Consider the following 55,737-nt stretch of genomic DNA (forward strand, 5'->3'; position numbering starts at 1 on the left):
CCGCGCCGATACCGATCAGCAGGTGCAGCCAGATCGGCATGTTCTGCCGGCCCGGGACAACCAGGCGGCCGAGCGCGCCGACGATGAGACCAACAACGATCGCAGTGATGATGCCCCACACGGTGAGCTCCACGGCCACCCTCCTTCAAAGAATGTCTGACACACAAGGTGTGTGCTTCCTGTCGTGACCGCTAAGTGCCCGCCCCACGGAAATCCCAAACCGACTTCGGCCACCAAACGATCACGGTTTGGCCGACACGAGCACGTTCCACCGACCGCCCCGCACCAAGCCCACCGCCGCCACGCCACCGGGCCACCGGGCCACCGGGCCACCGGGCCCATGATCGACGCGGACTCATTGATGTCGCGGCATCAACCCCACCAGGTCACCCCGACATCAAGGAACCCGAGTCGATCACGGCGATCCTGCGCACCGGAGCGTGCCGATGGAGGGCGTCAGGGGACGCTCGACGGGCGCGGTGGGTGGCCGCCGCAGCGGGACGAACGCCGATGGGCGCCCGGCCTGTCGGCCGGGCGCCCATCGATTGTGCGGCGGTGGTACGAGCTTTGGTGCTTGGTGTTACCGGATAACTGTGTTACCGGGTAACTCGGCGGCGGCCACCCACACCGGCCACCAGGGCGACCGCGATCGCGGCGACCACGACCTGCACCAGCAGCTCGGCCCAGTCGATACCGCTCGTCTCGGTCGCGATGCCAACGGCCCGCGCCAGCACCGTACCCAGCAGGGCCGCGCCGATACCGATCAGCAGGTGCAGCCAGATCGGCATGTTCTGCCGGCCCGGGACAACCAGGCGGCCGAGCGCGCCGACGATGAGACCAACAACGATCGCAGTGATGATGCCCCACACGGTGAGCTCCACGGCCACCCTCCTCAAAAGAATGTTCGACACACGATGTGTGCTTCCTGTCGTGACCGCTAAGTGCCCGACCCGCCGAAAACCCAAACCGACTCACCGCGAAGAACAACGCCGGACGTCGATGCCTGATCGGTGCGTCGGTTTACCTGGAAGCACATCCGCGCAGGCAGGAGGCCACTTCGTCGACTCGCTCACCCAACGACAGCGCCAGAAAAATTCTCCGCACCCGGCGGCCACTCCAGAGTCATCGGGCACCAACCGGCACCCCTGACCGGCCGAAAGACCCCGGGCAGAGACGCCGCGCCGGGACGGGCCCACGAAGCCGCCGCCCCGTAGGGCGACCCCCACCCGACCGAAGGGACAGCCCTCGGCCAGGTGCCAACCCGCCACACCGGGGCCCGGCCAGGTGCCAACCCGCCACACCGGCGCACAGCGACGACCACGGGTTTCCAGGGGGAGCCCGCCCGGCGCAGGGATCAAGCCGGACCGCCCGGAGCCGGGTGGGCTCCCCCGGAAACCCCAGCGCAACCAGGGACCGACTACTTCTTTCCGGCGGCCTTGCCGTCGCCCGAGTCGGAGGAGAGGGCGGCGATGAAGGCTTCCTGCGGCACCTCGACGCGGCCGACCATCTTCATCCGCTTCTTGCCTTCCTTCTGCTTCTCCAGCAGCTTGCGCTTACGGCTGATGTCACCGCCGTAGCACTTGGCGAGCACGTCCTTGCGGATCGCCCGAATGGTTTCCCGGGCGATGACCCGACTGCCGATGGCCGCCTGGATGGGCACCTCGAACTGCTGGCGCGGGATCAGCGTACGGAGCTTGGCGGCGATGGTGACGCCGTAGTTGTACGCCTTGTCCTTGTGCACGATGGCGCTGAACGCGTCCACCGGCTCGCCGTGCAGCAGGATGTCCACCTTCACCAGGTCGGAGGCCTGCTCGCCGGAGGGCTCGTAGTCGAGTGAGGCGTAGCCCTTGGTACGGCTCTTCAACTGGTCGAAGAAGTCGTAGATGATCTCCGCGAGGGGCAGCGTGTAGCGCAGCTCCACCCGGTCGGCGGACAGGTAGTCCATGCCCAGCAGGGTGCCGCGGCGGCCCTGGCAGAGTTCCATCACCGCGCCCACGTAGTCGTTGGGCGTCAGCACGGTGGCGCGCACGACCGGCTCGTACACCTCGGCGATCTTGCCGGTGGGGTACTCGCTCGGGTTGGTGACGACGATCTCCTCGCCGTCGTCGGTGATCGCCCGGTAGACGACGTTGGGCGCGGTGGAGATCAGGTCGAGGTTGTACTCGCGCTCCAGCCGCTCCCGGATGATCTCCAGGTGGAGCAGGCCGAGGAAGCCGCAGCGGAAGCCGAAGCCGAGCGCGCCGGAGGTCTCCGGCTCGTAGTCCAGGGCGGCGTCGTTGAGCTTGAGCTTGTCCAACGCCTCACGCAGGTTGGGGTAGTCCGACCCGTCGATCGGGTAGAGGCCGGAGTAGACCATCGGCTTCGGGTCCTTGTAGCCACCCAACGCCTCGGCCGCCGGCCGGCTGTTGATGGTGACGGTGTCACCGACCCGGGACTGCCGGACGTCCTTCACACCGGTGATCAGGTAGCCGACCTCGCCGACGCCGAGCGCCTCGGCCTTGACCATCTCGGGTGAGATGACGCCGATCTCCAGCAGCTCGTGCACCGCGCCGGTGGACATCATCTTGATCCGGTCCCGGGCGCTGATCCGGCCGTCGATGACCCGGACGTACGTGACGACGCCGCGGTAGACGTCGTACACCGAATCGAAGATCATCGCCCGGGCGGGCGCGTCGGCGTCACCGACCGGCGGGATGAACTGCCGGACGATCTCGTCGAGCAGGTACGGGACGCCCTCGCCGGTCTTGCCGGAGACCCGGATGCAGTCGGCCGGGTCGCCGCCGATCAGGTGGGCCAACTCCTCGGCGTACTTCTCCGGCTGGGCGGCCGGCAGGTCGATCTTGTTGAGCACCGGGATGATGCGCAGGTCGTTCTCGAGCGCCAGGTAGAGGTTGGCCAGGGTCTGCGCCTCGATGCCCTGCGCGGCGTCGACAAGCAGCACGGCGCCCTCGCAGGCGGCCAGCGACCGGGACACCTCGTAGGTGAAGTCGACGTGCCCCGGGGTGTCGATCATGTTGAGCACCGCGTGCTCGCCGGCCCGCTCACCCTCGCGGATGGTCCACGGCATGCGGACGGCCTGGCTCTTGATGGTGATGCCGCGCTCGCGCTCGATGTCCATCCGGTCCAGGTACTGGGCGCGCATCTGCCGGGGGTCGACCACGCCGGTGAGCTGCAGCATCCGGTCGGCCAGGGTCGACTTCCCGTGGTCGATGTGGGCGATGATGCCGAAGTTCCGGATGCGACCGGGGTCGGTGGAACCAGGAGCATTCGCGCCGGGATCGAGCTTCGGTGGCACAGCGGTCCGTTCTGGTCGGCTGACGTGAACAGGCCGGCGCGCCGCCGACCCCCTCTATGTTCCCACGCCGCCGGGGTACGCCCGCTGCGCGGGCGACGGATCGGCTCGCGGCCCTCACTCCAGCGGCGGCTCGACGAAGAGCGCGGCGAGTCGCGGCAACCGCCGACGCGCCTCCTCCTCGTCGTCGAAGTCCCAGAAGTCGTTGAGGTCCGGCGTCCGCACCGGGTCGCGGTCCGCCGGCAGTTCGGTGGCGGTGGCCTTGCGGTACGCGTCCCAGGGCACCGACAGCATCTGCTCGGCGGAGAACTCCTCGCCGCTGAGCGAGGCCGCCCGCACCTGGGGCAACTCGGCCAGGGAGTCCGGTTCGGTGACCGCGCGGGCGAAGACCGCCCGTCCCTGGGTCATCAGCCAGCCCCGGAAGTGCTCGAAGCCGTCGGCCGAGGCGCCACCGTTGATCAGGTACGCCGCGCCCCACAGGTCCGCCTTGTGCGAGGCGGCCAGCACCCGCGTCTGGTGCCGGGCGTACCCGACGATGTCCTCCGGGTCGCGCTCGGCGAGCAGCGCGACGGCCCGCGCGGCGACCGGCCCGGGTTCTCCCCCACCGCCGGCCCGAGCCTCGTCGATCAGCTGCCAGAAGTCCTCGGTCCTCATGGGTTGGCAGTCTGGCAGTGTCGCCGCGCGTCGCGCACGTACCCCGGGGCAGCATGGTGTGGTGTCCCCTCCCCCGCTGCCGCCGGTGCCCTACCACGCGAGCGCGCTGCGCCCGTCGTGGCCGACGCTGCCCGCGGCGCTGCGGGCCGCGGTCGCCGACCGGCTCGGCGCGCCGGTGGTCACCGCCCGGGTCGCCGGCGCGGGCTTCACCCGCGGCTTCGCCGCAGTGCTCCAGACGGCCGACGGTGGCCGGGCCTTCGTCAAGGCGGCACCCGCCGCCGAGCAACCGCACCTGGTCGACTGGTACGCCCGAGAGGCCGCGATCCTCGACCGGCTGCCGGCCGACCTGCCGGCGCCCCGCCCCCGGTGGACCCTGTCGGCGGCGGGCTGGTTCGTGCTGTGCACCGATGCCGTCGACGGGCACACCCCGCGCCTGCCCTGGGTGCCCGCCGAGTTGGACGCGACCCTCGCCGGGTACGCGCAGGTCGCCGCCGCCCTGGCCGACCCGCCTGCCGAACTGGCCGCGCTCGGCCTGCCGCACCTGGCCGACCTGGCCCGCTCGGACATCCTCTGGTGGGAGGAGGTCGCCGCCGGGCGCGAGCCGACCCCACCACTGCCCGCGCCGGCGCGGGGCCGGCTGGCCGAGCTGGTGGCGCTGGAGTCCCGTCTCCCCCGGTACGCCGCCGGGGCGACCGGCCTGATCCACGGCGACCTGCGGGTCGACAACGTGCTGATCGACGCGGACGGCCGAGCCTGGTTCTGCGACTGGACCTGGGTCTGCTCCGGGCCGGCCTGGTTCGACCTGGCCGGCCTGCTGCTCACCGCGTACGCCAGCGGCCTGGACGCGGACCGACTCTTCGCCGCGCACCCGGCGGCGGTGGGTGCGCCCCCGGACGCGCTGGACGCCACCCTGGCCGCACTGGCCGGCTACTACCTCACCGGCGCCGCGGCGGCACCCCCGACGGCCTCACCACACCTGCCCGCCCACCAGCGGTGGAGCGGTGAGCAGTCACTCGACTGGCTGTCGCACCGTCAGGGTTGGCGGTGAGCCCTAGCGGGGACCGGGGGCGTAATGTGGTGCCCGACGGGCCGGGTCCGTCCGCACGAGGACCGAGCCGTTTTGGCTCGTCCCGGGCGACCTGGTAACCTGGCTCTTCGCGCAGCGATGACGCATGTTCGTCATCTCGCGCAGAAGCTGACCAACCCGAGCTATCAAGACGAGGCTGTCGCGTGGCGAACATCAAGTCCCAGATCAAGCGCAACCGGCAGAACGAGAAGGCCCGGCTGCGCAACAAGTCGGTCAAGTCGTCGCTGAAGACCGCCGTCCGGAAGTTCCACGAGGCTGCCGAGGCCGGTGACGTCGAGAAGGCCACCGCGCTCATGCTGGACGCCTCTCGCAAGCTGGACAAGGCCGTCAGCAAGGGCGTGATCCACTCCAACCAGGCCGCGAACCGCAAGTCCGCGATCGCGAAGCGCGTGGGTGCGCTCTCCGCCTGACGACTTCACCGTCAGACTGATTCGGAAAGCCCCGGGCCTCGGCCCGGGGCTTCCGTGTGTCCGCAGGCCGGCATCATGTCCGTGGAGCAGCCACCCAACCCGACGGGGTCGGCTCGACCGTGCGGGTCGGGCTCAGCGGGACGGGTCGGCGCGGCGGGTGGGCGCCTGATCGGCGGTGATCACCACGCCGCTGACGCTGTGCGAGATCCACTCCACCTGCGCCCGGCCGACCACCGGCTCCATCTGCCGGCGAAACCGATCCCGTTCCTGCTCGGGCACGAGCGCGGCCGACCGGACCACGATCGCGGCCACCATGTCGTTGAGCTTGACCATCGCCGCCACCACGACGGGCAGCACCAGCACCGCCCACCAGGTCACCAACTCGGCGAGGGCGAGCAGCACGGCCAGCGCGACGGTGCCCTCGAAGAAGAGGAAGCACAGCACGCCACCGGGGTTGACGAACCGCAGGCCCAGGAGTCGGGCGTAGAGCGGCCGGTAGCGCTCCTCGTCGACGGCCAGAGTGGCCCACGCCGGGCGGTTCGTCCCCGTCACCTGATGCCGCCCTGCCGGGCTGCCGCAACCGAGAAGACCGCCCGCTCCAGGGCGTACGCCCGGTCGTCGGAGCCGCCCTTGACGGCGGCGTTGCACTCGGCGGCGACCTGCATGGCTCGGACCAGGCCCTCCGGGGTCCAGCCGCGCCCCTGCCGCTGCGCCCGCTCGATCTTCCAGGCGGGCATGCCGAGGCTGCTGGCGAGCTGATACGGGCTGCCCCGCCCGGCCGACGCCACCCGGGCCACCGTGCGTACCCCGTCGGCCAGGGCATCCGCGATGGGCACCGGGTCGACCCCGACGTGCAGGGCCCAGCGCAGCGCCTCCAGCGCCGCGGGGACGTCACCGACCATTGTGGCGTCGGCCACCGTGAAGCCGGTCACCTCGACCCGACCCCGGTAGTAGCGGCTCACCGTTTCGGCGCTGATCCGCCCGTCGGTGTCGGCGATCAGTTGGGAACAGGCGGCAGCCAGCTCGCGCAGGTCGTTGCCGACCGCCGCGATGAGCACTTCGGCGGCGTCGTCGGTGCATTTTCCACCAGCCCGGCGGATCTCGTCACGGACGAAGGCCACCCGGTCGCGGTGCCCCTTGAGCTTGGCCGCCGGGACGACAGTCGCGCCGGCCGCCCGCAGCCCGTCGGCGAACGCCTTGCCCTTGGCGGCACCCAGGTGCAGCACCAGCAGGTGGACGTCCGGGTCGGGGTTCTTGGCGTATGCCAGCAGCGCGGCGACCAGGTCCTTGCGGGCGTCCTGGCCCGAGCGCAGGACCAACAGGCGTCTCCCGCCGAACAGCGAAGGGCTGAGCATCTCGGCGATCTCACCGACGGTGAGCGCCGAGGCCTGATATTCGCGGACGTCCACCTCGGCGTCGACACTGCGAACCTTCGCGACAGCTTCGGTGACCGCGCGCGTGGCGAGTAACTCCTCGTCACCGAGGACGAGCACAATGGGGGCGAGGTTGGCGGCGGTCACGCCGCCCATATTCGCACGGCCCGCGTCGGGATCGTGCCTGCTCATTCGCTGCTTGGTCGGCGCAGCCCGCACACAGCGCAAATCCAGACATTCATCACAGTTGCCTATTTATTCCGCTTATCACCCGACCGGGCCGCCCCTGGATCGGTGCGGGCCCGCGCGCAAGGTCGCGCAGAAATCCTGAATGCAGGGCCCTCGATCGTCAGGACTGCCGGCCTGGTGGCATTCCCCGGCGGGCGACTGCCAGGCCAGGTCCCGCCCGGACAGCCGCCAGGTCGCCGTCGGTGTCGGTCCGTAACACTCGCGCGCCGCCCCTGCTCAGCCGAGCGAGGAGGCTGGGATTCGGGTGCCCGTACGTGTTCCCGGCGCCCACCGGCACCAGGGCGACGGCCGGCCTTACCGCGTCGAGGAACCCCGGATCCTGGTACGCCGACCCGTGATGGGCGACCTTCAACACGTCGGCCCGTAGGTGCCCCGGCGCTGCCCGCGCCAGCAGCGCGTGCTGCTCCTCGGCCTCCGCGTCACCGGGCAGCAGGATCCGCACCCCGTCCACCGTGGCGCGCAACACAAGTGAGTTGTTGTTCGGGTCGGACCTGGTGCCGGCCAGCGGGTACGGCGGGCCGAGCACCAGCAGGTCGACGCCCCCGATCGGGTGACGCGCACCGGCCACGGTGGTGAGCAGCGCGGACCGCCCGGCGGTCGCCGCCGCCCGGACCAGGTCCCGGCCGCTCTCCGGATCGGTCGAGGACGGGGTCAGCACGGCGCCCACCCGTCGCCCCCGGAACACCCCGGCCACCCCACCCACGTGGTCGGCGTGGAAGTGGCTGACCACCAGCAGCGGCACCTCGCGTACGCCGAGCCGACGCAAGCAACCGTCCACCGCACCCGGCTCCGGCCCGGCGTCGACCACCACCGCCCGACCGGGGGCGACCGGCAACACCACGGCGTCGCCCTGGCCCACCGCGCAGACCACCACCACCCACCCCGGCGGCGGCCAGCCGGCGAACACCAACCGCACCGGAAGCGCGCCGAGCACCGAGGCGACGCCGACGACCGCCACCAGTCGGCGCACGAGGGGGCGACGCACCGCGATCAGCAGTGCGACCGTCACCACGGTCAGCAGCAGCGCCCCGGGCACCCCGCCGGGCCAGGGCAGGGTGCCGCCGGGCAGCCGGGCGCCCTGGCGGGCGATGACCACCAGCCACCAGGCCGGCCAACTCGCCAGCCACGTGAGGAACTCGGCACCCGGCGGCCAGATCGGTGACACCATCGCCGCGAGCACGCCCAGCACGGTCGCGGGCGCGATGGCCGGCACCGCGAGGAGGTTGGCCGGCACCGCGACCAGGCTGACCGTGCCGGAGATGCCGGCGACCACCGGCCCGCAGGCCACCTGCGCGGCCGCCGGCACGGCCAGCGCCTCCGCCAGGCCGGGCGGCACGCCCCGCCGACGCAGCCCGTCCCGCCAGGGTGCGGCGAGCAGCAGCAGGCCACCGGTGGCCAGCACGGAGAGCGCGAACCCGGGATCCCCGGCCAACTCCGGGTCCACCAGCACCAGCACGGTGACGGCGGCGGCCAACGCGGGCAGCGCGGCGCGGGGACGACCGGCGGCAAGCGCGGCGAGCCCGATCGCCCCCATCGTCGCGGCTCGTAAAACGCTCGGTGACGGGCGGACCAGAATGACGAAGCCCACAAGCGCCACCCCACAGAGCCCGACGGCCAGCCACGGACCGGCCCGCCCCCACCGGGCCAGCAACAGCACCGCACCCACCACGATGGCGACGTTGCTCCCCGAGACGGCATTGAGATGTGTCATTCCGGTGGCCTGGAAGTCCTCCTCGACGGAGGGCGGCAGTCGGCTGGTGTCCCCCACGATCAGCCCCGGCAGCAGCCCGCCCGGGTCGTCGGGCAGCGGCGCGCAGGCCCGTTGCAGGCCGGCACGCAGGGTGCCGGCGGCGCGCTGCGGCCAGGAGGACGCGCCGTGCCGCTCGGGCGGGTCGTTGGTGCTGATCACCGCCGCGGTGAGGTCACCACCGCGGGGGGCGCCGAGCCGGCCGTCGGTGGTGACGCGTTGCCCGGGCAGCAGCCCACGCCAGGCCGGGTCGGTGGCAAGCACGAGCAGCCGCACCGACGCGTGCAGTCGCCGACCGTCCGGGCCGGTGAGGCGGATCAGCTCGCTCGGCACCAGCAGCATGCCCGGCCGACCGGCGGAACGGATCGGGCGGGGATCGTCCCGGACCACCACCTCCGCGGTGACCAGAGCGCGCTGCTCGGCCAGGGCACGGATCGGCGGTGCGTCCCGGATGGCGAGCCGGGCCGCGGTGGCCGCCCCCGCGCAGACCACGCCGAGGCCGACCGCGACGGCGATCCAGCCGTAACGGCGCGCGGCGGCCCGCGGACGGCCGAGGTGATCGAGCAGGTGCAGGGTGCCGCACGTGGTCAGGACGGCCGCGACCCCGGCCACCAGCAGAAGCGAGCGGGTGCCGAGATGCAGGCCGGCGAGCGCGGTGAGCCAGGCGGCCACGGCCAGCCCGGCGAGCCGCAGATCCGGTGGCGAGGTCTGGTTGTCGGCACCGCTCACGGAGCCGTCCGGCGGCGACGGGTTGCCACTGGCAGGGTGACGGTTCACACCGTCACCAGGTCCTTGAGCTGCTCGTACCGTGCGTCGCCGATCCCGTCGACCTGACGCAGGTCACCGACGGCCTTGAACCCGCCGTGTCGGTCCCGGTGGTCGAGGATGCGCTGGGCGAGCACCGGCCCGACGCCGGGCAGCGCGTCGAGCTGCGCCAGTGTGGCGCTGTTGAGGTTCAGTGGTCCGGTGTTAGGTGTCGCACCGCCCGCCGCCGGTCCGCCCGGCACCGGCGGCGGCGTCACCCCGACCACGATCAGCTCGCCGTCGGTGACCTTGCGGGCGGGGTTGAGCAGCGCCACGTCGACCCCGGGGAGCGGACCACCGGCCGCCAGCACCGCGTCGGCGAGCCGAGAACCGGCCGGCAACCGCACCAACCCGGGCTTGCGGACCTTGCCGGCGACCGCCACCACCACCTCACCGGAGCCGGACGCGCTGGGGTCGCCCGCCGGAGTGGCCGCTACGGCCTCGCTGCCCAGTGGCGCGACCGGCTCGGCGTGCGGCCGGGACCGCCAGGCCCATCCGGCGGCGGCCAGCACCACCACCGCCGCGACGACAGCCAGCGCCCGCACACCGCGTCGCCCTGGATCGAACGCGCCCGGCCCGGACAGCCGCGGGGCGACCGGGCCTTCCACGGCAAGGGGTACGCCCGCGTCCGGCTCCGCCATCGGCGCCCCGGCCCGGGGTGGCAGCACCCCAGCCAGAGGTACGCCCACGAGCGTTGCCCCTACCGGGGGTGACGACACGTCCAGCGGCGCGTCCGTCAGCCGGCGCAGGCGCTGGCGTACCTCGGTCTCCTCGTCGTGTGACACAGGGCGACGCTATGGCGACGGCGAAGGCGGTGGGGTGTGGCGGCGCCGTCCTGTGGATAACCGACGCCACTGTGGACAACGCCCTGATCAAGCACAGATCTGCTATGCGTCTCGGTGGCAGCCGGGGCATCGGTAGCAGACCAGGAGGTGGGTGCCGGCGAGGCTGCGCCGCCACCGCACGGGGCCACCGAAACCGCTGGCGCGGGGACGGTGGAGCGGCAAGGATCTGACGGCGGAGGTGGGCGGCGTGCGGGCTCCACTGCGGCACATATGGATCGACGGGCGCACCTTTGTGTGGCGGGCGGTGATTCACTGCCTGCCGGGCAGCGGTGACTGCCACCGGGGCATCCGCGTTCGCGTTTGGGGCGCCGGCAAGACCAGCCGAAAACTCGAGGTGGACCTGCTGTCGGTCACCGGGCCCTCGCGGTGGGACGCGTGTGCGACAGACGACAGCTATCCCACGGCCGCCGACGTGCGCGCAGTCATCGGCTATGCGCTGGAGAACGGTTGGCAGCCAGAGCAGCGGGGCGGGACGTTCGTGCTGTCCGAGGGCGAGCATGGTGCCCGGTTCTCGCTGCCGGGTTTCCTGCTGGTCTACCCCGTACGCACGGCCGAGAGCGCGGACCCCACGGCGCAGGTGACCCGCGCCTACGAGGCTCGGCAGGGAGGCTGACCGCCGACGGGTTGCTCCACAGCCCCCAGGGCGCCGGGGTACGCCGTCTCAGTCGGGCATTGCCATTGCGTGGCTCACCGCCAGGCTCAGGAGCCGCTGTCGGTCGGCGTCCGGGTCGAACGCGTCCCGCAGCGAGATGTCCCGGCTGGCCCGGGTGACTGGCTGGTCGAGTGCCGGGACGTCACGGCCGCTTCGGCGGACCAGCACCAGTGCCGTGGACAGATACCCCTCGATCATGGACTTGAGGATGGGGTGGTTTGTCGACAGGTACCGCGCGGTCAGGACGTCGACGAACGCCGCGAAGGTGTCCGGGTCGATCTGGTACTCATCCCGGCCGACATCCGGTGCGACACCCGATGGGCACTCGGCGACCGGCACCATCGCATCGGTCGTTCGGAAGAACAACTGCGCCACGGTGTTGGACGGGTTCCACAGCACCAGATCGCCGACCTGAAAGCATTGACTCACCACACCATGATCGCAGCTGGCATCGTCCAGTTCCCCAGCCGTGTTCCGGGCCGTCCTTACCTAGACTGGCCGCATGCGGCAGGCGCTGAAAGACCTGACCTTCTCCGAGCATTCCGAGTGGTTCGGCATGGGCCCGCTGGCGCTCGCCGTCCTGGCCGGCATCCGCGCGTTCGTGGCCGACGAGCACTTCGCCCGCTGGGCCTGGACCGCCATCGCCGTACTCATGCTGATCGCCTGCGCCGTCCACGTCATCTGGACCAGGAAGAGGCGGTCCTGAGCCCGGTCTGGAGGGCAGCCACAGGCATAGACCGTAGGGCGGGTGGTGCCGGCCCGGTGGACTGCCCACCAAAGCCGGCACCGCTCCTCGACGAGCGGGGTGCGCCGCCGCCGACGTCGGTCGCTACAGGTACGGCCGGGTGATGATCTCGATGGCGTGCCCTGCCGGGTCGAAGAAGTAGAAGCCCCGTCCACCGTGCTCGGTGTTGGTCTCACCCTCGCGCTTCAGTTGCGGGTCCGCCCAGTAGGTGATGCCGCGCCCCTCGACAAACGCCAGGCACCGTACGAACAGTTCGTCGTCGACCAGAAACGCGTAGTGCTGCATCTGGATGTCCACCGGCGGCTCGGCGAACTGAAGCAGCTGCCCCTCGTCCAGTTGCACGTTGGCGAAGGGCCCCCACGAGGGCGCCTCCGGCAACTCGAACAGCTCCCGGTAGAACGCGGCCGACGCGCTCTTGTCCTTGCTGGCGATGATTGTGTGGTTGAACGTGACTGTCATCCGTACCGTCCTCTTGCCGGTCGATCCGTTGACCCGACCGGAGGCCCAGAGCCCTCCGCAGCCACAGCGATGACAAAGCCCCGAGGGCACCGACGCCCCGGATCCCGCACGAGAGACGCGCACATCGCGTCGATCTCGGCGTGGTGGCTGAAGTAGCCAGAACCTCCGGGGGGTAGGCCCATCTGGGGCGCGCACGGAGGCTAACACAGCGCCCCTGACCGGATATTCACCGCTTCTGGAACATCACCGAGGCGACTTCCGCCATAAGCTCGACCGCCCAATCAAGCTGTCGACAGTCGTCGCGTCCTCGGCACTCAAGGCACCCGCCCACCCGCCAGGGACGGTCGTTTGCACGGGTCCAGTGAACATTCAGTACGCGACGAGCCATGAACAGTTGGGTCGCTGCGGATACCGGTTCGTCGATTGGCATGGTCGACGCCTCTCGCGAGATCCGAAGTAGCCCGCCCGGAGGGAACCTCGGGGCGGGCAGACCAGACACCTCGGGAGTGCTGAAGTCCAGGAGCATCCGATCGCTGTCTCACTGTATCCACTGTCTCAGTGTAGTCAAGTTCTCACTATCTCCACTTTGCCGTGTTGTCGCCTTGTCTCGATCGCAACCGGGCTGGAAACATGATCTCTGCTGAAGTCCAGGAGAATCGATCATGCCAACGAGACCGCCGCACTACCGCCGCGTGGCGGACGACATCGAGCAGAAGATCCGCTCGGGCGAATACCCACCGGGCCAACAACTGCCATCGGTGTCCGAGATCGGTGAGCTCTACAACGTGGCACGCTCCACGGCCTACCGGGCCGTCAAGGAGCTGCACGAGCGGGACCTGGTCTACGGTCAGCAGGGGCAAGGCGTCTTCGTCGCCGACAGGTAGATATCCGGTTGGCACGAACGATCCGCCGTCAACGGGCCTCCGGGTCGAGGCCGAGCACGGCTCGTCCCCCGTCCACCGGCAGGACCACCCCGTTGACGAAGCTCGCCGCCGGTGACAGCAGGTACGCGACGGCCTCGGCCACCTCGTCGACCCGCCCGATCCGGCCCACCGGGTGCAGCCGATTCAGCTCGGCGTCGATCCACTCGGCCTGGGTGGGCTCCTGCGCGGCCAGGAATTCGGTGTGCCGTTCGGTGGCGATCGAGCCCAGCGCGACCGCGTTGGCCCGAATGCCGTACTTGCCGTACTCGACGGCCAGCGCCCGGGTCAGCCCCTCCACCGCGGCCTTCGCCGTCGCGTACGGCAGGGCGCCTGACACGGGCCGGCGGGCCTGGTGCGACGAGACGTTGACGATCGCGCCGCCGGCGGCGCGGGCCAGGAACCGGCGGACGGCCACCGCCGCGCCGACCACGGCCGGGCGGAGGTTCAGCCCGATCAGGTCCAGGACCGTGTCGGCCGATGCCGAGTGCAGCGCGGCGTCGCGGAACACCGCCGCGTTGTTCACCCAGCCGGTCAGGGGCGCCGCGCGTTCGGCCAGCTCGGCGGCATGCTCGGCCACCCGTTCGTCGGCGGCGTCGCCGAACACCGCGACGAGTCGGTCGGCGGCCGGGTGCCCGGTCAACCAGTCGGCCGCGTCGGCGTCGCGCTCCAACACGACGACCGTGGCACCGGTCGCCACCAGGCGTTCCACCACGGCCCGGCCGACGCCGCGACCACCGCCGGTCACCACACACGACGTGGGCACCGCTCAGCGCTCCAGTCGGCGGTGGACGACCACGCAGGCCAGCCCCGGGCCGGCGTGCGCGGCGACGACCGCGCCCGCCTCGGAGACGTACGTGTCGTGCAGCCGGTCACCGAGGCGTTCGGTGAGCGCGGTCCGCAGCGCCTCGGCCCGTTGCGGCGCGGCCAGGTGATGCACCCCGAGATCCACATCGTCGTCCCCGGCCGCCTCGACGGCCAGGTCCACGAGCCGGGCCACCCCCCGGCTGGCAGTGCGGACCTTCTCGCGCAGCACGATCGCCCCGTCCGGCATGTGCATGATCGGCTTGACGGACAGGGCCGTGCCGAACAGCGCCTCCGCCGCGTTGATCCGGCCGCCTCGGCGGAGGAACTCCAGCGTGTCGACGTAGAAGAAGACCGTGGTGCGGGCGACCGCGGCGAGCGCCGCGTCGCGTACCCCGGCGAGGTCGACGCCGACCTCGGCGGCGGTGGCGGCCGCGATGGCCGGAAAGCCCAGCCCCATGCCGGCGGACTGGCTGTCCACGACCTCGACCCGGCCGTCCAGGTCGGCCGCGGCCAGGCGGGCGGCCTCAACCGTGCCGGACAGCGCGGCGGAGAGGTGCACCGAGACGATGCCGTCCGCGCCGGCGTCGAGCAGTTGACGGTACGTCCGGGCGAACTGGTCGGGCGCCGGGCGGGAGGTGGTGGCCGTGACCCGCCGGGCGCTCAACGCCACGGTGGCATCGGCCGGCTGGGTTTCCACCCCCTCCAGCCCCTCCGCGCCGTTGAGCACAACCGTCAACGGGACCACCGTCAGCCGGTGCGCCCGCAACAGCTCAGGCGGAAGATAGGCGGTGGAGTCGATGACGACCGCGACGGGCATGCCCGGCACGCTAGCCGATCGAGACCCCCAGCGCCGAAGCGCGAGCGCTCAGATCGCGTCGACGGCGACCGGAGCGGTGACCAGGCCGACGTTGTGCGCCCGCAACTGCCAGCCACGGACGTCCTGGGGACGCCCGATCGCCGGCGCGCGGTCGTCGTGCCGTAGCTCGCTCCAGTGGCAGTTGGCCAGGGAACCGATGGTGCGCAGCACGCCGGTCTCCCAGCCGAGCAGGTGACCGATGCCCTGCCGGGAGCCGCCCCCGTGGGTGGCGATCACCACAGTGCCGCCCGGTGCCGCGTCGGCGGCTTCCCGCAGCGCGGTGCCGACCCGCTCGCCGAGAGCGTGCAGGGGCTCCAGATCCGCACCCGGATCGGGGTCGCCGGCCCGCCAGCGGGCGTACTCCTCGGGGAAACGCTCGGCGACCTCGGTCAGGTGCAGACCCTGCCACTGACCGAAGTGCCGCTCGCGCAGCCTCGCGTCGGTGCGCACCGGAAGCCCCGTCAACGCGGCGAGCGCGGCGGCGGTCTCCACGGCGCGGCTCAGGTCGCTGGCCACGATGGCGTCGGGCCGCAGCGCCGCGAGCAGCGGCGCGGCGGCGCGGGCCTGGTCGCGACCCAGCTCGTTGAGGGGTACGTCGGTCTGCCCCTGGACGCGGTTGGCGGCGTTCCAGTCGGTGTTGCCGTGCCGCCAGACGATCAGTCGGGTCATTCGGCGGCGGCGGACCCGCTGGCGTCGGCCTCGACCAGGTCGCGATCGACGAACGGGATGGTGGGGCAGTCCTTCCAGAGGCGGTCGAGCCCGTAGAACTCGCGCTCCTCGGTGTGCTGGACGTGCACCACGATGTCGACGTAGTCGAGCAGCACCCAACGGCCACCACGCTCGCCCTCGCGCCGCACCGGCTTGGCCTTGTCCGGCAGCTCCAGCAGGCTCTCCTCGATGGCGTCCACGATGGCCAGCACCTGACGCTCGTTGGGGGCAGCGGCGAGCACGAACGCGTCGGTGATGGCGAGCTGGTCGCCGACGTCGATGATCGCGATGTCCTGCGCCTTCTTGTCGGCGGCGGCCTGGGCTGCCGCCATTGCCAGCTCGTGGGCGCGTTCGGAAACTGTCACCGTTCTCCTTCGATCAAGCATGCGATGCTCCAAGCGTCTCATACCCGGCGACGCCCCGACCGCGCAGTTTCGGTCGGTTAGACGCACAAACCGGCCGAAACTCGGCGTGGTCAGCGCTGATAGAGGCTTCGCTTGGCGATGTACTGCACCACACCGTCGGGCACGAGATACCAGACCGGCTCACCTCGGGCCACCCGCGCGCGGCAGTCCGTGGACGAGATGGACATCGCGGGCACCTGGATCAGGCTGACGGTGTCCGCCGGAAGGTGCTTGTCGGTAAGCGGGAAGCCGGGCCGCGTCACCCCGATGAAGTGGGCCAGCTCGAAGATCTCGTCCAGATCCTTCCAGGACAGGATCCGTTGCAGGGCGTCCGCGCCGGTGATGAAGAACAGCTGCACCTTGGGGCCGTACTCGGCCTGGAGGTCGCGCAGGGTGTCGACCGTGTAGGTCGGACCCCTGCGGTCGATGTCGACCCGACTGACCTGGAAGCGAGGGTTGGAGGCGGTGGCGATGACCGTCATCAGGTATCGATCCTCGGCCGGGCTGACCGGTTCGTCAGCCTTCTGCCACGGCTGCCCGGTCGGGACGAAGACCACCTCGTCCAGGCCGAACCGGTCCGCCACCTCACTGGCCGCGACGAGGTGGCCGTGGTGGATCGGGTCGAAGGTGCCACCCATGATGCCGATCCGCCGGATATCTTCCTCCACCCGATGATCGTAGGCCGACCGCCGCGACCGACCACCCCGGCCCGGGCGAGCGCCCCACCCCGGCCGGCGTCGATCACCGCGCGCGGCGATCACGGCACGTGCGGGATCGCGGTGGGCCTACTCGTGTGCATATACTTGCGGACGAGTAATTGGAAGCGAGCGAGTCCGGAGGGCATCGTGCCGAAGCGGCGTAAGGTCAGCAACCTGCTCGCGTTGGCCGTGTTGTCCGCCCTGGTCCAGCGGCCGATGCACCCGTACGAGATCGCCACCGCGCTGCGCGCCTGGGGCAAGGACCAGGACATGGAGTTCAAGTGGGGCTCCTTCTACACGGTGATCCGCAACCTGGACAAGCACCACCTGATCGACGCGGTGGAGAGTGTTCGCGAGGGCCGACGCCCGGAACGCACCGTCTACCGGATCACCGACGCGGGGCGGGCCGAGCTTGTCGACTGGGCCCGCGAGCTGGTCTCCACCCCGATGCCGGAGCATCCCCGCTTCCGGGCGGGGTTGTCCGTTCTCGCCGCCCTGCATCCCGACGAGGCCATCGACCTGCTCCGTCAGCGGCTCGACCTCCTCGACGACGCGCTCCGGCGGGACCGCGAGACGCTCGACGCCCACCTGCGGGAGGTTCCGCGGCTGTTCCTGGTGGAGTCGGAGTACGACCTGGCCCTGCGGGACGCGGAGGCCGCCTGGCTGCGAGGGCTGCTCGCGGAGCTGACCTCGGGCAGCTATCCGGGGCTGGACACCTGGCGGGCCTACCACGAGACCGGCGAGATGCCCGCGGAGCTGACCGAGTTGTCCGAGAGAACCACCGCGCCGAGAGCCAACGCCGAGAGGGCCGACACCTCCAGCACCCCGAAGGCCAACGCCGAGAACGCCGGCGTCGAACCCACCACGCCGAAAGCCAGCAGCCGGGAAGCCGACTGAAGACGGCTCCGGCGGGGTGCGCCAACACCCCGCCGGAGCCCTTACCCCGAACCGATGCCTGGAAGGCACCCGGCCCGAAGCGGCAACCAGAGGATAGCCGGGCTCCCTCCCAGGTCGGTCGCACGCGACCACACACCCCAGGGAGAAGAGCATGACCACGGTACGAACCGCGATCGTCATCGGCGGCGGCATCGCCGGGCCGGTGACGGCCCTCGCGCTGCACCGAGCCGGCATCACCGCCACCGTCTACGAGGCGTACCCCGCCACGGCCAACGGGGCCGGCGGCATCGGTGGCACCCTCGCCCTCGCGCCCAACGGTGTGGCGGCCCTGCGCCTGGTCGGCGCGGACGAGGCGGTGACGGCGACCGCCACCCCGATCACGCGCAGCGTCATGGCGGTCGGTCGACGCCGCATCGACCTGCCCACGCTGGCCGGGGTGCCGCCGCTGCGGGTGGTGCACCGGGCCGAGTTGCACCGGGCGCTGCACGATCGGGCGGTCGCCGAGGGCGTCGGCTTCGCGTACGGCAAACGGCTCGTCGACGCCGAGCAGACCGACAGCGGCGTGACGGCCCGGTTCGAGGACGGCAGCACCGCCACCGCCGACGTGCTGATCGGTGCCGACGGCATCCGGTCGACAGTTCGTGGGCTCATCGACCCGGCCGCGCCCGGCCCCCGGTTCACCGGGCTGCTCAGCTTCGAGGCGGTCGCCCGGCACGAGGTGGACGTCGAGCCGGGCACGATGACGTTCGCGTTCGGGCAACGGGGCTACTACCTGTACTGGCCGGAGCCCGGCGGCGGCACCCGGTGGGGCGCCAACCTGCCGCAGCAGCGGCCGATGAGCCTCGTCGAGGCCCGTGCGGTGCCGGCGCGACAGTGGTGGGAGACGCTGCGTACCAGCTACGGTGACGACGACCCGGGCCGGGAACTCGTGGCGACGAGCGACGCCGACGGGCTCCAGGTGGCCGGCTCGTTGCAGATCATGCCGCCCGTGCCGCACTGGCACCGGGGCCGGATGGTGCTGGTCGGCGACGCGGTGCACGCGCCGTCGAACAGCTCCGGACAGGGTGCCTCGCTGGCCATCGAGAGCGCGGTACAGCTCGCCCGCTGCCTGCGTGACCTGCCGGACGTGGCGGCGGCGTTCGACGCGTACGTGCGGCTGCGCCGGGCCAGGGTGGAGAAGGTCGCCGCCCGCGCGGCCCGGATCAACCACGCCAAGGCGCCGGGGCCGGTCGCCCGGACGCTGATGCCGCTGCTGATGCCGCTGATGGTGCGCACCGTGATGGACCCGGAGAAGACGATCGCCCACGAGCAGCGGTACGTCATCGACTGGGAGGCGCCGGTCACGGCGGAGCTCGCGGCGCGCTGAGCTACGGGTGCGCGGTCGTCCTTGCTGATCGCGGTCGTCCTTGCTGATCGCGGTGGTCCTTGCTGATCGCGGTGGCCCTCGCTGATCAACTCGGGGTCCGGGAAATCGGGGTGTCGAACCGTCCCGGACCCCGCGCTATTCGTGACGTCGAGTGGATCACGCGCAGCGAGGCGCGGCGGCGGCCCCCCATCAGCGGCGCCGCCGCCGGGCCTCACCAGCCTTACGCCGCCGCGGCGGCCACCGCCGTGCGGGCGACAAGCGCGCGGCGCAGGTCGTCGTCGGCGTCGGTGACCACCCGACGCAGGCCGGGGGTCAGGTCGTCGCGGGCCAGCAGCGCCGCGGCCGCCTCCCGGGTCGGCTGCGCCACGGCGTAGTGGGGAAACGCCAGCTTCGCGACCCGGTCGGCCGTCCACGGGGTACGCCGACGCGCGGCCGCCGGCATGTCGGTGAAGTACCGCTCGACGTACGCGGCGGTCAGCTCGGTCTGCTCGGGTTGCCAGAACCCCTCGGCGGTCGCCTCCAGCAGCCGGTTGGACAGCGCGGTGTCGCGCACGATGAGGTCCCAGGCCGCCTTCTTCGCGGCCGGGTCGGGCAGGGCGGCCCGGCAGCCGGCGGCCCGTTGCGCGCCGGTGGAGCTGTTGTCGGCGGCGGCCTCGACGGCGATCTCCTCCTCGCCGGCCGCACCCAGCACCACCAACCGGTGCAGCACCGCCCAGCGCAACTCCGCGTCAACCCGCAGCCCGGCCGGCACGTCCCGGCCGGCGAGCCAGCCGACGAGCAGGTCCGTGTCGGTGGTCGCGGCGATCCATCCCCGGGCGGCAGCCAACTGCAACGACTGCCCCGCCGGCGCGCCGTCGAGCAGCCGCTGGCACGCCCCGGCGACCCGGGCCAGCGCCGCGGACCGGGCCAGCGGATCGAGGTAGCGGTCCACCAACGACCGGCTGAGCGTGAGCACGTCCTCCGCGATGATCACTTCGGTTTCGGCGGGCAGCGCGGCGGCCATCAGGTCGACCAGGCCGGCGACGGGCCGCTCGCCGTCGGTGGCCGCGTCCAGTGCCTCACCCCAGAGGAGCGCGCGGGTGAGCGGGTCGGCCAGGCGGGGCAGCATCAGCGCGACCGCCTCCGCCGACGCCGGGTCCAGGCGCACCTTGGTGTAGGTGAGGTCACCGTCGTTGAGCAGCAACAGCCGGGCCGCCTGCGTGCCGGCCAACGCGCCCAACACCGTCCGACCGCCGTCGACCGCGGGGTCGATGTCGAGGTCGTCGCGCCGCACCGTGCCGTCCGCGGCGTAGCGGCCCACGCCGATGCGGTGCGGGCGCAGCACCGGGTGGGACTCCGGCGCGGTCTGCACCACTGCCACGTCGGTGTAGCGGCCGTCGGCGTCGACGGTGACCTCGGCGCGCAGGGTGTTGACCTGCGGCCGGCGCAACCACACCTCGGCCCAACCGGACAGGTCCCGGCCGCTGGCGGTGGAGAGGCTGACCAGCAGGTCGGCGAGCGTGGCGTTGCCGAAGCGGTGCTCGGCGAAGTGCGCGTTCAGGCCGGCGAGGAACGCCTCGTCGCCGAGCCACGCGACCAGTTGCCGCAGCACGCTGGCGCCCTTGGCGTACGAGATGCCGTCGAAGTTGAGCAGGCCCTCGTCGGCGTCGGCCACCTCCGGCGGGGCGACCGGGTGGGTGGAGGGCCGCTGGTCGGCCGCGTATCCCCAGGCCTTGCGGCGCATGGCGAAGGTCGTCCAGGCCTGGTCGAAGCGGGTCGCCTCGGCGGTGACCCGGGTGCCCAGGTATTCGGCGAAGGACTCGTTCAACCACAGGTCGTCCCACCAGCGCATGGTGACCAGGTCGCCGAACCACATGTGCGCCATCTCGTGGGCGATCGTGGTGGCCCGGAGCTCGCGCTGGGTGTCGGTGACCGCCGAGCGGAACACGTAGTCGTCGCGGAAGGTGACGATGCCGGGGTTTTCCATGGCGCCGGCGTTGAACTCCGGCACGAACGCCTGGTCGTACTTGCCGAACGGGTAGCGCTCGGTGAAGAGCTGGTGGAACCGGTCCAGGCACTGCCGGGTGACGGTGAAGATCTCGTCGGCGTCGGCGTCCAGGTGCTCGGCGAGCGACCGGCGACAGTAGATGCCCAGCGGCACGCCGTCGTGCTCGGCGCGCCGCACGTGGTACGGACCGGCGATCAGCGAGAAGAAGTAGGTGGCCAGCGGCGCGCTGGGGGCGAACTCCCAGCGGCCCGGGGCCGGTGTGGCAGCCACCTCGGCGTTGCCGGAGACCGTCCACTCCGGCGGGGCGGTCACCGACAGGACAACGGGAGCCTTGAGGTCGGGCTGGTCGAACGCGGCGAAGATGCGCTGCACGTTGTCGAGGAAGCTCACCGCGTAGAGGTAGGTCTCGCCGTCGGCCGGATCGACGAAGCGGTGCATCCCCTCGCCCGCGTTGGAGTACGCCATCTCCGCCTCGACGACAAGCGTGTTGTCCGCGGCGAGGTCGGTGAGCGGCAGCCGGTTGTCGGTCAGCAGGCCGGCGTCGAGGTCGCGGTCGTTGAGGCGTACCGCAAGCAGTGTGGCGGGCTTGAGCTCGACGAAGGTCGCGGTGCCGGGAGTCGCCCGGAACCGGATCTCGACATGGGAGCGGAACACCTCCGCGCCTCCGGTCAGGTCGAGGTCCACCTGATAGGACTCGACAGTAATCGCCGCGCCACGCGCGGTCGCCTCTACACGGGTCAGGCTCGGCATCCGCTTATCCTGCCCGATGGGGATCGACACCCGGTCACCACACGACCCTCGGCACTGGAGGAAAGAACAATGGCGCAGCACCCCAAGGGCGACTTCGACCTCTCTCGGGCGGTCTGGCAGCGGGCCGAAGGGGACACCTCCGACAGCGCCGTCGAGGTCGCCTTCGTCGACGACCTGATCGGGATGCGCAACTCGTCCGAGCCCGAGGGGCCGGTGCTGGTCTTCACGCAGGCCGAGTGGGACGCGTTCGTGGCCGGCGCACAGGACGGCGAGTTCGACCTGGACTGATCGCGCCCGCCACCGTGCGGTGGCCGCCGACCCGGGACCGACGCCCCGGGTCGGCGGTCAGCCACGGGCGGGGCCATCGCCGTCGCCCCAACCGAGACCGCCGGGCCCCGGGGCGTGGTGGAAGCCCGGATGGTCGGCCACGTCGACGCAGCGCTCGCCGTCCGGGCCGACCGCACCGCAGAACAGCCGCTCGGCCCGCTGCCAGGCGTCGGCCGGCGACAGGGCCGCCGCGCCGAGCGCCACCTCCGGGCGGAGCAGGGTCAACGCCTCCGCGTACGCCACGGCCAGCTCGCGGGCCTCGACCACGGTGGGCGCGGTGAAGCCCAGGTGCACGGTGAAGAACCGGTGCGGCCGGACGGGCCGCCGAGGAGGCCCGATCAGTGGCCGCCCGTCACGGCCTGCGCCCAGTGCCCCGACCGTGCGCCGCTGCCGCCAGTGCGGCGATGTGTTGTCGCGCATCCGCCCCTCCCCGTGGTTGCCCCACCAGCAGCAAACCAGGTTCCGCCGCTCCTGGGAGGGGCCAGCCGGCGTGCCGTCGGTGCGGGGATTCAGCGGCGGCGAGGGGGGTACCCGCACCCGGCCGGTGGTGACCGGCCGCACCCGCGCGTGAGGAGGCCCGATGGCGACAATGCCTGTCGACCGCAGCCCGGACAGCACCCTCGCCCTGCTCCGCGCCGGCTACCGGTTCATCGGAGCGCGCTGCGAGCGGTACGGCAGCGACGTCTTCCAGACCCGGATCCTGCTCGCCCCGACCATCTGCCTGCGCGGCCGGCCGGCGGCGATGCTGTTCTACGACAACGAACGCTTCCAACGCGCGACAGCGATGCCGCTGCGCGTGCAGCGGACCCTCACCGGGCGGCGGGGCGTGCAGGGGCTGGACGGGCCGGAGCACGCCGACCGCAAGGCCATGTTCATGTCGATCATGACGCCGGCCGCCATCCAGCGCCTCGGTCAGCTCTTCGACGACGAGTGGCGGGCCCGGATCCCCGCGTGGGAGGCCGCCGGGCCGCTGCCGCTCTACGACGAGTTGGGCCGCCTGCTGACAAGCGTCGTCTGCGCCTGGGCCGGGGTGCCGCTGCCCGCGTCGCAGGTCGAGCGACGCGCCGTCGACCTGCACGCGATGATCGAGGGGCCGGCGGTGGTCGGCCCCCGGCACTGGCGAGGACGGCTCGCCCGGCACCGCGCCGAACGCTGGCTCGCCGGCCTGATCGAACGGACCCGGGTCGGGCTCTTCCCGGCGCCACCGGGGAGCGCCCTGGCCGTGATCGCCGAGCACCGGGACCGGCGGGGCCAACTCCTCCCCCGGCGGATCGCGGCGGTGGAGCTGCTCAACGTGCTGCGGCCGGTGGTCGCCGTGGACCAGTACATGGCGTTCGCCGCGCTCGCCCTGCACGACCATCCGGGCTGGCGGGACCGGGTCCGCGACGACGACCAGGCCACCGAGAACTTCGTCCAGGAGGTACGCCGCTACTACCCGTTCTTCCCGATGGCGGCGGCCCGGGTCCGGCACTCCTTCGACTGGCAGGGCCACCACTTTCCCCGGGGCCGGCGGGTGCTGCTCGACCTGTACGGCACCAACCACCACCCGGCCCTCTGGCCGGAACCGGAGCTGTTCCGGCCGGAGCGGTTCGCCGACCGACGCGTGGACCCGTTCGAGCTGATCCCGCAGGGCGGCGGTGACCACTTCGCCGGACACCGGTGCGCGGGCGAGTGGATCACCATCGACCTGATGAAACGGGCGGTCACCAACCTGACCAGCGCCATGCGCTACGACGTGCCCGTCCAGGATCTTGCCCTGGACCTGCACCGGATGCCGGCGCTGCCGCCCCTCGGTCTGACCCTCAGCGACGTTCGGCGCGCCTGACCTCCGCCTCGCCGATCGTTCGACGGTGACCGGCGAGGCGGCGCGCGCAGCGGGTCAGGGGTGCAGGACGCTGCGGAGGCAGCCGTCCTGCTTCTTCTCGAACAGTTCGTAGCCGTGTGCGCCCTGCTCCAGGGAGATCGGGTGGGTGGCCAGGTAACCGGGGTCGATCTCGCCGGCGGCGAGCCGGTCGAGCAGCATCGGGATGTAGCGCTGCGCGTGCATCTGCCCCATCCGCAGCACCAGGGCCTTGTTCATGGCCGCGCCGAGCGGGAACTTGTCGACGAGACCCGCGTACACGCCGACGATGCTCACCGTGCCACCCTTACGGCACGCCATGATCGCCTGGCGGACCGAGGTCGGCCTGTCGGTCTGCGACCGCGTCGCCTGCTTCGCCCGGTCGTACGCGTAGGTCGGCCCGACGTCGTGCGACTCCATGCCGACGGCCTCGATGCAGGCGTCCGGCCCGCGTCCGGCGGTCAGCTCCCGCAGCGCCTCCAGCACGTCGGTCTCGGCGTAGTTGATCGTCTCGACGCCGACCCGCTCGGCGGCGGCGGCGAGCCGGTCCGGGAACCGGTCGATCATGATGACCCGCTCGGCGCCGAGGAGTTGCGCCGACCGGGCCGCCATCTGACCGACGCCCCCGGCACCCCAGACGGCGACCACCTCGCCACCGGTGAGCCCGCAGAAGTCCGCCGCCATCCACCCGGTGGGCATCGCGTCGGAGGCGAACACCACCGAGTCGTCCGGCACCCCGTCGGGCACCCCGAACGCGCCGATGTCGCCGAACGGCACCCGGATGTACTCGGCGTGCGATCCGGAGTAGCCGCCGGCGGCGTGCGAGTAGCCCAGGATGCCGGCCGGCGAGTGCCCCCACAGCTTCTCGGTGAACACCGGCTGGGGGTTGGAGTTGTCGCAGAGCGAGTACTGCTCGGTCCGGCAGTACCAGCAGCCGCCACAGGCGACCACCGAGCCGACCACCACCCGGTCACCGACCTTGTGCTGTCGTACGCCGGGCCCGGTCTCCACGACCTCGCCCATGAACTCGTGGCCGAGGATGTCGCCCTCCCGCATCGCCGGCAGGTACCCGTTGATCAGATGCAGGTCGGAGCCACAGACGCTGCTCGCCCGGACCCGGACGATGATGTCGCCCTCGGCGCGGATCCGGGGCTCCGGCACGTCCCGGACCGCCAGCTTGCCGACGCCTTCCCAGCAGAGTGCCCTCACGCCCGCCCTCCCGTCATCAGCTTCTCCCGGACCTTGTCGGTCGCCTTCTCCTGCCTCGGGCTCCGGCCGGACGGGTCCTCCCGGGTGTCCATCACCTGGCCGCACTCGACAAGCGACTTCACCCGCCGCAGGGTGTCCCGCAGCCCCTGATCGGGGTCGTCGCCGCCGATCAGGCCGAACATCCGGCGTACCGGGCCCGAGCGGTACCGCAGCTCGGCCCGGATCTCGGTGCCCCGGTCCTGGGGGGCGTCGGCCAGCTCGATGCGCCCCTCCTGCGGCACCGGCCCGTCCTCGACCCGCCACCGCAGCGCGCCCGGCCCGTCGACGGTGATCTCCGCGCGCCACTCCGTGTCGCCGCCGGCCCCGTCGCGGGCCACGCACCGCCAGCGCCGGTCGTCGAGCTGCTCCAGGGTGGCCCACCCGGCCAGCGCGCGGTCCAGCCGTTCCCGGTCGGTCCAGAAGCCGATCACCCCGTCGCGGGACCGGTCCACCGTCACCCCGCGACGCACCACGTACCAGCCGTCCTGCCGCTCCGGCTGATGCCGACGCCGTCGGCGGGCCACCGCCCGTCCCACACCGACAGCGGTGACCGCGGCGACGCCGAGCACCGCCCATCTCGTTCCGTTGTGTGTCATCTCGTCTCCTCCATCCGGACGTCCGGGGATGGACAGCTCTTTCCGGCAGCGCTACCCGACGTCCGGCGGTCGAAACGACATCTCCGTTTGATCGGCGGGAATGCGGGCAGGTGCTGCTCGACCACCGGTTCACCACTGTCCTGGCGAGGAGGCACGTCGATGTCCTTGTTCAGCCCACCTGGTGACGCCCGGCGCGCCGCGGGCCGGTGGGGCGTCGACAGCGACCGCGCTGGCGCGTCGCCGGTCCACCTGCCGATGACGTACGTGCTGCCGCTGCGCTGGCACGCCGACACCGGCCTGGCCGAGCTGACCGGCTACCTGCGGTGGCTGGCCGACCGGGTCGAGGTGATCGTGGTCGACGGATCCGCACCGGACCTGTTCGCGCGGCACGCCGACGCCTGGCGAGGGCTGGTCCGACACCTCCCACCCGACGCCACCGCCCGCGGGCTCAACGGCAAGGTGATCGGCGTACGCACCGGAGTGCGCGCGGCGGGCCACGAGCACGTGGTGATCGCGGACGACGACGTCCGGTACGACGAGGCCGGGCTGACCGCCGTGCACCGGCTGCTGGGCCGGGTCGACCTGGTACGACCACAGAACTACTTCGACCCGCTGCCCTGGCACGCCTGGTGGGACACCGGCCGGACGCTGCTCAACCGGGCGCTCGGGGACGACTACCCGGGCACCCTCGCGGTGCGGCGCAGCACCTTCCTCGGCATGGGCGGGTACGACCCGGATGTGCTCTTCGAGAACCTGGAGCTGATCCGTACCGTCCGCGGGTACGGCGGTGTCGAGGCCAGGCCGGCCTGGCTGTACGTCCGCCGCCTGCCGCCGGATGCCGCGCACTTCCGCGGCCAACGGGTCCGTCAGGCGTACGACGATCTGGCCCAGCCGGCTCGCCTGCTGACCGCGCTCGCGGTCCTGCCGGGGCTGGCGGCGGCGGTCGCGTCACGTCGGCCCCGGCTGCTGCTCGGCGCGGCGGCCGGGGTGGTCGTCCTGGCCGAGGCGGGTCGTCGTCGCGCCGGTGGTGACCGGGTGTTTCCGCCGACCACGGCCCTGGCGGCCCCACTCTGGCTGGTGGAGCGCGGTGTGTGCGGCTGGCTGGCGGTAGCCCAGCGGTTCCTGCGCGGCGGCGTCCGCTACGGCGACACCCACATCCGCCGAGCCGCCAACCCCGCCCCGCACCACCCCCTGACCCGCGCGATCTTGCAATTTATGTCGCGACAAGACGGCCCACAATAGGACAAAACCCCGACACAAACTGCAAGATCGACGGGGTTGGGGCGGGGTTGGGGCGGGGTTGGGGGCGACAGCTCGCGGGCACCGGGGTGGTGGCCGCGAGCTGTCGTCGGGGTGCGGCGGGTGGAGTTAGGGGCTTACCTGGTGGCGGGCCTGCTGGGCCTGGTCCTTGACGTCGTGCGCGGCCGACCTGCTGTCGTCCTTGACCGCGTGCACGGCGTCCTGGGCGGTGGACTTCACCGACTGGGCGGCCTGCTGGGCGGGCTCGCGCAACTCCTCCTTGAGCTCGCTTGCCACCTCCCCCAGCTTGTCCTTCACCGCACCGCTGTGCTCGCCGACCCGCTCCTTGAGCTGGGTCGCGGCCTGCTGCTCGCGGCGGGACGCCGGGATCAGCGACGAGGCCAGCCAGCCGACCCCGAACGCGATCAGACCGGCGGCGAGAGGGTTGCCCTGGGACTTCTGCCGGATCACCCGTGGCGCGCTGTGCGCGGCGTCGCTGACGGTGGTCGCCGCCGAGTGCGCGGCGTCGCTGACGCTGGAGGCCGCCGACGAGGCGCGGTCGCCCACCGAGTGGGCCGCCTGGCCGGTGCCGTGGCCGAGGTCAGACGCGGTTCCCATGACCTTGTCCCTCACATTCTGCAGAGCGGAACGGGCCCGCTGCTTGCGGTCGTCGACGATGCGGCTCGGGCTGACCTTGTACGCCAACGCGTCCACATCGGAGCTGAGGCTGTTACGGGTGGCTTCGATCTCCCGGCGGATCTGATCGGGATCGGTGCTCATCGGGTGACTCCCTCCGGGTGCGGCTTGAGCGCGTCGGGGATCCGCTGCACGCTGTCGTTGGTCTGCTTGAGCCCGCGTACGTGCTGGGCGTTCTTCTTCGCCATGGAGTAGAGGACGGCGCCGATCGCGGCCCAGACGACGGCCACGATCAGTGCGGCCAGGCCGGAGTCCATGACGTTGTCCAGGAACTGCCACACGGCGATGGACACGAAGAGCGCCACCATGTAGCCGCCGAAGCCGGCACCGCCGAAGAGCCCGGCGGCCTTGCCCGCCTTCCGGCCCTCCTGACGGATCTCGGCCTTTGCCAGCTCGACCTCCTGGCGCATCAGCGTCGACAGGTCGGTGGTGACCTGACGCATCAGGTCACCCAGCGAGCTGCCCTTCACCTCCGCGGCGGTGTGCGGGGCACCCGCGTCGGGGTGGTATCCGGAGCCCAGGCCGGACCCCTGCGTCGGCGTGGTCATGCCGTCGCCTCCCTTCGGATGACTCGGCGGCTCACGGGCGGGGGGTGCCGCTGGACGGAACGCCCGGCAGCGGGTCGGTCTGCTGCACCGGCGGCAGCGGCTGACCGGTGCCGGAGTGCTCGGGGTAGCCGTCCCGGCTGGGGTCGGCGTAGCCGCCGGGCGTCGGGTCGGCGTAGCCGCCGGGCGTCGGGTCGGTCTGCGTGCCGGGGGTCGGGTCGAGGTAGCCGCCCGGCGGGACGGCGTCCGGCACCGCGCGGGGCGCGGGCGGCGGCGTCGGGATGACGGCGGTCCGCTCCGGGTCGTACGCCCCGGCGCCCCGGTAGGACGAGGACCCGTTGCCGGAGTCGTCACCGGCGGCGGAGACGCTTCGGGTCAGCCGGCCGGCCAACACACCGAGGACCGCCGCGCCGACCAGGAAGGTGCCGGGGTTGCGCCGCGCGTAGCCGCGTACCTCGGTGATCAGGTCGCCGGGCTCGCGCTGCTCCAGCCAGCCGGCGACGCCGTGCACCCGGTCGGCGGCCTGACGGGCCAGCTCGGTCACCGGGCCGGCCTGACCACCCTGCTCGGCCATCGAGCGCATCTCGTCGGCCAGTGAACGCAGCCCGCCGGCGGCCCGACGCTGCTGCTCACCGGCCTGGCTGGCGAGCTGGGTGCGGGCCTCGCCGTACACGTTGCGGGCCTGCCGGGCCGCCTCGCGGCCGACCTCGGTGCCCTGCTCCTTCGCGGTCTGGGCGACCGCGCCGCCAGCCTGCGCGGCCTCGGAGCCGACGTGGCGCACCTGGTCGCGGACGCCGCCGCCGTTCGTCGAAGCCTGACCGTACGTGGAAGACGTAGATGAAGGATCGTAAGACATGATTTCCCTTCCGCTCAGAAAGTCGTCGCGGTTGTGCTGGGGGGATGCGGTGCGTTGCCGCGACCGCTGACCATTCACCTACCCTCGGTTCTGCCTTCCATACTTCTTCGTGCATTTCTCTGCGCGGCCGGCTGGATCGACTTCAAAATGGAGGATCGTCGGGCTGCGTCATGTCGCCGCTGCGGACAGTGCGGTTCGCGAGGGCTCGCAGAGCCACGGAGGGGGCAGCGATGGCACGAGACGTGCGAGGTGGCCGACGGGCGGGTCCACGACCCCGGGTCCAGGTGGCCGCGCTGGTCGTGGCCGGGGTCTTCCTGCTGATCGGTGTTCTCGGCTTCGTCCCCGGCATCACCACCGACTACGGCGAGCTGAGGTTCGCCGGACACCACTCGGACGCGCGACTGCTCGGGCTGTTCCAGGTGTCGATCCTGCACAACGCGGTGCACCTGCTCTACGGGTTGGTCGGCCTGGTGCTGGCCCGCAGCGTCGCCGGCGCCCGCGTGTTCCTGGCCGCCGGCGGGGCGAGCTATCTCGCGCTCTGGCTGTACGGCCTGGGCATCGAGGCTGTCGACGCCGAGAGCGGGGCGAACATCCTGCCGGTGAACGACGCCGACAACTGGCTGCACCTCGCCCTCGGCTTCGGGATGCTCGCGCTCGGACTGCTGCTGTCGAACCAGGCGGGCACCGGCGGGCGTCTGGACAACCCGGCCGATCGGCACTGACCTGGAAATTTGGGGTTTCCCGGGCACGCCGGCCGGGGTAATCGAGCGGCGAAGGAGGTGCGACATGCCTCGTTGGCTACGCGACAACGCCCTGGCCTTCGCCATGCTGGGCGCATTCCTGATCTTCCTGGTGTTGCAGAGCGTCTTCGGCTGGCAGACCCACAACGAGGAGCTGACCGAGTTCGGGGCCGCGCCGCTGAGCTGGCCGGCGTACCTGACGAGTGGGCACTTCGTCGAGTCGGTCTTCGAGAACTGGGAGTCGGAGTTTCTCCAGATGGGCGGGTACGTCCTGCTCACCGCACACCTGGTGCAGCGGGGCTCGGCCGAGTCGAAGCCGGTGGACCAGACCGACCGACCGGAGGACGACGAGCGTCGGGCCACCCCACAGTCACCCTGGCCGGTACGCGCCGGTGGCCTGCCCCTGGTGATCTACCGCAACAGCCTCTCCCTCGCGCTGCTGCTGATCTTCGCCGGGTCGTTCGTCGGCCACCTGTTCGGTGGCACCGCCGCCTACAACAAGGAGCAGGCGCTGCAGAGCGGCGCTCCGCCGATCGGCGTGTGGGAGTTCCTCGGCACCAGCGACTTCTGGTTCCAGTCCATGCAGAACTGGCAGAGCGAGTTCCTCGCCGTCGGAGCGCTGGTCCTGCTGAGCATCGTCCTGCGTCAGCACGCCTCACCCGAGTCGAAGCCGGTGACCGTCGCTCACGCCAGCACCGGGGCGTGAGCGGCGGCACGGCCGTCAGGCCGCGACCGGCAGTCGCTTGGCGAAACAGACGCTGTACGGGTTGCCCACGTACTCGCCGTAGACCGGGATCCGGTCGTAGCCACACGAGGTGTACAGCGCGATCGCGGCCGGCAGGTAGGTGCCCGTCTCCAGGCAGACCACCGACTGCCCCTGCCGGAACGCACACTCCTCGAGTGCGGCGAGCAGTTGACGGGCGATGCCCCGCCCCCGGTAGGCGGGCCGGACGTACATCCGCTTGATCTCGCCGGTTTCGGCGTCGATCGACTGGAGCCCGCCACAGGCGACTGCCCGACCGTTCACCACCGCCGCCAGGTAGCGGACGTCGTCGTGGGGGACGAAGACCTGCCCGTCCAACCCACCATCAGCCGTCAGCAGCTCCCGCTGCTGTGCGATGACCAGGGCGGCGATCTCCGGATCGGTGACGGGCCGTGACTCGATCAGCATCACCCCACGCTAGGACTGGTGGATTTCGCGGAGGTTTCCGGAAATCAACCCAATCACGGAGCGCAACGGACTACTCGGCGTCGCCCTCGTCGGCGTCCTCGTCGTCGTCGGAGGCGTCCGCGCCCACCTCGTCCGCCGACCGCACCCGGCGAGCCTTGCGGGCCGCGAGCCGGTCCGCCGCGGAGAGCCGGTTCGACTTCTCCTCCAGGCGGACGTCGGTGCCCCGGTTGCCGGGTACGAATTCCACGCCGGCGTACAGCGTCGGCTTCCAGTCGAACTCGCGCTCACCGATCCGGACCAGATCACCGGGCTCCGCGCCGGCCTTGGCCAGCTTGTCCTCCACCCCGAGCCGGGCGAGCCGGTCCGCGAGGTAGCCGACCGCCTCGTCGTTGTCGAAGTTGGTCTGCTTGACCCAGCGCTCCGGCCGGACACCGCGAACGGTGAACGAACCGTCCGCCTCGGCGGTGATGGTGAACCCGTCGTCGTCCACCGCGATCGGACGGATCACGATCCGGGTCGGCTCGGCGGGCGGCGCGGCCTTGCGCTCCGCCTCGACCAGCTCGGCCATCGCGTACGTCAGCTCTTTGAGCCCTTCCCGGGTGGCCGCGGAGACCTCGAACACCCGGTAGCCGCGCTCCTCCAGATCCGGGCGGACGATCTCGGCGAGGTCCCGGCCGTCCGGCACGTCGACCTTGTTCACGGCGACCAGTCGCGGGCGGTCGGTCAGCCCGCCGTACTGGCTCAGCTCGGCCTCGATGGCGTCGATGTCGGCGACCGGGTCACGGCCGGGCTCCAGGGTCGCCGAGTCGATGACGTGCACCAGCACGGCGCAGCGCTCGATGTGCCGCAGGAACTCCAGGCCCAGCCCCTTGCCGTTGGCCGCGCCGGGGATCAGACCCGGCACGTCGGCGACGGTGAAGGTGTGGTTGTCCATCCGGACCACGCCGAGGTTGGGCACGAGGGTGGTGAACGGGTAGTCGGCGATCTTCGGCTTCGCGGCGGAGATCACCGAGATCAGCGACGACTTGCCGGCCGACGGGAAGCCCACCAGGCCCACGTCGGCGACGCTCTTCAGCTCCAGCACGATGTCCAGCTGGTCACCGGGCTCCCCCAGCTCGGCGAAGCCGGGGGCCTTGCGCTTGGCGTTGGCCAGCGACGCGTTGCCCCGCCCGCCGCGCCCGCCCCGGGCCACCTCGAAGGTGGTGCCGGCGCCGACCATGTCGGCAAGCACGGTGCCGTCGGTGGTCTGCACCACGGTGCCGTTGGGCACCTTCAGCATCAGGGTGCGGCCGTTGGCGCCGTCCCGGTTCGACCCGGCGCCGCCCTTGCCGTTGTCGGCCTTGACGTGCGGGTGGAAGTGGAAGTCGAGCAGGGTGGTGACCTGCGGGTCGACAACCAGGGACACGCTGCCGCCGTGCCCGCCGTTACCGCCGTCCGGCCCACCGAAGGGCTTGAACTTCTCGCGGTGGATCGAGACACAGCCGTGCCCGCCATCGCCGGCCTGCAGATGCAGAACGACCCGGTCAACGAACGTCGCCACGGCGTCAATCCTTCCAGCGAGGTCCGACCCCGCACTTCGAAAAAAGCTAAGCGGGCCGGGACCCGGAGGTCCGCGGCCCGCTTAGCCGGAGAACTACTGCTGCGGAACGATGCTGACGGTCTTGCGACCGCGCTTGGTGCCGAAGAGGACCGCACCGGCGGACAGCGCGAACAGCGTGTCGTCGCCGCCACGGCCGACCAGGTCACCGGGGTGGAACTTGGTGCCACGCTGCCGGATGATGATCTCACCGGCGCTGACGACCTGACCACCGAAGCGCTTCACGCCGAGTCGCTGGGCCGCGGAGTCACGACCGTTACGCGAGCTGGACGCACCCTTTTTGTGAGCCATTGGAGGACGACCTACTTCCCGCTGGAGATGCCGGTCACCTTGACCTGGGTCAACGGCTGGCGGTGACCCTGGCGCTTGTGGTAGCCGGTCTTGTTCTTGAACTTGTGGATCCGGATCTTCGGGCCCTTGGTGTGCGCGGCGATTTCGCCGGACACCGCGACCTCGGCAAGCTTCGCCGCGTCGGTCACCAGGTCGTCACCGTCGACGAGGAGCACCGCGGTGAGCTTCACCGCGTCACCGGGAGCACCGGTGAGCTTCTCGACCTCGATCACGTCGCCCTCGGCGACCTTGTACTGCTTGCCGCCGGTCTTGACGATCGCGTACATCGGAGGCGGACTCCCTGTCGTTGAGGCTGCTGGCGGTCGTCCCCGCAGCGGCTCGCCGGGTAGCAGTGCACGGCGGCGTGGGCACACGGGAACTCGGCACACCAAAGGTGGGCCGCAGGCAAGAGTACGCCATCGCCGGCCCGGACCCCAAACCGGCCCACCGTGGGGCCTGTTCCACCAGGACCGGCCGGCCTGCGGCGGGCCCGGACGGACCGCCCTGACGAAACAGGCACCGGTCAGCGCGCGCAGAGCTGGTCGAGGCGTTGCTGGAGCCTGTCGAGTTCGGTCTCGTCGATGGACTCGACGTCGGCGCCGAGCGCGGCGACCTCGGTGCCGAGGTCGGTGAGCAGTGTCTTGAGCTGCGGATCGGTTGCCCGCTCCGACTGCTTGCGCAGCTCGCTCCGCCAGCCGGCCAACGCCGCCTCGGCCCGTACGCGGGCGGCCTCGGCCGTCTCGCTGTCCCCGGCGCCCACCGCCGCGACCAACTGGCCCAGCTCGGCCACGTACGTGCGGACGGCTGTGGTGCTGGCCTGCTGGGCGGCGGCACAGACCTCCGTGGCGACGCCCGCGGCGGCACCACTTGCCGACCTGCCGCTGGGCCCGGAGGCCGTGTCACCTGTGGTCACGGCGGCCGGATCGGACCCCACGCCCGTCGGCCGGTCGGCGGAGCAGCCGGCCGCGTCGAAGAGCACTGCGATCAGCGCGGTGACGGCGAGCAGACGACGCATCTTCTTCTCCTGACCAGGGACGGCCGATCCTGGGCCGGAGTGGCCATCACGGCGAAGTCCCTCCCCCGTCACTTTGCCGGGGAAGGGACCTCGTCAAACACTTGGCCGGTCAGGCGGTCAGGGGCGCGTCCGCCGGCGGGCGCCACCCCGGCGTGAACGGCGGCGGCCGGCGCCACCCTCGGTGCTGTCCTCGTCGCCCTCGCCGTCGGCGAGCGCGTCCGGGTCGTCCGCCGCGGCCAGCCGGGCCGACTCCCCCTGCTGACTGTCGGAGATCGCCGGCGCGGCGGCGGTGTCCGCCTCGTAGCGGGACAGGTCGTAACCCATGGTGTCCTGGTAGTCGGCGTCCGGCTCGGCGCTGGAGTCGGTGTCGACGTCGACGACCTCGACCACGGCCCGCTCGGCCGGGGCGTTCTTGCGCGCCCGGCGACGGGACGACGCGGTGCCCTGCTCGGCGGCCGGGGCGGCGGCCACCGACGAGGCGACAGCCTTGACCTTCTCCGCGGCACCGGCAGCACGTGCCTTCTCCGGAACCGGCTCGGTGTGCATGATGACGCCCCGACCCTTGCAGCACTCGCAGGTCTCGCTGAACGCCTCCAGCAGGCCCGCGCCGATCCGCTTACGGGTCATCTGCACCAGACCGAGCGAGGTGATCTCGGTGACCTGGTGCTTGGTGCGGTCCCGGCCGAGGCACTCGGTGAGTCGGCGCAGCACCAGCTCACGGTTCGACTCGAGCACCATGTCGATGAAGTCGATCACCACGATGCCGCCGATGTCGCGCAGCCGGAGCTGGCGGACGATCTCCTCCGCCGCCTCCAGGTTGTTACGGGTGACGGTCTCCTCCAGGTTGCCCCCGGAGCCGGTGTACTTGCCGGTGTTGACGTCCACCACCGTCATCGCCTCGGTGCGGTCGATCACCAGCGAGCCGCCGGAGGGCAGGAAGACCTTGCGGTCCAGGCCCTTGATGATCTGCTCGTCGATCCGGTACTCGGCGAAGACGTCGCTGGTGCCGACGTGCCGGCGTACGCGGTCGACCAGGTCCGGCGAGACGTGCGACAGGTACGACTCGACGACGTCGTACGACTGCTCGCCCTCGATCACCAGCTCGCGGAAGTCCTCGTTGAAAAGGTCCCGGACCACCCGGATGACCAGGTCGGGCTCCCCGTAGAGCAGCGCCGGGGCGCCCCCCTCGGCCGCCTTGGCCTGGATGTCCTCCCACTGCGCCTGCAGCCGCTTGACGTCGCGGGCCAGCTCGTCCTCGCTGGCGCCCTCGGCGGCCGTCCGGACGATCACGCCCGCGCCGTCCGGGACCAGCTTCTTGAGCACGTCCCGCAGCCGCTTGCGCTCGTTGTCCGGCAGCTTGCGGCTGATCCCGGACGCGTTGCCGTTGGGCACGTAGACCAGGTGCCGGCCGGAGAGCGCGATGTGGCTGGTCAGCCGGGCGCCCTTGTGCCCGATCGGGTCCTTGGTGACCTGGACCAGCACCGAGTCGCCAGAGCGCAGCGCCTGCTCGATCGAGCGGGCCCGCCCTTCCAGACCGGAGGTGTCCCAGTTGACCTCGCCGGCGTACAGCACCGCGTTGCGACCGCGGCCGACGTCGACGAACGCCGCCTCCATGCTCGGCAGCACGTTCTGCACCTTGCCCAGGTACACGTTGCCGGCCATGGTGCCGGAGGAGTTGCGGGTGACGTAGTGCTCGACGAGCACCCCGTCCTCCAGGACGGCGATCTGGGTCCGGTCACCGCGCTGGCGGACCGCCATTACCCGGTCGACAGCCTCCCGGCGCGCCAGGAACTCCGACTCGCTGAGAATCGGCGGTCGCGTACGCCGCTGCTCCCGGCCGTCCCGGCGGCGCTGGCGCTTGGCCTCCAGCCGGGTCGAACCGGACACACCCTGCACCTCGTCGACGGTCCGGCGCGGCTCGCGGATCTTGACCACGGTCGGTACGCCGTCGTCGGCGGCACCCTCCGTGTCGCCCGCGCCCCGGCGACGACGACGCCGGCGGCGACGCGTCAGGCCGTCCCCGCCCTCGGTCTCCTCGTCCTCGTCACCCTCGGCCTCGACCTCGGCGGTCTCTTCCTCGTCGGCCTGCGCCGCCTCCTCGGACTCCTCGTCCTCGGCGTCGTCGGCCCCGCCCTTGCCCCGGCCCCGACCTCGGCGACCACGCCGGCGGCGGCGGCGCGCGGCGGCGCTGTCGTCATCGTCATCGTCCGCCTCGGCGGCCTCGTCGGCCTCCTCGGTCGGCTCCTCCTCGGCCTCGATCACCTCGACCGGCTCCACCGGCTCGACCTCGCGACGACCACGCCGACGGCGGCGGGACGGCTCCGCGGCCTCCTCCACCGCCGGTTCCTCGGCGACGGGAGCGGGCTCGACCGGCCGGGTCACCGGCACAGCGTCCGGCTGGGGGGCCATGAACAGCACGGTGGGCGCGGAGAGCGCGGCCCGCCGACGGCGGGTACGCGGCTGCTCCGGCTCGACCTCTGCCGGCTCGATCGGCTCAGCTGTCACACCAGAGACGGCAACACCCGGCGACACCTCGCCGGCGCTGGTCCAGGGCGACCCGGGGGCGGTCGCGCCCGGGATGTCGTTCAGTTCGGCCTCGGCCTCACGCAGGTCGGAGGCCGCCGGTTCCTCGGCGACGACCGGCTCCTCGGCCAACTCCTCGACGGGCGGCTCCTCGGCGACCGGTTCCTCGACCGCGGGCGGCTCCTCGACGGCCGCCGGGGTGGCCTTCTTGCGCCGGGTACGGGTCACCTTGACCGGCGGAACCACGTCGGCCGGTGCCCCCTCCGCGGAGGACGCGACAAGCGGCTCCTCGGCGGTGGTCTCGACCGGAGTGGCCTTGCGCCGGCGCCGGGGGGTTTTGGGCGCGACGTCCTGGTCGCCGGAGATCGGGGCGAAGACCTCCGCCTGCGGCGACTCGGCACTGGCGGCCTCGCTGGTGGACGCCTCGGCCGGCGCGTCGGTCTGCTCCGGCTGGCTGAGCGGGGCGGCGCGACGCCGGGTCGCCCGGGTGCGTCGTACCGGCGCGGCGGGCTCGGCGCTCTCCGCGCCGTCCGGCTCCACCGAAGCCGAACCGACGGCCGTGGTGGGGGTCGCGACGGCGGCGCCGTCGGCCGTGGTGCTCTGGTCGGCGGTTTCCCCGGCCGGCTGTGAACCGGTCCGTTCGCCGCCCTCGGGCTCGTTCTCGAGCATGGACGTTCTCCAGTTCTGGCTACCCCGGGCGCGGGTGAGCGCTGCCACGCAGGGTCGCCGCAAAAGTGTTTCCGCCGGGCGCGCGTGGTGCGCGACCGCCGAAGTCTGCCTGCCAGAGCACGGACCGTCGGTCAGTGCCCAACGATGGCTGCCCCGTCGCGATCCGCATCCAACGGATCCACGATCGCACCCTGCGCGGTCAACGTGCCCTGAGCCAGCCGGGTCACCCTCGGCGAAACCGGCGGCTCCAGGTCGGCCACCACGCGGAGGCCGGAAAGGACGTCATCGGGCCGTACGGACGGGGTGACCTGCCGCACGACCAGTTCGAGTATCGCACACGGTACGGCCGGCACCCCGGAAGGCGTCGGCGTTGGCGTGAGGACATCGACAGATATCACCGCGGCACGGGCGTCGAAGGTGCGTCGGCCCTGCTTGGTCATCCGCTCCACCAGCACCTCGTCCGCCGCGAGGAAGGCGTCCACCGCGGCGCGGAGCACCTCGGTCTCGACCTCGGGCAACTCGATGTGCCAGTGCGACGCCTCGATCCGGTCCGGGAGGTTGCCCCCCTCGGCGACCACGGCGTCCAGAACGTCCAGCCCCGGCGAGAGCGCGGCGTCCAACGCGGCCCGCAACTGCTCCGGGTCGACAGCCGCCTGGAGAGCGATTTCCAGGTACTCCGCCTCACTCGCCACCCCGGTGGGCGCGGCGCTGGCGTAGGAGATCTTCGGGTGCGGGTGGAAACCCTGGGAGAAGGCGACCGGCACGGCGGCCCGGCGCAGCGCGCGCTCGAACGCCCGGGCGAAGTCCCGGTGCGAGGTGAACCGCAGCGGCCCGCGCTTGGCGTACCTGATGCGGACGCGCTGGACGACCGGTGCCTGGCCGCCCTCGGGTTGAGGCTTCTTGGCGATCGTGGGCTCCTCGGGTGTACCTGCGTGTCCGACCATCCTGGCGCAGGGCCCGTGACGGCACGCAGCCGGGGCGGTCGTCCGGCACTGACGAACCGGTGCAAACCAGTCGACACCACCGTGACCACCTGCCGGAACGCCGATGGCCGGCCGGGCGACCCGAAGGTCATCCGGCCGGCCACCATGATCAGGAGCTGTTACCGCTCCCCGGTGGGGGCGGCGGTGGCGCCCCTCCCGGCGGGCCGTAACCCGGCGGCGCGTAGCCGGACGGTGGGGGGTAACCACCGCTGGACGGGGCGTACCCCGCAGGTGGTGGATAACCGGACGGCGGTGCGTAACCGGCGCCGGGTGGGGGGTAACCAGCGCCCGGCGGCGCGTACCCGCCGGGGGGCTCCTGGTCGAGCAGGTGGTCCGGCACGTTGGCCGCCAGGGCCGCCTCGCGACGGTACCGACGTCGGTTCCAGATCAGGAACACCACCAGACCCAGCAGCAGCGCCAGCACCACCGCGACGCCGATGACGACCACCATCACCTGCTGGTCGGTGGGGCCGCCACGGTCGCCGTGCTGGGTGACGTCGAACTCCTCGGTCGCGTCCCCGGTCGGCGCGGGCGCCGGCTGGGCGGGCGCCGTCTGCGCGGGTGCCGCGGCCGGGTCGAGCAGCGGGTTGGCGGCGACCGGCGGCACGTTCGCGCTCAGTGCGGTCACCGGGTCGATCAGGCCGAAGCCGTACTGCGGGTCGCGGCCGGCGGGACCGGCGTCCCGGGCCGTGCGGATGATCCGGTTGATCACGTTGGCGGCGTCGAGGTTCGGGTACTTCGAGCGGATCAACGCGGCGATGCCGGAGACGATCGCGGCCGAGTCGGAGGTGCCGTCACCCCAGCCGTAGCCCTTGTCCCGGCCGACGTTGTAGATGTCATCGCCAGGTGCGGCGACCACGGCCTCGGGACCCTGGACCGACCCGGACCAGAACTTGCCGCCCCGGGTCGTCCCGGTCACGGCGATCACGCCAGGAACGCTGGCGGGAGCCTCGACCTTGACGCTGCCGTTGGCGATGTTACCGGCGGCGACCACCACGACGACGTCGTGCTCCCAGGCGTACTGGATGGCACTGACCTCTTCGGGGCTGACGGCCGACGGCTTGCCCAGTGAAATGTTGATCACCTTGGCGCCACCGTCGACGGCCATCCGGATGCCGCGGCTGACCAGCGCGTCGTTGTAAGGCGCGTCATCCTCTGCAGAGTCGTCCAGCCTGATGGGCAGGATCTTCGCGCCGGGAGCAATGCCGTCCACGCCGTCGGGGCCGGCGTTCGTCGCCGCGATGATGCCGGCCATGTGCGTGCCGTGCCCCTGCGCGTCGACCCGTCCGTCTCCGCTGCCGCCGTCGCTGCGGCCGCCGGGAAGCACCTGGCCCTTCAGGTCCGGATGGTTGGCGTCGACGCCGCTGTCGATCACGGCCACGACCACACCGCGCCCGGTGGACAGCTGGTGCGCCTGCTCCATCCGGAGCTCGTCCACATACCACTGCTCGGCTCGCCGAGGTGCCGCCGCCGCCGGCTGGGCGGCCCCCAGCACCAGGAGCCCCACCAGCAGGCAGGCCGTGACCGGCCGGAGCGCTCCGACGTTCAGTGTCATCCGTCCGTCCTCATCGCAGGATGCCCGGGGTCGCCCCGTCACCAGGACCCCACGGATCGTCGTCCTCAGTCAACCACGACGAGTGCTCCGAACCCGTGCCACCACCGCCGTGCCCGGCACCGCCCGCGCCGCCCATCATGCCGCCCATCCCGGCGCCGCCCATCCCGGCGCCGCCACGCGCGCCGCCCGCCAGGCCGGCGCCGCCCGCACCGGCGGCGGTGCGCAACGCGTTCGCCGCGCTCGTCATCGGCGGCACCTTGCCGTTACCGCCACCCACCATGCCGGGGATGCCGCCCATGCTGCCCACGCCGGCGCCGCCCAGGCCACCGCCACCGGACCCGATGCCACCGCCCGCGCCAACGCCGCCACCGAAACCACCGCCGGCCCCACCGAGGCTGGCGCCACCGAGGCCGCCACCCGCGCCGCCGTATCCGGCGCCAAGGCCGCTGGGCGCGGCGCCGGCCAGACCGGTGCTGTAGCCGTCGTCGACACCCGGATATCCCGAACCGGTGGGCGGAGGGGTGAACGCGCCGGAGCCGCCGCCGGTGGAGGAGCCGTCGCCGAATCCGCTTGTCGGGGGCGGGGAGAACGGGCCGCCGACCGACGTCGGCCCACCGCTCAAGTCGGCGCCGCCGCCGGGCAACCGGCTGCCGATGTCCGGGCCGCCGCCGATGCCGCCGCCACCGCCACCGCCACCGCCACCGCCACCGCCGCCGATGTCAGGTCGGCCCTTCGGCGGCACCCGATCGTCAGGTCGGTAGTCGTCCTGATAGCGCCCCGGATCGCCCACCTGAAGCTTCGGACGCTCGGTGTAGACCGCCTGGGGCAGCGGCGACATCGCGGTGTTGGCCGCCTGCTGGTTGTCCCGGTACCAGTTGTCGAGGTGGTCCTTGGTGTCCCACCAACCACCCCGCTTCTGGTCACCCGCCTGGCCGTCGACCTTCATGGTCGCCTCCAGGTCGTCGGCCTTGTCGCGGAACGCGCCGTCGGCGTACGACCCGGGGTTGCTCTGGTAGTCCTTCCGCAGCGCGGCGAGGAAGCCCGACGCGCTCTCGCCGTCGCGGGCGTCGTCGAGCTCGGTGCCGTTGGGCAGGCTCCACTCGTTGATGCCGAAGTCGTCGCCCAGGGGGACCGGGATCGAGGCGACCGCCGCGCGGATGTCCTGCTCGATCCGCCCCAGCGCGCCGCTGACGTTCGTCGCGTCGGTGATCAGATCCTCGACCTGCTTACCGATCTCGCCCAGGTGCTCGCGATAGGCGTCGCCGCCGCTGCCCTTCCAACCGGCGAGCATGCCGGGCAGGCCGCCGACGTGCGGGCGCTCCTGGCCGGTCGCGATCGGGCCGACGAACGAACGGCCGACCAGCGCGTCCCGCAGCTGCGTCAGGCCGGAGGAGATGTTTCCCCACCCCTGCCCGACCGAACCGACCGTCTCCGGGTCGGCGGAAAGCGTCACCTCGCGGACGCACCGCTCCCAGGTTCCTCCAGCCATGACGTCCCCCTCAGGCCGTGTACGGGTAGGTGGGCTGGCCGCCGGCAGGGGGCGGCGGAGCCGCCGACTCGAGCAGCCGCTCGATCTCCTTGCCGTTGGCGGCGTTGCGCGCCTCGGAGTCCCGGAACGCCTTGGCGATCTCCTCGGTGCCCTGCTTGAGCGCGGCGAGTTTCTGGGAGAGCGTCTGGAGGTGCAGCTCCATGTTGCTCGTGGACTTGGTCAGCGCCTGCCACTGCATGCGGGCGTCCTCGTACGCGCCGAAGGGAGTGCCGCCCGGGACCGTCTGGGCGCTGTTGCTGTCGCCCTTCATCCGTTCCTTGACGCGCTCCATCTCATAACTGATGGTGTCGTCGACGTACTGCTTCAGTCGATCGACGTACGCCGCGGCGGCGTCCAGATCCTCGACGCTCACCTGTAGATCGCCGGTGTTCGGCGGCGGGATGGTCCCCATTGAGCTTCCTCCCCCGTTCCCGACCCGCCGGGTCGGTCCATGTCAGACGCAGCGTATCGAGTCTGACCATGTCGGGGCAGCCCCGGTCGCCGCCACGTCGCGCCGGCTTTCGTCGATGGCGAGGCGGGCCCGGCCGTGGCGCGCCGTGCGGCCCGACAAATGCCGACGGGCCCGCGCGAACGCGGGCCCGTCGGGTGACGTGTCGAGTGTGGAGAGTGGTGGGTCACCGCCGCCGGCGCTGCCCACGGCGGGTCGGTCAGGCCGGGTGCTCGCCGGCCGGGACCTTCATGCCGTTGCCGCCCAGCGGGGTGAGTGGCAGCAGCTTCTTGCCCGTCGGGCCGATCTGGATCTCGGTGTCCATCGACGGGCAGACGCCGCAGTCGAAGCAGGGCGTCCACCGGCAGTCGTCCTGCTCGAACTCGCTGAACGAGTCCTGCCAGTCCTGCCAGAGCCAGTCCTTGTCCAGGCCCGAGTCGAGGTGGTCCCAGGGCAGGACCTCCAGCTCCTCGCGCTGCCGGGTGGTGTACCAGTCGAGGTCCACCCCGAACGCGGGCAGCGTCTCGGCCGCCGCGTCCACCCAGCGCTGGTACGAGAAGTGCTCGCTCCACCCGTCGAACCGGCCGCCGTTCTCCCAGACCTTGCGGATCACCGAGCCGACCCGGCGGTCACCACGGGAGAGCAGCCCTTCGATGAGCGACGGCTCGCCGTCGTGGTAGCGGTAGCCGATGGCCCGACCCAGCGAGCGGTCGGAGTTGATGGCCTGCTTGAGGATCTTGAGCCGGTGGTCGATGACCTCCGGACGGTCCATCGCGGCCCACTGGAACGGGGTGTGCGGCTTCGGTACGAACCCGCCGATGGAGACCGTGCAGCGGATGTCCTTGGAGCCGGTCGCGGCCCGACCGGCCCGGATCACCTCGTGCGCCATTTCGGCGATCTCGAGGACGTCCTCGTCGGTCTCGGTGGGCAGGCCGCACATGAAGTAGAGCTTCACCTGCCGCCAGCCGTTGGTGTACGCGGTGACGACCGTACGGATCAGGTCTTCCTTCGTCACCATCTTGTTGATGACCTTGCGGATCCGCTCCGACCCGCCCTCCGGGGCGAAGGTCAGGCCGGTCCGCCGCCCGTTGCGGGACAACTCCTGCGCGAGGTCGATGTTGAAGGCGTCGACACGTGTCGAGGGCAGCGACAGCGAGACGTTCGTGCCCGCGTACTGCTCGGCGAGGCCCGAGCACATGTCGCCGATCTCGGAGTGGTCCGCCGAGGAGAGCGACAGCAGGCCGACCTCGTTGAAGCCGGAGAACTCCAGGCCCTCGCGGACCATCTGAGCGACAGTGGTGATCGACCGCTCCCGCACCGGCCGGGTGATCATCCCAGCCTGGCAGAACCGGCAGCCCCGGGTGCAGCCCCGGAAGATCTCCACCGCGTACCGCTCGTGCACCGTCTCGGCCAGCGGGACGAGGGGCTTCTTCGGGTACGGCCAGGCGTCCAGGTCCATCGTCGTGCGCTTGTGCACCCGGAACGGCACGTCCGCCCGGTTCGGCACGACCCGCTGGATCCGCCCGTCGGGGAGGTAGTCGACGTCGTAGAAGCGCGGCACGTAGACGCTCTCGGTGCGCGCCAGCCGCAGCAGCAGCTCGTCGCGGCCCCCCGGGGAACCCTCGGCCTTCCACTCCCGGACGATCGCGGTGATCTCCAGAACCGCTTCCTCGCCGTCGCCGAGCACCGCGGCGTCGATGAAGTCGGCGATCGGCTCCGGGTTGAACGCGGCGTGCCCGCCGGCCACGATCACCGGGTCGGCGTCGGTGCGGTCGGCGGCCAGCATCGGGATGCCGGCCAGGTCGATCGCGGTGAGCATGTTGGTGTAGCCCAGCTCGGTCGAGAAGGAGATGCCGAACACGTCGAAGTCGCGCACCGCCCGGTGCGCGTCGACGGTGAACTGCGGCACGCCGTGCGTGCGCATCAGCGTCTCCAGGTCCGGCCAGACCGCGTACGTCCGCTCGGCGAGGGTGTCGGGCAGCTCGTTGAGCACCTCGTAGAGGATCTGCACGCCCTGGTTGGGCAGGCCCACCTCGTACGCGTCGGGATACATCAGCGCCCAGCGCACGGCCGCCGCGGCCCAGTCCTTGGTCACCGCGCCCAGCTCGCCCCCCACGTACTGGATGGGCTTGGAAACCTGGGGCAGCAGCGGCTCGAGCTGGGACCAGACGGACGGCTCCAGGTCACGACTCGGCGTCGGAGACGCCGAGCTGGAGTCGTCGCGAGAGGTGGTCGCGGCCGCGCGCGGCGTCGTGGACGGGGCACTCATGATGCCCAAGGGTACGCGCCCGCCTGGCGGTGGCGACGCGGTACTAACCTCGGACCGGCGCGAGAGGAGATTGCCGCGATGCCCGAGCCCCAGCCGGGAGCACGGCCGGCCGACGGGAGCACCCCGGGCGTGGAGCCGGACCGGGATCCGGCGGCCGCCGATCAGCCGGCCTCCCCACCCGTACCGTCGGACCAGCCGGCACCGCCGGACCAACCCGCACCACCGGACCAGCCGGAACCGGCGGACCAACCCGCACCGGACCAGCCGGGACCACCGGAGCAACCGGCAACACCGGACCAACCGGCACCGCCGGACCAACCGGCACCGCCGGACCAACCCGCACCGCCGGACCAACCGGATCAACCGGGACCGCCCGTACCGCCGGACCAGCCACCACCGCCGGACCGGCCGGAACCTAAGGACCGGTCCGAACCACCGACGCAGCCCCAGTCCCCGGATCAGCCCGCGGCCTCGGGCCGGTCCGAGCCCGCCACCACCCCGGAGGCCCCCGCGCCCAGGTGGACCGGCTCGGCGCCGGTGCCGCCCCCGCTGCCGCGCCGACCGGTGTGGGGCGAGTCGGCCGAGCCGACCCCGCCGGCGCCCCTGCCGATGGGGCCGCCGGAGCACCAGACGCCTGTCGACCCGTGGGCCGGCGTGGACACCGGCGGCTGGGACCTACCCTCCGCCGAGCTGCCGCCGTTTCCCTCACTACCGCCGACGATGCCGCATCCGACGCCGCCGGCGACCCGGCAGTGGCCCAGCAGCCCGCCCGCCCGATCGGTCGGGTCGCACCCGGTCTCTCCGGCGGCCGCCCCGAGACCACCGCAGGCCACCGGGCCCAGGATGCCGACCCGGCCGATGGCGCCGCCCGCGCCGCCGCCCGCGCCGCCCGCGGTGCCGAAGCAGCGCCGGGGCAAGCGGTCCGCCGCGCCGCCCGTGGCGCCACCGGCGGGGCCGCCGCCGGGCTGGCAGGCCCCCAGGGGGTCCACGCCGGTCCGCCGCCGTCGTCGTCGCTGGCCCTGGCTGCTGCTGCTCACCCTGGCCTGCTGTTGCGGCTGCCCCGCCTACTACGGGTTCCCGATCTCCGCCCAGTACCCGGTGCAGGCCGCGCTGCCCGCCCAGGTGGACGATCTGAAGCTGCGTCAGGACAGCCGCAGCACGGAGACCGCCCGGCAGTTGGAGAACGAGGTACGCAGCGAGCACCTGCTGGCCGAGGGCACCTTCGCCGGTGTCTACTCCACCTCGGGCGGCAAGCAGGTGACGGTCTTCGGCGGCACGGGTTTCCGGTTCAGCCCGGAGTCGGACGCGGAGGCCGAGATCAGCCGGCTCACCGCTCGTTACAGCCTGGAGACCCCGCAGAGCGTGGACACCGGCGTGCGGGGCCGGCACGAGCGATGCGCGGTCGGCCAGTCCGATGGCGGTGACGTGGTGGTCTGCACCTCTGTCGACTACGGCAGCATCGCCACCGCGGTGTTCACCCGGCTCTCCGTCGCCGACAGCGCCGCCCTGCTGGCCACCCTGCGCGCCCAGATCATCCAGCCCAAGGCCTGAACCCCGACCACCCAGCGTCGATCAGGAAGGCGCCCGCCGCACGAAGGCGGTGGACTTCCTGATCGACCGGGTGGGGGTCAGGTCTCGCGGGTGGGGTCCGGGTGGACGCGCGGCGGGGCGTAACGGGGGACGTACTCCTGGCCGGTGAGCTTCTGGATCTCGCTCATCATCTCGTCGGTCATCTGCCGCAGCGAGGTGCGGTCCGTCGGCCGTCCGGTCAGGTCGATCGGCTTGCCGAACCGAATGATGATCTCGGCAGCGCCGGGGCGGGGCACCCGGGCGCCGATGGGCTGCGCCTTGTCCGTGCCGATCATGCCGACCGGGATGATCGGGACACCCGTCGAGGTCGCCAACCGAACCGTGCCGGTCCGCCCCCGGTAGAGCCGGCCGTCCGGCGAGCGGGTGCCCTCCGGGTAGACCACCACCAGGTCGCCGTTCTTGAGCACCGGGATCGCCGCGTCGAACGCGGACAGCGCGGCCCGGCCGCCGCCCCGCTCCACCGGGATGGCGCCCAGGCCGGTGAGCACGAACTTGGAGATCGCACCCTTCACACCGGCGCCCTTGAAATACTCCGACTTCGCCCAGAACGCCAGGTGCCGGGGCACGACAGTGCCGAGGAACAGCTCGTCGGCCACCGACAGGTGGTTGCCGGCGAAGATCGCCCCGCCGCTCTTCGGCACGTTTTCCAGCCCCTCGACGGTCGGGCGGAACGCCAACCGCAGCGTGGGCCCCACGGCGAGCTTGCCGATGGTGTAGAGCAGGGGCACTGGTCCTCCGGCTGATCAGGTGCGAACAGGCGGTGTCACGGTAGCGGACGCCTCCACACCCCGCGGACGGAGGTGGTGAGGCGTCCGCAGCCGCATCTACGACCTGCGGACGGAGACCGTCACCCGGTCACCGTCGCCGACCTCGCCGGCGAAGCCGTCGACCCCCTCGGCGAAGTCCACCGAGTCGGCCAGCACCTCCCCGGACACGAAGTCGAGGTAACCGGCCACCGCCGCGCGTACCTCGTCGGAGGCCGACACCGACACCACGATCCGGTCCGACACGTCCAGGTCGGCGTCGCGGCGCGCCTGCTGCACGACACGCACCACGTCGCGGGCCAGCCCCTCGGCGGCCAACTCCGGAGTGACCTCGGTGTCCAGCACCACCACACCCTCACCGCCGGGCAGTGGCGCGGAGTTCTCGGCGTCGGCGGCGACCAGGCGCAGCTCGTACTCACCCTCGGCGAGGGTGACACCGGCGGCCACCGGGGCGCCGTCGACGAGCTCCCAGTCGCCCGCCTTGACCGCCTTGATCACCTGCTGGACCTGCTTGCCGACCCGCGGACCGAGCGCCCGGGGCACCACCGTCAACACCTGCTCGCAGTACGCGGACAGCTCCGCGCTGAACTCCACCGCCTTGACGTTGACCTCGTCGGTGACCAGGTCGGCGAACGGGCGCAACTGCTCCGCCGCCGGCGAGGCCACGGTCAGCTTGGACAGCGGCAGCCGCACCCGCAGCCCCTTTGCCTTGCGCAGCGACAGCGCCGCCGAGGCGACCGCCCGGGTGGCGTCCATCGCGGCGACCAGGTCGTGGTCGGCCGGGAACTCGGTCGCCTCCGGCCAGTCGGTCAGGTGCACCGACCGCTCACCGGTCAGCCCACGCCAGATCTCCTCCGCGGTCAGCGGCGCGAGCGGCGCCACCACCCGGCAGAGCGTCTCCAGCACCGTCCAGAGCGTGTCGAAGGCGTTGACGTCGCCGGACCAGAACCGGTCCCGGGAGCGGCGCACGTACCAGTTGGTCAGCGCGTCCAGGTAGGACCGGACGGTGGCGCAGGCGCCGGAGATGTCGTACGCGTCCATCTGCGCGCCGACCGTGGCGACCAGCTCGTTCGTCTTCGCCAGCACGTACCTGTCGAGCAGGTGCGTCGAGTCGGTGCGCCGGCGCGCCTGGTGCCCGTCCGCGTTGGCGTAGAGCGTGAAGAAGTACCAGACGTTCCACAGCGGCAGCAGCACCTGGCGGACGGCGTCGCGGATGCCCGCCTCGGTGACCGCCATGTCGCCGCCGCGCAACACCGGCGAGGACATCAGCATCCACCGCATGGCGTCCGAGCCGTACGCGTCGAAGACGTGGTAGACGTCCGGATAGTTGCGCAGGCTCTTGGACATCTTGCGCCCGTCCGAGCCGAGCAGGATGCCGTGGCTCAGGCAGTTGCGGAACGCCGGGCGGTCGAACAGCGCGGTGGCCAGCACGTGCATGGTGTAGAACCAGCCGCGGGTCTGCCCGATGTACTCGACGATGAAGTCACCCGGGTAGTGGTGCTCGAACCAGTCCGCGTTTTCGAACGGGTAGTGCACCTGGGCGAACGGCATCGACCCGGACTCGAACCAGCAGTCCAGCACCTCCGGCACCCGGCGCATCATCGACCGACCGGTCGGGTCGTCCGGGTTGGGGCGGACCAGGTCGTCCACCGCCGGTCGGTGCAGGTCGGTGAGGCGTACGCCGAAGTCCCGCTCGATGTCGGCGAGCGAGCCGTAGACGTCCAGGCGCGGGTAGTTCGGGTCGTCGGACTTCCACGCCGGGATCGGCGAGCCCCAGAACCGGTTCCGGCTGATCGACCAGTCCCGGGCGTTGGCCAGCCACTTGCCGAACGAGCCGTCCTTGATGTGGCCGGGCGTCCAGTTGATCTCCTGGTTCAGCTCGACCATCCGGTCCCGGAACTGCGTCACCGCGACGAACCACGAGGACACCGCCTTGTAGACGAGCGGGGTGTCACAGCGCCAGCAGTGCGGGTACGAGTGGGTGTAGGTGTCCTGCTTGAGCACCACCCCCCGCTCCTTCAGCTCCCGGATCACCGGCTTGTTGACGTCGAAGACCTGCTCACCCTGGTACGGCGGGACCAGCGCGGTGAAGCGGGTGTGGTCATCCACCGTGACGATGGTCGGGATGCCGGCGGCGTTGCAGACGTTCTGGTCGTCCTCGCCGAAGGCCGGGGCGAGGTGCACGATCCCGGTGCCGTCCTCGGTGGTGACGAACTCCGCGCCGAGCACCTGGTAGGCGTTGTCGCCGGCCTGCTCGACGAGGAAGTCGTACAGCGGGGTGTAGCGGCGTCCGACCAGGTCCCGGCCGTACACCGTGCCGACCTGCTGGTACCCGTCCAACTCCTTGGCGTACGCGGCCACCCGTGCGGCACCCACGACGTACCGCTCGCCGTCGCGTTCGAGCACCGCGTACTCGATGTCCGGGCCGACGGCGAGCGCGAGGTTCGACGGCAGGGTCCACGGCGTGGTGGTCCAGACGCCCAGCTTGACCGGCCCCCGCACCAGCTCCGGCGCGGACTCGTCGGCGGTCAGCCCGAACCACACCGACAACGTCGGGTCGTGCCGGTCGCGGTAGACGTCGTCCATCCGGGTCTCGGTGTTCGACAGCGGCGTCTCACAGCGCCAGCAGTACGCGAGCACCCGGAAGCCCTCGTAGATCAGACCCTTGTCGTGCAGGGTCTTGAAGGCCCACATGACGCTTTCCATGTAGTCCAGGTCGAGGGTCTTGTAGTCGTTGCTGAAGTCGACCCACCGGGCCTGCCGGTTGATGTACCGCTCCCAGTCCTGGGTGAACTCCAGCACGGAGGTGCGGCAGGCCTCGTTGAACCGGGCCACGCCCAGGTCGATGATCTCCGCCTTGCTGGTGATGCCGAGCTGCTTCTCGGCGACCACCTCGGCGGGCAGGCCGTGGCAGTCCCAGCCGAAGCGCCGCTCGACGTGCCGGCCGCGCATGGTCTGGTAGCGCGGCACCACGTCCTTGACGTACCCGGTGAACAGGTGACCGTAGTGCGGCAGCCCGTTGGCGAACGGCGGGCCGTCGTAGAAGACGTACTCGTTCTTGCCGTCGTCGCCGGCCGGGCGGGCCTCGACGCTGGCCTCGAAGGTCTTGTCGGCCGTCCAGTGCTCCAGCACCCTGCGCTCGACCGCGGGCAGGTCCGGGCTCGCCGGGACACCGGCGGCGGTCGGGTCGTGCAACGGATAGGCCATCGGGGGTCGCTCTCCTCATGCAGCTCACTCAACGTGGGTCTGCGAGGACGAACCTCCGGGTACGCCTCGACGGCGCGCCCGGGTGATCCGCGGTACCACCCCGCTTGGCGGCCACGATCGACCGCCCGCTCATTTACCGGCTGTGACGGGCCGCACCCGTCCGGTTCTACTGGGCCGGTCACCCGGCCGTTCTTCCGGAGGCTCACCGGTGATAGCCGGGTCATCGCCATACAAAGCCCAACGATACAAGACCCTCCCCCACCCCGGCCCCACCCGGCCCCACCCGGCCCGCCCCACCCCGGCCCCACCCCGGCCCGCCCGACGCCGTTGATCATGAGGTTATAGCTGGCCGCTCCGGCGTGTCGTGACGATAACCTCATGATCAACGAGCTGAGGGGTGGGTTGGGGTTGGGGTTGGGGGCATGACCGGGGTCACAGGGGCGGCTGTCACGGTTCGGCCCTGCTGGTCCGTCGTGTTGGTGTCCAACCGATCAGGGGAGGTAGCCATGCAGAGGATGAATCCCGGCGCGGTGGCGCCGAAGGCGTACCAGGCGGTCATGGGGCTGGAGAAGTACGTCCAGTCGAACGTCGACCAGACGGTGCTTGAGCTGGTGAAACTGCGAGCGTCGATGATCAACGGATGCGCGTACTGCGTCGACATGCACAGCCAGGACGCGCTCGCCAAGGGTGAGTCGAGCCGACGGCTGTTCGCGGTGGCCACCTGGCGGGAGTCGCCGTTCTTCGACGAACGGGAGCGGGCCGCGCTCGATCTCACCGACGCCGTCACCCGGCTCGGCGAGCACGGCGTGCCGGACGAGGTGTGGGACGCCGCCGCGAAGGTTTGGTCGGAGAAGGAACTGGCCGATCTCGTCCTCGCGATTGCCACAATCAACGTGTGGAACCGGATCGGGGTGACCATGCGGTTGGAGCCTCCGGCCCTCGCATGACCACTGCGGCATCAGATGCGGCCGGTGCGCTCCAGGCGCACCGGCCGATGCTGCTCGGGCTCGCGTACCGCCTGCTCGGCAGCCGGCACGACGCGGAGGACGTGCTCCAGGAGGCGTACCTGCGCTGGCACGGCGTGGACCGGTCGGCGGTGGAGGAACCGCGCCGGTACCTGTCCCGGGTGGTCACCCGACTGTCCCTGGACCGGTTGCGGGCCCGGCAGGCGGCCCGCGAGACGTACGTCGGCATCTGGCTGCCCGAGCCGGTGCCGACCGCGCCCTCGCCGTTCGGACCGTTGGACCGCGCGGAGCTGCGCGACTCGCTCTCCGCCGCGCTGCTGCACGTCCTGGAGCGGCTCACCCCGCCGGAGCGGGCGGTGTACGTCCTGCACACCGCCTTCGACGTCCCGTACGCCGAGATCGCCGAGATCCTGGACCGGACCCCGGAGGACTGCCGCCAACTCCACCACCGGGCGACCACCCGGATCCATCAGGAGCAGCGGCGCTTCACCGCCAGCCGGGCCGAACGGGAACGGTTGCTGGACGCGTTCCTCGCCGCCGCCCGCGACGGGGACCTGGCGAGGCTCACCGGCCTGGTCGCGGCGGACGCCACGGCCTGGAACGACGGCGGTGGCCGGGTCCGGGCCGCCCGCAACCCGGTCACCGGCGCGGACCGGATCGCCCGGTTCTACGCCGGGATCTACGGCCCGGGCCGGCCCATGACCGTGCAGCCGATCGAGCTGAACGGCGAACCCGCGGTGTTGATCACCCGTGCGGACGGCAGCCGGTACACGCTCACCATCGCCGCGGCCGACGGACGGATCACCGAGATCTACGTGGTCGGCAACCCGACGAAACTGCCGCCGGCCGACTGAACCCCCGGCGCCACCGGCCCCGGACGAGTCGCGTCAGCCCAGCCCAGCTCGGGGAACGTCAGCCCAGCTCGGGGAACGTCAGCCCAGCTCGGGGAACCAGAGCGCGATCTCGCGCTTGGCGCTGTCCGTCGAGTCGGAGGCGTGCACCAGGTTCTCCCGGTTGGACAGCGACAGGTCGCCCCGGATGGTGCCGGCGGCGGCCCGACGCCCGTCGGTGGCCCCGACCAGCCCACGGACCACGTCGATGACCTGGTCTCCGGAGAGCACGAGAGCGACGAGCGGACCGCTGGTCATGAAGTCCTTCAGCGGCGGGTAGAACGCCTTGTCGACGTGCTCGGCGTAGTGCTCGTCGGCGAGCGCGGCGTCCATCGTCCGGTGCACCATCGCGTCGATCCGCAGCCCCTTGCGCTCGAAGCGGGAGAGCAGCTCGCCGACCAGGCCACGGCGGACCGCGTCGGGCTTGATCAGAACGAGGCTGCGCTCATCCGGACTGTTGCTGGACACGCTGGGTTCCTCCTGTGCACGCTGAACGCCTGGGATCGGTACGGTCAGCGTAGCGACCCGGTCCCGGCGCCGGCGCGGCGGCCGGTCTTTCGCCCGGTGGCCGATCCGGCCTAGCCTGGCCCTGACCCCGGGAGGTCCACTGTGGCGAATGGCGGGAACCGGCCCATCGCGCCGGTACGCAAGCTGGTCGGCACGGTGCTGGGCACCGTGGCCACCTTCGTCGTCCTCTTCGGGCTGGGCATGACCAGTTGGGCCATCGTGGCTCTCGGGGTCGCCCTGCTGGTGCTGGCGATCGCGCTGGCGACCGTCCGCGGTGGCGGGCGCACCTGGGTGGTGGGTGTCGGGCACGTGCACAGCGCCTCCGAACCACCCACCCAGTACGCCTTCGGCCGCTGCGAACTGCAACTGGTGATCGACGCGCCCGGCCTGCCGCCCCGGTCCAAGAAGATCATCGAGCCGAGGGTGCCGGTCTCCAAGTGGCCGTCGCTGGGCCAGACCCTGCCGATCCGGGTCGCGTTGGACGACCAGCGGCACGTGAAGGTCCTCTGGGACGAGGTGCCCACCCACGCCGAGACCGCCGCCGCCGTCGCCGACCTCCCGCCGGAGTTCGCCGAGGCCGAGGCCATGGACGACGTGCTGATCCAGCAGGACGCCCCGCCGTGGGCCGACCGCGCCTCGGACGACGACTTCCGGGACGACTTCGGCGACCCACTCGGCGACCGCTTCCAGGACCCGCGCGGCCCCGACCCGGTCCGCCCCGACCCGGTGCGCGACGACCCGGGCGGCAGGTCCGAGGAGCGCGAGCACGTGGTGATGCACCAGAGTCCGGGCGGCCCGGTGGTGTTGGAGGGCGTCCTCGTCGAGCAGCAGGCCAAGAGCGGGCTGCCACGGCGGGCCACCCCTGCGCCGCGCCCGCCCGCCGAGGAGCAGTTCGACGAGCCCGCCGCCGACCGGAGCGACCTGCCCGAGGCCGACCGGACCGAGATGCCGCCTGCCGACCGGTTCGACGCCCCGCCGGCCGACCGCACCGAGATGCCCCCGGCCGACCGGTTCGACGCGCCCCCGGCCGACGACCGGTTCGCCGACCCGCCGCCCGCACAGCGGTCCGGTCCGGGCGCGACCGACCCGCTGGACCCCCTGGATCTTCCGCTGGACGACCCCTCCCCGGTCGGGGCGGCACGGGAGACCGTCACCGACGCGGAGCTGGACGAGGTGATCTTCGGCTTGGCCGGGGATGCGGCCGCGGATCCGGCCGCGCCGATCAGCGGGGTGGGTCTCACCCTGCTGGTGACCGACCTGTCCCGGTCGCTCGACTTCTACCGCGACGTGCTCGGCTTCACCGAGGTCGACCAGGGCGCCGGCAATGCCGTACTCGCCTCCGGGACGACCCGGCTCGTCCTGCGCGAGGTGACCGGAGCCGCGCCCATCAGCCGCCGGCTGGTGCACGTCAACCTCGAGGTCAACGACATCGAAGCGGCGTACGAACGGCTACGCGGCTCGGGCGTCCGATTCACGTACGCGCCCCGGGTGGTCAACCGGGGCTCGAAGCTGGAGGTGTGGGCTGCGGCGTTCCGCGACCCGGACGGCCACGGCATCGCCCTCACCCAGTGGCGCGAACGCGCCGAGGCCTGACCCGGCCCGCGCCGCCGGGCCGCCGGCCGGTCCGGCGTCAGCCGAGGATGACCCGACGGACGTGCAGCGCGTACGCCCAGACCAGGGCGAAGATGATGCCCAGGCCGAGCAGCGACCAGTGCAGCAGGCCGCCCAGCAGCAGCAGGCCCTGGAGCACGGTGCCGGCGTGCCACGCCCAGGGACGGCGCATCATGCCGGCGAGAACGATGGCGGCCACCGCCAGTGCCACCACGGCACCGATGGCGGCACCACCGAGATCACCGCCGACCACGCGGATCGGCTGGATCGCCAGCAGCAGCACCAGCGCCTCCAGGCTGAGCGTGCCGGCGCCCAGGCCGCGGACCGCCCGCTCCGGGTTGCGCAACCCGGAGCGTCGCGGCTGCCCGGCGACGGGCTCCTCCGGTGGCGCGCTCTGATCAGCCGGCGAGCCGGTGACGCCCTGGTCGGCCGGGTCACCGGTGGCGGCGTGGAGGTCCCGCTCCGGGTCGGTCATCGCTTCAGCAGCCGACGGGCGTCGGCGACCGTCACCACCGACCCGGTGACCAGCACCCCGACCCCGCTGAGTTCGCCGGGGACGTTCTCCTCGGCCAGCGCCACCGCCAACTCGATGGCGTCCGGCATGTCCTCGGCCGAGTCCACCCGCTCGTCGCCGAAGATCTCGGCGGCCAACGCGGCGAGTTCCTCGGTCGGCATCGCCCGTGGCGAGCTGTTGCGGGTGACCACCACCTGGTCGACCACCGGCTCCAGCAGCTCCAGCATGGCCTCCGCGTCCTTGTCGGCGAGTACGCCGACAACCGCCACCAGCTTGCTGAACGCGAACTCCTCCTGGAGGGCGGTGACGGTGGCCTTCATGCCGTGCGGGTTGTGCGCGCCGTCGAGCAGGACCGTCGGCGCGTTGCGGACCCGCTCCAGTCGACCCGGGGAACTGGCCGAGGCGAAGCCCTCCCGGACCGTCTCGACGTCGAGTTGGCGTCGGGCCCCGGCGCCCAGGAACGCTTCCACGGCGGCAAGCGCCACCGCGGCGTTCTGCGCCTGGTGGGCGCCGTGCAGGGGAATGAACACGTCGTCGTAGACGCCGCCCAGGCCCTGCAGGGTGAGCACCTGGCCGCCGACCGCGACCGCCCGACCCAGTACGCCGAACTCGCCGCCCTCCCGGGCGAGCGTGGCCCCGACCTCGGCGCAGCGTTCGAGGAGGGGACCAGCGGCCTCCTCCTCCTGGGCCGCCGAGATGACGGTGGCGCCCGGGTGGATGATGCCGGCCTTGGCCAGCGCGATGTCCTGGAGCGTGTCACCCAACCACTCGGTGTGGTCCAGCCCGATCGGGGTGATCACACAGACCCCGGCCTGGATGACGTTCGTGGCGTCCTCGGCGCCGCCGAGGCCCACCTCGACCACCGCGATGTCGACAGGAGCGTCGGCGAACGTGGCGAACGCCAACGCGGTCGTCATGTCGAAGTACGTCAGCGGCTCGTCCGACCGCGCGTCCACCAGCTCGGCAAGCGGTTTGATCTCCCGGTACACCGCGGCGAACCGCTCCTCGCTCACCGGTTCCCCGTCCAGGCTGATCCGCTCCCGGACGGTCTCCAGGTGCGGGCTGGTGTACCGGCCGGTGTGCAGCCCGTGCGCCCGCAGCAGCGAGTCGATCATCCGCGCGGTGGAGGTCTTGCCGTTGGTGCCGGTCAGGTGGATCGCCGGGTACGCCCGCTGTGGACTGCCGAGCAGGTCCAGCAGCGACTCGATCCGGTCCAACTCGAAGACCATCCGGGTGAAACCACGGGCGTTCAGCTCGGCCTCGACGGCGGCGAAATCGGTACGGTCGGTCACGAGGAAAGTGTCTCCAGAGCAGCGTCGATCCGGACCAGGTCGGCCTCGGCGGTGGCGAGCCGGTCGCGGATCTTCGCGACCACCGGCTCGGGGGCCTTACCGATGAAGGCCGGGTTGTCGAGCTTCGCCCGAGCCTGCGCGACCTCCTTCTCGGCCGCCGCGCGGTCCTTCGTCAGCCGGGCCCGCTCGGCGGCCACGTCGATCGACCCCCGGGTGTCCAACGCGACACCGACCGCGCCGGGCATGGCCAGCGTGGCGCTGGCCTGGAAATCGTCACCGGCCGGGTCGAGCCGGACCAGGGAACGGATCAGCGGTTCGTGGGCGTCGATGCCCGCCCCGGTCAGCCCGTCCAACCGGGCGGCCACCCGCTGGGTCGGGCGCAGCCCCTGATCGGAGCGGAACCGCCGGATCTCGGTGACCACGCGCTGCACACTGGCCAGCTCGGCCTCGGCGGCGTCGTCGACAAGCGACCGGTCGGCAACCGGCCAGGCGGCGGTCTGCACCGTCTCGCC

The 55,737-nt window shown here is 71.9% G+C and carries 55 protein-coding genes (2 of these 55 running past the window's edge); 16 read left to right on the top strand and 39 right to left on the bottom strand.

The features are described 5' to 3' along the window. The 4 genes from ACGFH8_RS34075 to ACGFH8_RS34090 all read right to left on the bottom strand — a co-directional run. Positions 1-133: the 5' portion of a GlsB/YeaQ/YmgE family stress response membrane protein gene (locus ACGFH8_RS34075; RefSeq protein WP_357077067.1), read on the bottom strand. The gene continues 152 nt to the left of window position 1, outside the view; only the first 133 of its 285 coding nucleotides appear in the window; the start codon lies at positions 131-133; its stop codon lies off the left edge, out of view. A 463-nt stretch (positions 134-596) separates the two neighbouring features. Further along, the gene (locus tag ACGFH8_RS34080) at positions 597-881 is read right to left on the bottom strand and encodes a GlsB/YeaQ/YmgE family stress response membrane protein (RefSeq protein WP_355030868.1); all 285 of its coding nucleotides are present in this window, start codon (positions 879-881) and stop codon (positions 597-599) included. Between the two features lie 536 nt (positions 882-1,417). Continuing rightward, positions 1,418-3,295: a translation elongation factor 4 gene (gene lepA / locus ACGFH8_RS34085; protein WP_393375566.1), complete on the bottom strand. Its 1,878-nt coding sequence runs from the start codon at positions 3,293-3,295 to the stop codon at positions 1,418-1,420. A gap of 114 nt (positions 3,296-3,409) precedes the next feature. Next, complete coding sequence (locus ACGFH8_RS34090) at positions 3,410-3,946, bottom strand: DUF4240 domain-containing protein (protein WP_393375569.1); 537 nt, start codon at positions 3,944-3,946, stop codon at positions 3,410-3,412. Between the two features lie 61 nt (positions 3,947-4,007). Between ACGFH8_RS34090 and ACGFH8_RS34095 the strand changes: the two genes are divergently transcribed. Together ACGFH8_RS34095 and rpsT are read left to right on the top strand one after the other, a co-directional pair. Next, the gene (locus ACGFH8_RS34095; protein WP_393375571.1) at positions 4,008-4,994 is read left to right on the top strand and encodes a phosphotransferase family protein; all 987 of its coding nucleotides are present in this window, start codon (positions 4,008-4,010) and stop codon (positions 4,992-4,994) included. A 182-nt stretch (positions 4,995-5,176) separates the two neighbouring features. Further along, positions 5,177-5,443 carry a 30S ribosomal protein S20 gene (rpsT, locus tag ACGFH8_RS34100; protein WP_357077052.1) on the top strand — a complete coding sequence of 89 codons (267 nt, stop codon included), beginning with the start codon at positions 5,177-5,179 and terminating at the stop codon, positions 5,441-5,443. 132 nt (positions 5,444-5,575) lie between these two features. On the opposite strand, the gene ACGFH8_RS34105 is transcribed toward rpsT, so the two are convergent. From ACGFH8_RS34105 to ACGFH8_RS34120, 4 genes are all read right to left on the bottom strand, one after another. Further along, positions 5,576-5,995: a hypothetical protein gene (locus tag ACGFH8_RS34105; RefSeq protein WP_393375574.1), complete on the bottom strand. Its 420-nt coding sequence runs from the start codon at positions 5,993-5,995 to the stop codon at positions 5,576-5,578. Then, positions 5,992-6,972, bottom strand: coding sequence for a DNA polymerase III subunit delta (gene holA, locus ACGFH8_RS34110; protein WP_393375576.1), 981 nt, complete (start codon positions 6,970-6,972; stop codon positions 5,992-5,994). The genes ACGFH8_RS34105 and holA overlap by 4 nt, the downstream gene beginning before the upstream one ends. A gap of 193 nt (positions 6,973-7,165) precedes the next feature. Beyond that, a complete protein-coding gene (locus ACGFH8_RS34115; RefSeq protein WP_393375687.1) occupies positions 7,166-9,541 on the bottom strand; it encodes a ComEC/Rec2 family competence protein in 2,376 nt (791 codons plus the stop codon). Positions 9,542-9,585: 44 nt separating this feature from the next. After that, positions 9,586-10,401 carry a helix-hairpin-helix domain-containing protein gene (locus tag ACGFH8_RS34120; protein WP_393375579.1) on the bottom strand — a complete coding sequence of 272 codons (816 nt, stop codon included), beginning with the start codon at positions 10,399-10,401 and terminating at the stop codon, positions 9,586-9,588. A gap of 247 nt (positions 10,402-10,648) precedes the next feature. Here ACGFH8_RS34120 and ACGFH8_RS34125 point away from each other — a divergent pair, with 247 nt between their 5' ends. Beyond that, entirely contained in the window at positions 10,649-11,074 is a 426-nt protein-coding gene (locus ACGFH8_RS34125) for an integrase (protein ID WP_393375580.1), read from the top strand. A 48-nt stretch (positions 11,075-11,122) separates the two neighbouring features. On the opposite strand, the gene ACGFH8_RS34130 is transcribed toward ACGFH8_RS34125, so the two are convergent. Further along, positions 11,123-11,542 (bottom strand): DUF6086 family protein, encoded by a 420-nt coding sequence (locus tag ACGFH8_RS34130; RefSeq protein WP_393375583.1) that lies wholly within the window; start codon positions 11,540-11,542, stop codon positions 11,123-11,125. A gap of 73 nt (positions 11,543-11,615) precedes the next feature. On the opposite strand from ACGFH8_RS34130, the gene ACGFH8_RS34135 reads away from it, so the two are divergent. Further along, positions 11,616-11,819, top strand: coding sequence for a hypothetical protein (locus ACGFH8_RS34135; protein WP_393375586.1), 204 nt, complete (start codon positions 11,616-11,618; stop codon positions 11,817-11,819). 123 nt (positions 11,820-11,942) lie between these two features. Here ACGFH8_RS34135 and ACGFH8_RS34140 read toward each other — a convergent pair whose 3' ends face one another. Beyond that, entirely contained in the window at positions 11,943-12,317 is a 375-nt protein-coding gene (locus tag ACGFH8_RS34140) for a VOC family protein (RefSeq protein ID WP_393301428.1), read from the bottom strand. A 662-nt stretch (positions 12,318-12,979) separates the two neighbouring features. On the opposite strand from ACGFH8_RS34140, the gene ACGFH8_RS34145 reads away from it, so the two are divergent. After that, a complete protein-coding gene (locus tag ACGFH8_RS34145) occupies positions 12,980-13,201 on the top strand; it encodes a GntR family transcriptional regulator (protein ID WP_393375588.1) in 222 nt (73 codons plus the stop codon). 28 nt (positions 13,202-13,229) lie between these two features. On the opposite strand, the gene ACGFH8_RS34150 is transcribed toward ACGFH8_RS34145, so the two are convergent. From ACGFH8_RS34150 to nadD, 5 genes are all read right to left on the bottom strand, one after another. Then, on the bottom strand, positions 13,230-14,003 hold the full coding sequence (locus tag ACGFH8_RS34150; protein ID WP_393375590.1) for an SDR family NAD(P)-dependent oxidoreductase: 774 nt from the start codon (positions 14,001-14,003) through the stop codon (positions 13,230-13,232). Positions 14,004-14,006: 3 nt separating this feature from the next. Further along, positions 14,007-14,861, bottom strand: coding sequence for a DegV family protein (locus ACGFH8_RS34155; RefSeq protein WP_393375592.1), 855 nt, complete (start codon positions 14,859-14,861; stop codon positions 14,007-14,009). 48 nt (positions 14,862-14,909) lie between these two features. Beyond that, positions 14,910-15,569: a histidine phosphatase family protein gene (locus ACGFH8_RS34160; RefSeq protein WP_393375595.1), complete on the bottom strand. Its 660-nt coding sequence runs from the start codon at positions 15,567-15,569 to the stop codon at positions 14,910-14,912. After that, complete coding sequence (rsfS, locus tag ACGFH8_RS34165) at positions 15,566-15,973, bottom strand: ribosome silencing factor (protein WP_393375596.1); 408 nt, start codon at positions 15,971-15,973, stop codon at positions 15,566-15,568. The genes ACGFH8_RS34160 and rsfS overlap by 4 nt, the downstream gene beginning before the upstream one ends. Before the next feature lie 110 nt (positions 15,974-16,083). Then, the gene (nadD, locus tag ACGFH8_RS34170; RefSeq protein WP_357378495.1) at positions 16,084-16,680 is read right to left on the bottom strand and encodes a nicotinate-nucleotide adenylyltransferase; all 597 of its coding nucleotides are present in this window, start codon (positions 16,678-16,680) and stop codon (positions 16,084-16,086) included. Between the two features lie 177 nt (positions 16,681-16,857). Here nadD and ACGFH8_RS34175 point away from each other — a divergent pair, with 177 nt between their 5' ends. Next, complete coding sequence (locus ACGFH8_RS34175) at positions 16,858-17,607, top strand: PadR family transcriptional regulator (protein WP_393375598.1); 750 nt, start codon at positions 16,858-16,860, stop codon at positions 17,605-17,607. A 151-nt stretch (positions 17,608-17,758) separates the two neighbouring features. Next, a complete protein-coding gene (locus ACGFH8_RS34180) occupies positions 17,759-18,973 on the top strand; it encodes an FAD-dependent oxidoreductase (protein ID WP_393375600.1) in 1,215 nt (404 codons plus the stop codon). 220 nt (positions 18,974-19,193) lie between these two features. Here the strand turns inward: ACGFH8_RS34180 and pepN are convergent, their stop codons facing one another. Beyond that, positions 19,194-21,710, bottom strand: coding sequence for an aminopeptidase N (pepN, locus tag ACGFH8_RS34185; protein WP_393375602.1), 2,517 nt, complete (start codon positions 21,708-21,710; stop codon positions 19,194-19,196). Between the two features lie 69 nt (positions 21,711-21,779). On the opposite strand from pepN, the gene ACGFH8_RS34190 reads away from it, so the two are divergent. After that, a complete protein-coding gene (locus ACGFH8_RS34190) occupies positions 21,780-21,998 on the top strand; it encodes a DUF397 domain-containing protein (protein WP_151488717.1) in 219 nt (72 codons plus the stop codon). A gap of 57 nt (positions 21,999-22,055) precedes the next feature. On the opposite strand, the gene ACGFH8_RS34195 is transcribed toward ACGFH8_RS34190, so the two are convergent. Beyond that, positions 22,056-22,457, bottom strand: coding sequence for a hypothetical protein (locus ACGFH8_RS34195; RefSeq protein ID WP_393375604.1), 402 nt, complete (start codon positions 22,455-22,457; stop codon positions 22,056-22,058). Positions 22,458-22,617: 160 nt separating this feature from the next. Here ACGFH8_RS34195 and ACGFH8_RS34200 point away from each other — a divergent pair, with 160 nt between their 5' ends. After that, a complete protein-coding gene (locus ACGFH8_RS34200) occupies positions 22,618-23,862 on the top strand; it encodes a cytochrome P450 (protein WP_393375606.1) in 1,245 nt (414 codons plus the stop codon). 54 nt (positions 23,863-23,916) lie between these two features. On the opposite strand, the gene ACGFH8_RS34205 is transcribed toward ACGFH8_RS34200, so the two are convergent. Together ACGFH8_RS34205 and ACGFH8_RS34210 are read right to left on the bottom strand one after the other, a co-directional pair. Continuing rightward, complete coding sequence (locus ACGFH8_RS34205) at positions 23,917-25,086, bottom strand: zinc-dependent alcohol dehydrogenase (protein WP_393375608.1); 1,170 nt, start codon at positions 25,084-25,086, stop codon at positions 23,917-23,919. Then, entirely contained in the window at positions 25,083-25,721 is a 639-nt protein-coding gene (locus ACGFH8_RS34210; RefSeq protein ID WP_393375611.1) for a cyclase, read from the bottom strand. The genes ACGFH8_RS34205 and ACGFH8_RS34210 overlap by 4 nt, the downstream gene beginning before the upstream one ends. A 159-nt stretch (positions 25,722-25,880) precedes the next feature. On the opposite strand from ACGFH8_RS34210, the gene ACGFH8_RS34215 reads away from it, so the two are divergent. Further along, on the top strand, positions 25,881-26,963 hold the full coding sequence (locus ACGFH8_RS34215) for a glycosyltransferase (protein WP_393375612.1): 1,083 nt from the start codon (positions 25,881-25,883) through the stop codon (positions 26,961-26,963). 126 nt (positions 26,964-27,089) lie between these two features. On the opposite strand, the gene ACGFH8_RS34220 is transcribed toward ACGFH8_RS34215, so the two are convergent. The 3 genes from ACGFH8_RS34220 to ACGFH8_RS34230 are packed head-to-tail and all read right to left on the bottom strand — an operon-like array spanning position 27,090 to position 29,057. Further along, positions 27,090-27,740 carry a DUF3618 domain-containing protein gene (locus ACGFH8_RS34220; RefSeq protein ID WP_393375615.1) on the bottom strand — a complete coding sequence of 217 codons (651 nt, stop codon included), beginning with the start codon at positions 27,738-27,740 and terminating at the stop codon, positions 27,090-27,092. Next, positions 27,737-28,204, bottom strand: coding sequence for a phage holin family protein (locus ACGFH8_RS34225; RefSeq protein WP_393375617.1), 468 nt, complete (start codon positions 28,202-28,204; stop codon positions 27,737-27,739). Before ACGFH8_RS34225 ends, ACGFH8_RS34220 begins: the two co-directional genes overlap by 4 nt. A 31-nt stretch (positions 28,205-28,235) precedes the next feature. Beyond that, positions 28,236-29,057, bottom strand: coding sequence for a hypothetical protein (locus ACGFH8_RS34230; RefSeq protein WP_393375620.1), 822 nt, complete (start codon positions 29,055-29,057; stop codon positions 28,236-28,238). 230 nt (positions 29,058-29,287) lie between these two features. Here ACGFH8_RS34230 and ACGFH8_RS34235 point away from each other — a divergent pair, with 230 nt between their 5' ends. Both ACGFH8_RS34235 and ACGFH8_RS34240 read left to right on the top strand, forming a co-directional pair. Continuing rightward, positions 29,288-29,779, top strand: a complete 492-nt coding sequence (locus ACGFH8_RS34235) for a DUF4383 domain-containing protein (RefSeq protein WP_393375623.1) — start codon at positions 29,288-29,290, stop codon at positions 29,777-29,779. A 64-nt stretch (positions 29,780-29,843) separates the two neighbouring features. Beyond that, the gene (locus ACGFH8_RS34240) at positions 29,844-30,503 is read left to right on the top strand and encodes a DUF6766 family protein (RefSeq protein WP_393375626.1); all 660 of its coding nucleotides are present in this window, start codon (positions 29,844-29,846) and stop codon (positions 30,501-30,503) included. Positions 30,504-30,518: 15 nt separating this feature from the next. On the opposite strand, the gene ACGFH8_RS34245 is transcribed toward ACGFH8_RS34240, so the two are convergent. The 11 genes from ACGFH8_RS34245 to ACGFH8_RS34295 all read right to left on the bottom strand — a co-directional run bounded on the left by ACGFH8_RS34245 (position 30,519) and on the right by ACGFH8_RS34295 (position 43,885). Beyond that, positions 30,519-30,968: a GNAT family N-acetyltransferase gene (locus ACGFH8_RS34245; protein WP_393375628.1), complete on the bottom strand. Its 450-nt coding sequence runs from the start codon at positions 30,966-30,968 to the stop codon at positions 30,519-30,521. A gap of 70 nt (positions 30,969-31,038) precedes the next feature. Beyond that, positions 31,039-32,508: a GTPase ObgE gene (obgE, locus tag ACGFH8_RS34250; RefSeq protein ID WP_393375631.1), complete on the bottom strand. Its 1,470-nt coding sequence runs from the start codon at positions 32,506-32,508 to the stop codon at positions 31,039-31,041. Positions 32,509-32,601: 93 nt separating this feature from the next. Continuing rightward, on the bottom strand, positions 32,602-32,856 hold the full coding sequence (gene rpmA, locus ACGFH8_RS34255) for a 50S ribosomal protein L27 (RefSeq protein WP_007464062.1): 255 nt from the start codon (positions 32,854-32,856) through the stop codon (positions 32,602-32,604). A gap of 11 nt (positions 32,857-32,867) precedes the next feature. Next, the gene (rplU, locus tag ACGFH8_RS34260; RefSeq protein WP_007464063.1) at positions 32,868-33,182 is read right to left on the bottom strand and encodes a 50S ribosomal protein L21; all 315 of its coding nucleotides are present in this window, start codon (positions 33,180-33,182) and stop codon (positions 32,868-32,870) included. Positions 33,183-33,418: 236 nt separating this feature from the next. Next, positions 33,419-33,910, bottom strand: coding sequence for a hypothetical protein (locus ACGFH8_RS34265; protein ID WP_393375633.1), 492 nt, complete (start codon positions 33,908-33,910; stop codon positions 33,419-33,421). 117 nt (positions 33,911-34,027) lie between these two features. Further along, positions 34,028-37,102 carry an Rne/Rng family ribonuclease gene (locus ACGFH8_RS34270; RefSeq protein WP_393375636.1) on the bottom strand — a complete coding sequence of 1,025 codons (3,075 nt, stop codon included), beginning with the start codon at positions 37,100-37,102 and terminating at the stop codon, positions 34,028-34,030. A 131-nt stretch (positions 37,103-37,233) separates the two neighbouring features. Continuing rightward, positions 37,234-38,046, bottom strand: coding sequence for a TIGR03936 family radical SAM-associated protein (locus ACGFH8_RS34275; RefSeq protein ID WP_393375639.1), 813 nt, complete (start codon positions 38,044-38,046; stop codon positions 37,234-37,236). 148 nt (positions 38,047-38,194) lie between these two features. Further along, positions 38,195-39,640 (bottom strand): type VII secretion-associated serine protease mycosin, encoded by a 1,446-nt coding sequence (gene mycP, locus ACGFH8_RS34280; RefSeq protein ID WP_393375641.1) that lies wholly within the window; start codon positions 39,638-39,640, stop codon positions 38,195-38,197. A 10-nt stretch (positions 39,641-39,650) separates the two neighbouring features. Next, complete coding sequence (locus ACGFH8_RS34285; RefSeq protein WP_393375643.1) at positions 39,651-41,129, bottom strand: WXG100 family type VII secretion target; 1,479 nt, start codon at positions 41,127-41,129, stop codon at positions 39,651-39,653. Positions 41,130-41,139: 10 nt separating this feature from the next. Then, positions 41,140-41,580, bottom strand: a complete 441-nt coding sequence (locus tag ACGFH8_RS34290) for a hypothetical protein (RefSeq protein ID WP_393375645.1) — start codon at positions 41,578-41,580, stop codon at positions 41,140-41,142. A gap of 256 nt (positions 41,581-41,836) precedes the next feature. Then, a complete protein-coding gene (locus ACGFH8_RS34295; RefSeq protein ID WP_393375647.1) occupies positions 41,837-43,885 on the bottom strand; it encodes a TIGR03960 family B12-binding radical SAM protein in 2,049 nt (682 codons plus the stop codon). A gap of 537 nt (positions 43,886-44,422) precedes the next feature. On the opposite strand from ACGFH8_RS34295, the gene ACGFH8_RS34300 reads away from it, so the two are divergent. Next, entirely contained in the window at positions 44,423-45,436 is a 1,014-nt protein-coding gene (locus ACGFH8_RS34300; RefSeq protein WP_393375649.1) for a hypothetical protein, read from the top strand. Between the two features lie 77 nt (positions 45,437-45,513). Here the strand turns inward: ACGFH8_RS34300 and ACGFH8_RS34305 are convergent, their stop codons facing one another. Continuing rightward, on the bottom strand, positions 45,514-46,203 hold the full coding sequence (locus ACGFH8_RS34305) for a lysophospholipid acyltransferase family protein (RefSeq protein ID WP_393375652.1): 690 nt from the start codon (positions 46,201-46,203) through the stop codon (positions 45,514-45,516). A gap of 96 nt (positions 46,204-46,299) precedes the next feature. Next, positions 46,300-49,446 (bottom strand): isoleucine--tRNA ligase, encoded by a 3,147-nt coding sequence (gene ileS, locus ACGFH8_RS34310; RefSeq protein ID WP_393375655.1) that lies wholly within the window; start codon positions 49,444-49,446, stop codon positions 46,300-46,302. A 506-nt stretch (positions 49,447-49,952) separates the two neighbouring features. On the opposite strand from ileS, the gene ACGFH8_RS34315 reads away from it, so the two are divergent. Both ACGFH8_RS34315 and sigJ read left to right on the top strand, forming a co-directional pair. Then, the gene (locus tag ACGFH8_RS34315) at positions 49,953-50,393 is read left to right on the top strand and encodes a carboxymuconolactone decarboxylase family protein (RefSeq protein ID WP_393375658.1); all 441 of its coding nucleotides are present in this window, start codon (positions 49,953-49,955) and stop codon (positions 50,391-50,393) included. Further along, complete coding sequence (sigJ, locus tag ACGFH8_RS34320) at positions 50,390-51,265, top strand: RNA polymerase sigma factor SigJ (protein WP_393375661.1); 876 nt, start codon at positions 50,390-50,392, stop codon at positions 51,263-51,265. Before ACGFH8_RS34315 ends, sigJ begins: the two co-directional genes overlap by 4 nt. Before the next feature lie 78 nt (positions 51,266-51,343). Here the strand turns inward: sigJ and ndk are convergent, their stop codons facing one another. Next, entirely contained in the window at positions 51,344-51,769 is a 426-nt protein-coding gene (ndk, locus tag ACGFH8_RS34325) for a nucleoside-diphosphate kinase (protein ID WP_393375664.1), read from the bottom strand. A gap of 141 nt (positions 51,770-51,910) precedes the next feature. On the opposite strand from ndk, the gene ACGFH8_RS34330 reads away from it, so the two are divergent. After that, a complete protein-coding gene (locus tag ACGFH8_RS34330; RefSeq protein ID WP_393375666.1) occupies positions 51,911-53,401 on the top strand; it encodes a VOC family protein in 1,491 nt (496 codons plus the stop codon). Between the two features lie 37 nt (positions 53,402-53,438). Here the strand turns inward: ACGFH8_RS34330 and ACGFH8_RS34335 are convergent, their stop codons facing one another. The 3 genes in view from ACGFH8_RS34335 to ACGFH8_RS34345 are tightly spaced (each overlapping or abutting the next) and all read right to left on the bottom strand, a layout consistent with a single transcriptional unit that may run on beyond the window. Further along, a complete protein-coding gene (locus ACGFH8_RS34335) occupies positions 53,439-53,894 on the bottom strand; it encodes a DUF4233 domain-containing protein (protein ID WP_393375669.1) in 456 nt (151 codons plus the stop codon). Beyond that, entirely contained in the window at positions 53,891-55,225 is a 1,335-nt protein-coding gene (locus ACGFH8_RS34340) for a bifunctional folylpolyglutamate synthase/dihydrofolate synthase (RefSeq protein WP_393375672.1), read from the bottom strand. Before ACGFH8_RS34340 ends, ACGFH8_RS34335 begins: the two co-directional genes overlap by 4 nt. Beyond that, positions 55,222-55,737 carry the 3' end of a valine--tRNA ligase gene (locus ACGFH8_RS34345; protein ID WP_393375675.1) on the bottom strand. Its footprint extends 2,103 nt past the window's final position, so 516 of the gene's 2,619 nt are visible here — the last part of the coding sequence; the start codon falls outside the window, past its right edge; the stop codon is at positions 55,222-55,224. The genes ACGFH8_RS34340 and ACGFH8_RS34345 overlap by 4 nt, the downstream gene beginning before the upstream one ends.

The organism is Micromonospora sp. NPDC049175 (assembly GCF_043197345.1).
GTDB lineage: Bacteria > Actinomycetota > Actinomycetes > Mycobacteriales > Micromonosporaceae > Micromonospora.

What these genes read in the sequence shown, in the direction of transcription:
- ACGFH8_RS34290 (WP_393375645.1), bottom strand. Translation starts at nt 41,580, where the DNA reads ATGGGGACCATCCCGCCGCCGAACACCGGCGATCTACAGGTGAGCGTC.
- ACGFH8_RS34195 (WP_393375604.1), bottom strand. Translation starts at nt 22,457, where the DNA reads ATGCGCGACAACACATCGCCGCACTGGCGGCAGCGGCGCACGGTCGGG.
- ACGFH8_RS34190 (WP_151488717.1), top strand. Translation starts at nt 21,780, where the DNA reads ATGGCGCAGCACCCCAAGGGCGACTTCGACCTCTCTCGGGCGGTCTGG.
- ACGFH8_RS34180 (WP_393375600.1), top strand. Translation starts at nt 17,759, where the DNA reads ATGACCACGGTACGAACCGCGATCGTCATCGGCGGCGGCATCGCCGGG.
- pepN (WP_393375602.1), bottom strand. Translation starts at nt 21,710, where the DNA reads ATGCCGAGCCTGACCCGTGTAGAGGCGACCGCGCGTGGCGCGGCGATT.
- ACGFH8_RS34240 (WP_393375626.1), top strand. Translation starts at nt 29,844, where the DNA reads ATGCCTCGTTGGCTACGCGACAACGCCCTGGCCTTCGCCATGCTGGGC.
- ACGFH8_RS34295 (WP_393375647.1), bottom strand. Translation starts at nt 43,885, where the DNA reads ATGAGTGCCCCGTCCACGACGCCGCGCGCGGCCGCGACCACCTCTCGC.
- sigJ (WP_393375661.1), top strand. Translation starts at nt 50,390, where the DNA reads ATGACCACTGCGGCATCAGATGCGGCCGGTGCGCTCCAGGCGCACCGG.
- ACGFH8_RS34210 (WP_393375611.1), bottom strand. Translation starts at nt 25,721, where the DNA reads ATGACACACAACGGAACGAGATGGGCGGTGCTCGGCGTCGCCGCGGTC.
- ACGFH8_RS34245 (WP_393375628.1), bottom strand. Translation starts at nt 30,968, where the DNA reads ATGCTGATCGAGTCACGGCCCGTCACCGATCCGGAGATCGCCGCCCTG.
- ACGFH8_RS34225 (WP_393375617.1), bottom strand. Translation starts at nt 28,204, where the DNA reads ATGACCACGCCGACGCAGGGGTCCGGCCTGGGCTCCGGATACCACCCC.
- ACGFH8_RS34230 (WP_393375620.1), bottom strand. Translation starts at nt 29,057, where the DNA reads ATGTCTTACGATCCTTCATCTACGTCTTCCACGTACGGTCAGGCTTCG.
- ACGFH8_RS34220 (WP_393375615.1), bottom strand. Translation starts at nt 27,740, where the DNA reads ATGAGCACCGATCCCGATCAGATCCGCCGGGAGATCGAAGCCACCCGT.
- ACGFH8_RS34315 (WP_393375658.1), top strand. Translation starts at nt 49,953, where the DNA reads ATGCAGAGGATGAATCCCGGCGCGGTGGCGCCGAAGGCGTACCAGGCG.
- ACGFH8_RS34215 (WP_393375612.1), top strand. Translation starts at nt 25,881, where the DNA reads ATGTCCTTGTTCAGCCCACCTGGTGACGCCCGGCGCGCCGCGGGCCGG.
- ACGFH8_RS34135 (WP_393375586.1), top strand. Translation starts at nt 11,616, where the DNA reads ATGCGGCAGGCGCTGAAAGACCTGACCTTCTCCGAGCATTCCGAGTGG.
- ACGFH8_RS34160 (WP_393375595.1), bottom strand. Translation starts at nt 15,569, where the DNA reads ATGACCCGACTGATCGTCTGGCGGCACGGCAACACCGACTGGAACGCC.
- ACGFH8_RS34090 (WP_393375569.1), bottom strand. Translation starts at nt 3,946, where the DNA reads ATGAGGACCGAGGACTTCTGGCAGCTGATCGACGAGGCTCGGGCCGGC.
- ACGFH8_RS34270 (WP_393375636.1), bottom strand. Translation starts at nt 37,102, where the DNA reads ATGCTCGAGAACGAGCCCGAGGGCGGCGAACGGACCGGTTCACAGCCG.
- ACGFH8_RS34285 (WP_393375643.1), bottom strand. Translation starts at nt 41,129, where the DNA reads ATGGCTGGAGGAACCTGGGAGCGGTGCGTCCGCGAGGTGACGCTTTCC.
- ACGFH8_RS34335 (WP_393375669.1), bottom strand. Translation starts at nt 53,894, where the DNA reads ATGACCGACCCGGAGCGGGACCTCCACGCCGCCACCGGTGACCCGGCC.
- ACGFH8_RS34200 (WP_393375606.1), top strand. Translation starts at nt 22,618, where the DNA reads ATGGCGACAATGCCTGTCGACCGCAGCCCGGACAGCACCCTCGCCCTG.
- holA (WP_393375576.1), bottom strand. Translation starts at nt 6,972, where the DNA reads ATGGGCGGCGTGACCGCCGCCAACCTCGCCCCCATTGTGCTCGTCCTC.
- rplU (WP_007464063.1), bottom strand. Translation starts at nt 33,182, where the DNA reads ATGTACGCGATCGTCAAGACCGGCGGCAAGCAGTACAAGGTCGCCGAG.
- mycP (WP_393375641.1), bottom strand. Translation starts at nt 39,640, where the DNA reads ATGACACTGAACGTCGGAGCGCTCCGGCCGGTCACGGCCTGCCTGCTG.
- ACGFH8_RS34145 (WP_393375588.1), top strand. Translation starts at nt 12,980, where the DNA reads ATGCCAACGAGACCGCCGCACTACCGCCGCGTGGCGGACGACATCGAG.
- ACGFH8_RS34155 (WP_393375592.1), bottom strand. Translation starts at nt 14,861, where the DNA reads ATGCCCGTCGCGGTCGTCATCGACTCCACCGCCTATCTTCCGCCTGAG.
- rpmA (WP_007464062.1), bottom strand. Translation starts at nt 32,856, where the DNA reads ATGGCTCACAAAAAGGGTGCGTCCAGCTCGCGTAACGGTCGTGACTCC.
- ACGFH8_RS34275 (WP_393375639.1), bottom strand. Translation starts at nt 38,046, where the DNA reads ATGGTCGGACACGCAGGTACACCCGAGGAGCCCACGATCGCCAAGAAG.
- ACGFH8_RS34140 (WP_393301428.1), bottom strand. Translation starts at nt 12,317, where the DNA reads ATGACAGTCACGTTCAACCACACAATCATCGCCAGCAAGGACAAGAGC.
- ileS (WP_393375655.1), bottom strand. Translation starts at nt 49,446, where the DNA reads ATGGCCTATCCGTTGCACGACCCGACCGCCGCCGGTGTCCCGGCGAGC.
- ACGFH8_RS34235 (WP_393375623.1), top strand. Translation starts at nt 29,288, where the DNA reads ATGGCACGAGACGTGCGAGGTGGCCGACGGGCGGGTCCACGACCCCGG.
- ACGFH8_RS34265 (WP_393375633.1), bottom strand. Translation starts at nt 33,910, where the DNA reads ATGCGTCGTCTGCTCGCCGTCACCGCGCTGATCGCAGTGCTCTTCGAC.